The organism is Pseudobdellovibrionaceae bacterium (assembly GCA_020635075.1).
In the GTDB taxonomy this organism is placed as follows: domain Bacteria; phylum Bdellovibrionota; class Bdellovibrionia; order Bdellovibrionales; family UBA1609; genus JADZEO01.
Map to the genome: position 1 here is coordinate 517486 of JACKAM010000002.1, position 57671 is coordinate 575156.

Sequence of the window (57671 nt, forward strand, 5' to 3'; positions counted from 1 at the left end):
CCAGAGACCAGTGGGGCAGCCCCACTAGTGCCGCTAAAGAGTTCGGGCTTTTCGTCGTGGACAGTGGTATAGACAAAAAAATCTGAGGGCCCAAGAACAGTGACCTTTTTCCCCTGCATGGAGAAATCGCTGACTAAACCATCTGGAGCCATGGAACCGACCACCACCGCCCTTAGGGAATTTACGGCAAATCCCAGTTTGCGAGGATAGTCATTACCCGAAGCCACAACGAGAATTCGCCCCTGATCAGCAAACTGACTTAGATTTTTCAGGGGCGCTTCATGGGCATCGATTAGCACCGACATATTGATGATTTTGGCCCGCGATAATGAAAATAGCTGAACCGTCTTCTTAAAGTCCTGGTCCCCTCCCCGGCCGGCAACGGCGGCAATTTCGCCATCAAGTGCCGAACCATAGCGAGGATGAAGGATTAGATTGGTAACAAGATTGGCGTGGTCCTCATTGAAAAGCCAATTTGACGGACCCCATGGATTGTTAGTCCCCTCAGCGGTTATACGCAGAACTGCATCAGCCGGAACTTTGTGCTTGAGGTTTTTCGGAATGTAACCTGAGTCGATGACCCCCACGCCAACAAGTTTTCGATCCGCAATTTGTGCCAATCGCTCTTTGGCCAAGTCAGCACCAATATACTCCTGGGCCCACAAAGGTGTTAGTTTTCCCGCCGCGATGACAGGTTCTGACCCCTTGTCGACCACAGGACACTCAGCAATGCGATTGCCCTGAGGTAAAACCTGAGGTTTCGCACGCCGATTCGCCGTACAGCCGATCACACTCACAGCTAAAATTATAGGAATAACAAGGCTCCCGCGCGCCATGGACTTCCGACCTGTCTGCGTGAAATGTTACCGGAAAAGAATTAATTACAAATCCTCGTCCGTCAGAAGCCGCACAAGTCAGCTCCCACATCATACGTTATAGGTCTTCAGACTCAGCAAGAGGGGTGCCAATGCTGCCTTCACTAGGCAGCCATCATGGTCCCGCAACCGAACACGTCGAGGAATTCTTCAAAGCTGCTCTCGCACTCCAACAATGCAAAAAGAAGATTGTTGTTGGCTCGGTCCTCACGGATCCCTAGGTGCCCAAACAACATCTCCTTATTGATGAGGAATAACGAATCTTCAACGTCCTGGTTGTCGTTCTCCATCCGATCCCTATGAATTTTGCCGAGGTTGAAATATATCATCCTCAATTCACTCGTTCCCATGCCCTCATTATACTGACCAAAGGCCTGTCAGTAGAGCGATAAATGCTCGGTGAAATATTCTGATTCACCAATATTTACAACCCCTTACAGATTGCAGGAAAGTCAAAATTTGTGTCCATCCTTTAGTCGAAGGGGGGTCGGTGCAGGTTTGATTTTCGCTTTTTTCTGACTACGACTTGGTCAGTCTCGACTTGATTCCAGTCGGGCACACCCAAGGCCCGGATTTACTTTGCGAGGAACACAGACACTCAATCACTAGGTAAAATAAAAGCAACAACAGCAACGGAGAGACCACAACATGAGCCGACATCTTCTGTTATTCGCCATGCTTTTCATGGTGGCTTCAAGTGTTTCTTGTTCAAAAGCTAAACTCGGGGTGCGCAACCTTCGCAGTAACACTCCCTCTGTCCCTCCGATTAAAAAACTCAGCTTCCCGCGTATCGTCTCCGAACCAGAAACCAAAATCGGCGCCGGCCTAAGCTACCAATACCAAATCGAGTTTGAAAATGCTCCTGCCTTCCCCTTTTCCTTCAATCTCATAGCAGCTCCAATGGGCATGAAGATATCCCCCCAGGGAACCATTAACTGGGAGACTGGCCTCCATCACGTAGGTCAGCACCGCATTTCCCTCGAAGCCTATGAATCCACTAACCCTGAGAACAAGGTGGAACAAAGTTTTGTTCTCACCGTCACGGAATACTGTGATCTCACCCAACCGGCATTGGCTGTGTTCTTAGATCGCAACCGGGACGGCAGCACAGAAGGAGATAAAATTATAACTCTGGCTGATGAATTCAGTGGATCTCTCACTGCCATAGAGAACTACAACTACAAGTGGTGGGCTCCTCACATTCAAATTGGCCCGCGCGGGGATCACTATGCTTCCAGTGTGTTTTTCTACCATGGCTCCGATGGCCTTTATCTATTTCTCCTTATTGACCGCGAAGGTGGCGGCGCTTTTGCCAATCGGGTGGACATGGGCATCGCCGTCAAGGGCAATGGCTTTATGGACGACATTGTCTTCGCTGATGATCCAGCACGCTGGTGGCGCAAAAGCCCTTTGGAAAGAGTGATTCGCGAAAGGGGCCATTTTTACCAGGGCTCCTTTATGAATTGGTTTAAGGCCGACGGGGCGGTGATTGGACCCCTCAACCTTTCAGATCAACTACAGATTGCGGTGCAGTTCGATGACCCGGGCCAGCTTCGCCACTTGTATTTCCATCGCCACGATTCCACTCCTGAGGGGCGACGGTACTCCTTTGTCAGCGAGCCAGATCAAGTCTGGCCGGGCCTGATCTTCGCCCTGAGCCAGAAGGCCCCCTGTTTAGAATAGGCGCCTAAATCCCTATCCTTATTACAAATTTCGGGAGAATTCTTTTCTTCGGACCCCTCCAAGGCGGGCCCTTTCTTGAGTTTTCGCGCCTAGCGTTATAAGCCTCGGACGGGAAACCCATCCCCCTCAACAAACTAAGGAGTATTCACATGAACGCACTCACAAGAATTGCCCTGGCAAGTGCGGCTATTTTCTCATTGGTAGCTAGTGCCCAGGCTTCTCAAGTTGTCCGCTCAACGGTTTTGAGCAAGGACGTGAACTTCAACCTCAATCAACCCGGCGACAAGATCCCTGTTCGTAAGGAATTGGATCTTGGACCTCAATACCAAGGAACCTTTGTTAAGCGAGTTGTCGCCGAAGGTACTGGCTGCGGCCAGATGATTCTGGTTGTAAATCATCAACCCCTGGAAGGATCTGAAATGACTGTTTGTAGTCAGTTTGGAAACTTCAACCTGGCTAGCTCTGAATTGAATTATGATCTAGACCACGACGGCGTTCGCAGCCTGCAGATTCAATTAGTGTGGGGAAACCTGAACATCAACAAAGTGGGTGTCGTTATTTCTGACCAATTCGATCCCTGGAATCTGCGCACTCAGTTGCAAGTTTGCCAAAGCGAGAAAGAGGCCATGAGACAAGGAATGGATGAGCTTGTTCGCTCCAACACTTCCTTGACCGAGAGCAACCGCTACTTGAACGAAGAGCTTTCTCGTAAGCGCACTTCTCTTGCTTCTTGTGAAGCCAACGAAACCGCTCTATCCCTTGAGAACACTGAGCTTCGTCGGGCCATTGAGCAGCTGGCTGCTCGTTGCACTCCTGGCCGTCCTCCGGTTTACCCTGGACGCCCTACACGCCCAAGAAGGTAATCTAGAGAAACTCTCGGAAATTTCGAGTAAGAAAAACGGTATCCATCACTTGGATACCGTTTTTTTATGCCCGTAAATCTCACATAAAAAAACCCGCCGAAAAATCGACGGGTTCAAAATCAAATTCAATTTTAAATACGAGTCTGAACTTACCAGCTCGCCTTAGTCACACCAGGAATCTTTCCAAGATGAGCCATCTCACGAAAGCTCAAACGAGAAAGACCAAACTTGCGCAGGTTACCGCGAGGACGACCAGTCAGGTGACAACGGTTGCGCACGCGAATGGGGTTTCCGTTCTTAGGAAGCTTCTGCAACTTCAAGAAAGCCTGCTCGCGCTCTTCTTCAGAAAGATTTGGATCCAAAGACTGTTTGCGTAATGCTTTACGGACAGGACCCTGTTTAGCAGATAACTGCTTTCTGCGGTTGTTCTTTGAAACTGCACCTAATGTCGCCATAGAAAACTATCCTCATTCATTCAAGGCGTTGAAAACTCTCCTTTTATTCGAATTCGCAGGAAATGCAAGGGCTTTGAAAAAAATGCCTCTCGTCCGCCGGTGTCATCAGTCCTCGTCGAGGCCGAAGCGTTTTCGTAATTCCTCAATGTTTTCAGTCTGTTCTGTCACCTCAGTGACCTCATCTTCGATCTCCACCCCTCCCTGACGTGTCAGCAGACATTCTTCGTAGAGGTCCCGGATTTCGGCCTCCCACTGGCCCTTGAGGTACTTCTTCAGCTTGGAGGGCGACAACTCCCCAATCTCCACCTTAACCTTCAGCACGCAGACCTCTCGGTCATTCCAGTAGAAAGACAAAAGAGCATCACGGGCCGCGCCAACATTGGTCTCAAGCATAAAAAGGCACTTATGACCGCGAAACTGGAAGGACACCTCTTCCATGTCAGAGCCTTTGGTAATTGCCTGAGGATGGGTCACCAGATGGGGCAATCGAGCATCGCAGGTCTCACCCCAATGAGCAAAATTGCGAACATCATCCAGATAAAGGTCACAGAGAACCTGATCCAAGTGGGATTCCGCGACCTCTTTTTTGATCGACTCCACTCGTTCCATCACCATGTCCTGAGGAGAGCGGGTGGCCTTCATCTTTTGTTCTGGCTCGATCTTCCAGCCGGACTTGGTAATCAAGAAGGTCTCCAAGCGCTTCAAAACACCCTGATTGGAGTCCTGCATGGGTGGCAGAGGAGGAGCCTCTTCGCGCGTTCGCCCACGCGGAGGTGGTGGCGGAACGGGTGGAGGTGACGCCTTGGCCTCCTCTCGCTCCTCAATATCAACCCCACCTTCCTCGTCATCAACAATGATTCGCAAGTCAGGAGGCTGGTAAGCCTGACTGGGCTGGCGGGTTGGGGTGCGGGTAACCTTCTTCTCAGAAGACAGGGCCACTCCTGTGACGGTTTCAAAAATAGGCATACTGAGCTCTTCACCCTTCATCATCCCGCGAAAGCTCTCAATCATGGGCATGATTTCCCTTGGATCGAGCAGCATAAAGTCCACAGGAATCCAAATATTGGAGGAAAAGAATGTGGAATAAAGATGGACCACAAAAGAGTCGTTTACGGCCCGCATCCAGGTTTGGCTTCTGCGGTCTAACTTGATGACCACAAGATCTTGAAAACTTGTTCGCTTTAAGGAAATGGATTTAATTTCGGTCATCTTAATTCGGCCCAACTTCACAAAGGACGAGGCATCGTAGGCTCCGTTCTGATCCAAAATCAAGACCGGCCCCAACTCCAACATAATGCGAATGGCGTAAACAAAGAGCAGAGTCAGAACCAGCCCACCACTGATGAGAAATCCTCCAAATACAAGACTACTCCAGAAGGTGAGATGAGAGCGCATATACAATAGAAAAACAAAGCCAATAAATGTCAGACACATGGTCAGAACGAAAACCAACTTCAGCAGATAGGTCTGATCTGCGGTAATCGAAATTCGAAATGGCTGAGCCTTGGTTGCCAATGGCCCGGACTGCTCACTTCGCATCTATTGGTACACCCTTAACCTTTTGTCTTTGATCTTTTCTACCTGCCCAAACCAGCGATATCGATCAGCTCCCTCCGGCCAGCTCTGCTGCCTTCCAAGCTGTTCCCGTTTTTCAACCAGGTAAAACCTTGCCGACTGATCCTTCTTTCCTTTGCGTTTCCCAATCCAGTTTGAAAACTCCCTCTCCACACAGGTAACAAATGTCCGTGGATGACCTTTAACTGACTTAGTCTTAATTTCCCACTGTCCTTTCCCTGCTAACCAAGAAGACTCAATCACTACCCAAGAATCACCTGGTTCACGAAACTGCCAACACATGGAAAACTGAGATTCAGAAAGGGATAACTCCTTCATCCAGCCGGGCACAAATTGGGAACCCTCGGTTACGCCGACATACAAGGGAGGTGCCGAAGATTCATCTTCATTTGCGGATAATGTCGGTTTGTTGGATGCAGAGGAGTTCACGGACTTTGCGCTGTCAGCACAAGCCGGAAGAACAAAACATAGTAATGTTACTAAGCCCACAAAACTCAGGCCTCTCGACACCACGCCTCTCCTTACGCAACTATGGAGACTTTCAATACTTTTTCGGAATTGGTGAGGACGGTCTAAAGGACCCATCACCCTCCCCCGGTGTAGACCTTGACCTTGGTCTCGGGGGATTTGAATAATTCGGACGGAAGTCGCGGAAAAACTGTCCTAAATGGACAAGCCCTGGGGGTCTCTGTCGCTGGACGGCACCTGAAGATCTTTAAGGTTTTCCTTCAAGCAAGCTTCCAAATGTTTGGCCGTTGCCGAATAATCACCGTCCTTTGGGGCTGACTCCATGCACTTCTGCACGGTCTCATCCATCTTCATCATTCCAGAATGACCCTCCGGCCCTGAAGATTTCATACCCTTGCCGCGAAGATGAAACATTCCCTTCTGGTGATGCGGATCTGAATGGGACCAGTGATAACCCGCTTGAGAACCACTGCTGTCGCGATCACAGTAGCGGACAAAACGGACAGTGCTCGCAATGGCACCGCCAATTCCAGCGAGAACCAGCACCGAGGCCGCTGCCTTTAGTGCGTGGCTATTCTCCTTTTTTGCAAAGTGCCAGAGAATCAATCCCCCAGCGATAATCAGCGCCTCGATTAACCAGGTTAAGATTCCCATTAATACCCCCTTTAGTGTATCGTGCCTCGCATGGTCTCAAAGACCCACAACCCCTTGTAACTCACTCGGAGAGGTCAGGGTAGCAAAACCTTGGAAGCAATATGTCTGATATTTCGTGGTTAAAACACAAACAAATCCAGGATTATCCATGGTGGGTTCGCCTCCTTTTGCGCGGACAAATGAAAAAGTATGGTACACCCTTGTTCCCAACACTGTACTGGGGCCGCTCACCCATGGCCCTTTTGCTGTTCACCCTGTTTTTTAAGTTTTTTGAACGACGCAAATCCCCGCTTGAACCCGCGCTTCGATCACTGATTATGGTGCGCATTTCCCAGGTCAACTGGTGCAGCTTTTGTGTCGATATGAATTCTTTGTTTTTGCTGGAAAGGGCTCAAGCCATTCACAAACTGGAGGATCTCCACAGCTGGCCCACCAGCACGCATTTTAGCGAAAAAGAAAAGGCCGCTCTCGCCTACGCTGAGGCCGTCACCCGACCGGATCAGTCGGTTCCCATCGATATTCGGGAAAACCTAAAACAATACTTTAGCGAAGACGAGATCGTTGAGCTGACCGCCCTTATTGGATATCAAAATCTTTCCAGCAAGTTCAATTACGCCTTGAGCATCCCGGCGCAGGGTTTGTGTGAGATGCGCACGGCACCGCTACCGATCACGGACGAAGAACCCCAAGGCTAACCGGCACACCACCGTTTGTGGTGGTAACATGCTGAACCCATTTCCCTTCGATCACTGGCAGTTTTCGCCCGGGCCAAATCACTCCGACAAGAGACGGGCGGACCTTTTTGACAAAGCTCTGCAGTTGCTGAGCCAGAGCCTCCTGATCAGCCTCAAGGCGAAGGTTATACGGAGGATTCAGCAGCATCAGTCCTTGCCCGGCCAGCTCATTTTCTGCCCACACATCCAGCCAATCACCCTGGCGAATATCGATATTCCACTTTTCCTTTTTAGCCAGAGCAGAAAAATTCTCCTTTAGGGCAGAAGTTGCCTTTTCGCTGGTATCGCCAGCCAGAAGCCTTGGCATCGTCTCTATGGGAGGCAATGCCTGAGTGGTCTCAACCGAGAGTCTTTTAGATGCGCAGGGAAAGTTTTGATAAGCAAAGTTCCTTCTCCTCCATGAGCTCCAAAAAATCATAGGTTCCATAACCAAGGTGCCAGAACCAGCCATAGGGTCCAAAATGATTTCAGGAACACCACCCAACTCCTGGTAGCACATCCAATACAGTGCCGCTCCCAAGGTTTCCCGCACGGGTGCCTCCACTGTGTTCGTCTTGTATCCACGACGATGCAGAAGATTGCCTGACGTGTCCAAGCTAATGGTGGCTTCATTATTGACAATGCGAACATAGATTCCCTGAGGCTCATCCAGATGGACCTTGCGAAAGGCCTGATGGCGTTCAAAATGAGCGAGTCCCTTTTGGACTTCCTCCTGAATGCGCTTCTTCATGTTCAAATAGCTGCGATGATAAGACGGATGGACCTCAACTTCTCCCTGGCGCAAGTAGTGGTGCCACTCCAAATGCCTGACCTTGGCCTCCAGTCGTTCGTAATTTCGACACTGAAAAGTAACGAGTCTTTGCAAGATTCGGGTGGGAATTCGTAGGTAGTGATTGAGAATCCACCCCTCCTGTTCCTTCAAAAAAAGCTCCACTCCACCCGTCACAATCCTCGGATAGATATCCTCCTCCTTTGACATCAAGTCAGGATAGATTTCCCGTAGATATCTGCTTTTTTGACTCCATTCATCGAGAGCCAACTGTTCCAGGCCGGGGGCTGTAACCAAAAAAAATGAATAGAGTTCCTGTGTCACACAATGTCCCTTGAATTTGAATGGGCGTCCGGATTTGTCAGACCGACTGATTTCCCTGGAAGGCAGTATAGGTGTCAAAAGGCGGGCTCACAATAGGGAATTCCTAGTAGGGTGATTTCTTCAATAGCCAGTCAACCTGAAAGCACGTGGTACCCAGAACTCAATTAAAGTGGCGCCAGCCCTGTTCGGCTGACAACACCCTCCACACCTATTGCAATAGGTCAATTGCCCCGCCCAAACCGGGACCAATAAATGATTTGGCCATCCCGGCTCGCGGCTCTATGATAAATGGCTGTGGATATCAGAGATTTCATTACCAAACCTCGCTGGTGCATTCTTCCCTGGACCCATGCATTTATTGATCCCCTGGGAAAGGTCAAGCCATGCTGTCGATTCCGCGGAAGAGAAGTCCCTGGGGATTGTAATCTGGAAGAGAACTCCCTCGATGATTTGTTTTCCGGACCCGTGTTCGAGACACTCCGCCAATCTATGGTCGTAGACGATTCTCCCACCGGTTGTCAGAGGTGCTGGGAAGAGGAGTCTGCGGGAAAGGGGATGAGCCTCAGGCAAAATCACAATCGACGCTGGGATGAACTTGTCTCAGCTGACTGGGTGGGACGGCCTGAGATTTCCTTTTTAGAGATTGGGCTCTCCAGCTTGTGCAATCTTAAGTGCCGAATGTGTGATTCAAGATATTCATCTAAATGGGTAAGTGACGAAGTCAAATTATTAGGAGAAACCATTAACCCGAACCCACCAAGAAAGTTCTCTGTTTCCTCCGTTGACGGATGCCTTTCGCGCCTTCGACATATCAAATTTACGGGAGGGGAACCGCTTCTGATTCCTGAGCACCAGCTCATACTCGAGAAGATTTTTGAGATGGAAAGAGCCTCTCAAGTCGCCATCAATTATTCTACGAATGTGACGACTCTACCAAAACAAGATCTCCAGAGCTTGTGGCGTAATTTCTCCCGTGTCGAGGTTGCTCTGAGCGTGGACGGAATTGGCGAGGTCAACGACTACGTTCGCAACCCCAGCAAATGGGAGCAGGTTGAGGCGGTGGCGGTTGGTTTTTTTGAGATTGCCGAAAACATGCCCAATCTTTTTCTCGGACTTAGACCATCTGTTTCAGTTTACAATCTATTGTCACAACCCGATCTCTTGAGGTGGTGGCTCAAGCTCTGCGATAAGTACCCTAGGGCCGGCGAGAGAGCTCGAAAGTGGGTTTCACTGACTCATGTTACCTATCCTGAGCAACTATCGCTACAGGTTCTGCCCCAAAAGACCAAGGAAAGATGGACGCAGATGATTGACGCCTCTCTCGATGGACTTCCCGAGAAGTGGTCAGAATCCTGCCGATCCTTATGTCGTTACATGCTTGCCCATGACCGCGAGGATCTCTTTTCCCAACTCGTTAGTTTTACGCATGACCTGGACGAAATCCGCCAGGAGTCTGTCGATACAGCCTGCCCTCAACTTGGGGCGGCGATCCGGGAATGGAATGGCCTCGGGAAATGACACTCCATACTTCCTACCTAGGCCCATCTCAAATTCACGATGTCCACTTGGAGATTACCAGCAAATGTAATGCCCTGTGCCCACAATGCTCCCGGGTTTACGGGGAAAAACTCAATCCAAAGATGCCTGTTGGAGAGCTTAGTCTGGAGGATATTCAAAAGTTCTTCTCTAAGGCTTTTTGCAGCCATCTCAAACACGTTTACCTCTGTGGCGTACATGGCGATGGCGCCGCTGCAAATTCCACTCTCAGTGTGTTGAATTACTTTCGAGGTCAAGGCGTCGGACAACTAAGTCTTTTCACGAACGGCGGACTCAGAGACGAAGCCTGGTGGAGGGACCTGGCAACGATACTAAAAGGCCCCAAGGACAGAGTCCATTTTAGTATTGATGGAATGGCCGACACCAATCACATCTACCGGCGACATGTAAATTTTGAAAAGGTGCTCCGCAATGTTCGCGCCTATCTACAAGCGGGGGGACAAGCCAACTGGGATTACCTGGTTTTCGCTCACAACGAACATCAAATCGAGGAGGCGCGGGCCCTTTCACGCGATCTTGGTTTTGCAGATTTTCGGATAAAATACACTAGCCGATTTTTGGGTGATACCGAGAAGGCCGCGAGCCAACACCTTGGGGTGGAATCTAGGATCAAGGAATCCTCCGGAGCGGCCAATCCGAGATTGGTCGTCGATGACTTAAAAAGCCGGCAAAACCTGGAAGAATATTTTTCGACCACGACGATCTGCTGCAAAACCAAAGCTCTCGGCTCGATCTACGTGAGCTTTGATGGCCGACTGTGGCCGTGCTGTTGGACAGCATCCAACTTTTATCACCCGGATCCAACCCCTAAGCGGACAAACATCGCAACTCTCCTGGCTACCTATGGACAGGATTTTAACTCTCTTCATCACCATGAATTAACTGAGATCCTTTCTCACCCATGGTTTGCTGGAGATTTGGCCACCAGCTGGACCCGAAGGTTCGAGGACGGCGACCACCCAAGGCTGCGGGCTTGCGCACAACAGTGTGGCGAAAAATACAGTGCTGTCGCCGCCCAGCTCGATCCAGAAACCCGAGCCACTAAACGGCTCTGATCGCATCCGGCCTTTACATCTCACAGACTTCAGTCAGATAATGAACAGATGTCAGTAAGGAGCCTTTTTGTGAGCAAAACCTGGTGCCCTCTCCCCTGGATGTCCCAGGCCATCCGCAGCAACGGTGACCTCAGAATCTGCTGTCAGGCCAATACAGCTGAGGGACGCGGTATTCTGTACAAAGAAAATAATGAAGCCTTCAACGCTGCTGAGGGGAATTTGGCCGAGTCCCGAAATTCTTCTTTGATGTGCAGCGTCCGCAAAGACATGATTGAAGGACGCTGGCCAGCCGCCTGTGTTCGCTGCCAAAGAGAGGAAGAAGCCGGTCTGATCTCCCGCAGGAGCTACGAAATCACCAATTGGGCAGAAAAGATCGATTTTGACCAGGCGAAGTTGGGAACGGACGCGAATGGAAGCATCTCGATTGAGAAGTTTCCGGTTCGGGCAATGGACATTCGCTTTGGCAATAAGTGCAACCTAAAATGCCGCATGTGTAGCCCGATGGATTCAAATTCCTGGTACGAAGACCATTACAATCTGTTTGGTGCCACTTACCAGGAGGCCAGTGGTGAGGTGCGCCTAACACCAAATGAGAAAGGTCGCTTCAACACAAGCCCCATCACCTATGACTGGTATGAGTCCGAAACCTTTTGGCAGGATCTGGACCGGCTGATCCCTGATGTTCAGTATATTCAGACCGTCGGGGGAGAACCCTTTCTTATCGACCAGTACTACGACTTCTTGCAGAGAATGATTGATCAAGGCTATGCCGGCGAGACCACCCTTGAATCCAATTCCAATCTCACTGTCCTTCCTGAAAGGGCCCTCGAACTGTGGAGACATTTTAGGAAGATACGCATTGGGGCCAGCATTGACGGCGTTGGCAAGGTCAATGATTATATCCGCCATCCATCAAAATGGCAGCTCTTGGAAAAAAACCTGCACAGGCTGGACAAGGCCGAGGGCCCCTTTGAGCTTTGGTTCACATCGACCATACAGGTAGCCAATATTCTTCATTTCCCAAGCCTGGTTAAATGGAAAATTGAAAGCGAGTTTCAACGCTTCAATAATCGGAGAGAACGGCCCATTCTGACCCCCCATGTTCTTCACCGACCTCTGTTTTTTAATATTCGGATCTTCCCCCTCGAGGTTAAGTCCAAGATTGCTGCCCACCTTTATTCACTATTGCCTTGGTTTAATAGTCACTTTGCCAGTGAACCCGACGGAAAATCCAAGGCCGCATTTTACAGTGCCAACTACAAGGATATGGTCGATTCCTTTATCAAATACATGAATGCTGAGGATTGGTCTCATGAGCTGCCAAAGTTCTGGGCGGTGACCCAAGGACTCGACAAACTTAGGGGGGAGAATTTTGCGGATACCTTCCCCGAACTGTTTGCAATGCTAGAGCCCTATCTGAATTCAAAAGAAGCCGAACGCTACAAGATCGTTAGAACCCTATAGAGTCCAGTCGTCTCCCAATTCACGCAAGACCGAACGCAAACCCACAGCATGGAGATTTCCGTGCTCATCTGACTCTTTCGCTAAATGAATTGCCCTGGTCGGGGTAAGGCCTAATCCAGTTATGACCTCCTCGTAGAGCTCCCCATACTTGTTCCACATATAGTCAGAACCAAATCGATCAATAAACTGAATCCCATACCACATCAGTACGTTTATACACATATTGTGATCATTCATAATTGTAATGGGTCCATTTTCTCTCTCGCGGCTGTAGCGTACGCCAATGCGATTTGCCCCTAAACCCAAACCCTTCGATAGGCTAAAGCCAACACTGCGAACCGCCGGATGATTATAGTCAAAGTTGAAACCACGGGTACATCCATACCAGGCACTGTCGATATAGACCGGTACGCTTAGCTCCAAGGCACGATCCAAGAAATGTTTGGTATCAGGGTGAAGGTCTCCAAGACTGGGGAATGGAGCTGCCAAAATTAAGACATCTCCCTGGGAAAGCGAACTTGGTGTACGAACAGAAATGTTCGGTCTCAATCGCCAATGGTATCTGTAGTCACCTTCGACGACCACCACCCGATCTCCGTTCATCTGATGGATATCGTCTAAAAAATGAGTGACGCCAACACAAAAATCGCGATGGGGAAACGTCTCCACGCCCGAAATTTCGTTCCACTGGCTGCCAGTCAACCATCGGTCAAAGGTCTCGATAAATCTCTCGCGAAGGTTTTCCCGATCAGAGAAGTGCTCCTTCGACAAGGTCGATAGAAAGGCGTGGATTTCACGGTCGTACATGGCCCGTGGCTTCCCTCGCTGCACTAATTCTTTTAATTTAGCCCAATCCCGCATACAATTCAGTGAACCAGATTTGATTGGGAAATGGCAATAACGCATGAGCTCTAAATCCACATTCTGTGCCCTGCCGTGGTTGCAACTAAGTTGTAAGACCAATGGAGCGGTTCGAACCTGTGGATACGCGCGAGTCACCAGCGGGGGCCAGGCCAATTTGGGACGGGACGAGGTCTCTACTTCCTGGAACAGCGATTATTTCAAACTGATTCGTAAGACAATGTTGGCCGGACAGGAGCCTCCTAACTGCACCAAGTGTTACTATCGGGAATCCCACGGTGGGACCAGCCGACGGCAGAAAGAAAACGATGCCTGGAGCAAGGATTTCAGTGAGGATCTGGCCCGAAAGCTGACCAAAGAAGATGGATCCATCGATATTCCCCCTGTTTCCCTCGATATTAGAACTGGAAACGTCTGCAATCTAAAGTGCGTCACGTGCTTTCCCACCAACAGTACGAAGTGGCTTGAAGACACAGAGCTATTGGGAAAATATGAAAACACGCAAAACTATAAGGTCGTTCCCGCATGGGACCAGGCGGATGGACCCGCCTGGAAATTTGTCAAAGAGCACGGACCCTCGCTTAAAAAAATCAGCTTTCTTGGGGGGGAGCCCCTGGCATCACCTCTGCATCAGTCGATTCTTGAAAGCTTGATTAGCCAGTCCGCATATCAGGTTGCCCTTAAGTACGTCACAAATGGAACATTACTCTCGCCTCAGATACTGGGGAAGTGGGCAAGGTTCGATTCCGTCCAAATCATGGTTAGCATTGATGGTATAGGTCCAATTTTGGAGTTCATCCGCTTTCCTGCTAAATGGGCAAAATTGGAACTAAATCTCAAGCTCCTCAACGATTTCGTGGCCAGAAATGTGAAAAGGGAAGTTCTTTGGACGTGCAGCAACCTGAGCTTGTACTACCTACCAGAGACACTCGAGTATTTTGGTTCACATTTTCCAGGTCTTGAATTCGTACTTGGCGACTACGTCACAAAGCCAGCCCACATGAGCGCACAAAACCTTCCGCCCATTTGCAAGGAACTGATTTTGGACAAGTTTAGAGACAAAGGAACTCTTGGTAAATATCCTCAGGCCGAATTTTATCTCAACAATATGATGGAGGAAAACCTCTGGCCCTCTATGGGTTCAACTCTTATTCAATATCTCGATGATCTTGACCGAGCTCGAAAAACCAACTGGAGAGACTCTTTCAAGGAGCTAAGCCCCTATTTGAAATAAGGGGACAACTCAGGTATAAAATCAACGATATTTTGACCTCTCTTACGATCTAACATCTTTGTGTAACGAACAAACTCCTGAAAGTGCTCCTCTTCCGCCTCTCTTTCCACAATGTAGCGACAGAGATCTTCAACTTGATTAGTCACCTGGGAATTCGGATATTCGGGCCGCAAGGCCTTGAGCCGCTCGACAACCAACATCTTGAGCTCCATAGGGAGAGTGGTAATACTCAGACCAAAGGGGCGGTGGACAGGGTTAAACCAGGTGGAAACAACTCGACCCGGATTTGCATCAGCCTTCATCTTCACCCACCTGAGGATATCGTCCAACTGGAGAATATTATAGGTGTTCACAGTCACTTGGGCGATCATTTCGATATGCGTTTTGAACTCCCGGCATAAATAATCAAAATTCCTCTCAACTTCGGACCACACGGAGGGATAGCGAACATAGTTTGCCAACTCATTGATTCCATCAACACTACAGACCATTTGAACTCTCTCAAACTGGTTGATCATATCGATAAATTTTTGATTCACTTTGGTTAGATTTGTCTGAACCCGCAGCAGAATATCGGTCTTTCCGTGATCCAGGCACCCCTGTAGGACATCATACATGGAACTATGGAGAAGGGGTTCTCCGCCCGTAATGTACACCTCATCCAAATTGGAATAATCGATCTGAGAAAGGAAGTTCGTATTCTCGATCCAGCTCGAAGTAGACGACTTTTTGGCGACCTCGTGGGAAGCCAAGTTAATTTCTGGAAAGTTCTTTCTGTTGTCTGGCTCACTTAATAGTTCATCGGTCTCTTTGAGAATTTGATTACTCAACCCAGAAAAGCACATTCGGCACATCAGATTACATCGATTGCCCAAATTTAAAGACAGATATCTTGGCTTGGGGAATAACTGGAGTTCATCATAGCGTTCGAAGTATTTGCGATTCTCCTTAAGACGCTTTGACATGCACTTTTTTCCAGCCTCTTCCTGAATGCATACATCGCACTCGGGAAGAAGGACTCCATCTGACATCTTCTTCCTAATGTCAGTGAAGGCCTCTCCCCTCCAAATCTCATCAGCGGACTTGTCCAGGAGACTCAATTCCTTCCCATTTTCAATAATAGAAACATAGGATTTACAGCAGAGGCGAATTGAACCAAATGCATTGGTAGCCAAACTGTACCACATCAATGTACAAAGGCTCGAGTTGGGGTTTAGTTTGGGATCAAGATAGACTCGTTCAAGCCCCTCTAAAAACGGATTACTCATCTTTGTAACACCGCCTTAAATCTCGGCTCCACATTGACCAGAGACTTCCCCTGGGCCTCATCTAGGGTGGCGGTAAACTCCACAAATTCGCGACGCCACTCTTCGTTGAAGGGGTAAAGCTTAAAGTACTTGCGAATAAACTCCTTCCCCTGTTCCTCTACAGTCGTTTGCTCCAGGAACTGAAAGTACTCCTCACGAGCCTCGGTATCAAATATTCCCGGAGTCAGATACCTGGGATAGTCCACCCTTTGCTGAATGAAATGACCGAGGACTCGGTGCTCGTACCTATCCAGATTTACTGTATTAAACGGATAGTCTACACAGCAAAACTTGTACAGATTTTCGATATCCCAAAGATTATAGGCACAAAAGGTCGGCCGCCAGGCAACCCTTGCATTGGGCAGCCGACTGTAGGAAGTTGCCGTCTCTAACACGTCTTCTTCGAGAGTGGTTTTGTTGTTTCGAATATATTGGTAAATTGGGCCCGTTCCCTCTACTGACACCAGGGCGCCGATGAAGGCAAACTGCCCTAATAATTCCATGATTTCGGACGACGGCTTGGTGCCATTAGTAAAGAACACCAAATCGATATTTTTAGCCATTTCCGACTTCACCAGGAATTTTAAAAATCTGGTAAACTGAGGCTCGATGATCGGCTCCCCACCCTTGACCGTGACACTGCGAAGCGTCTGTCGATGGGCCAGAAGGAACCCCTCCATCTCCTCCATTCCCTGGCCCGTAATCGAAAAGGGGCTGGCCGCTTCAACCTCAAAGCCCTTTTCGGCCAGTAAATTCTCGTACTTCACCCACTTGGTGCTGTTGCCTGATTTACAGTGGCGACAGGCCAAATTGCAGAGATTGGAAAAGCGTACGACAAAAGCAACCAGTCCGGGCCGGTAATCAAAATCAATATCGTATTTGTGAAGATACTCAATGTACTCCGTCCTGCGACTGGTTGATCCCATATATTCACCATTGGAGCAATGCCAACATTCTTTGGGCCATTGGTCCCTGCGGAGCATTTCTCTCAACTGTGCGTTTTTCTCACTATTAAATGCTGCTGATAGGCTCGTATCGCGAATGTTGCCAAAGGAACCATAGTAGACGCAACAGGGCCGAAGCTGCCCACTTTCACCAATCTCAACTGACATCCAGGGGGCCGGGCAGAAAGTCTTTTTATCGTAGTCAGCCTTACTCACAAGAAAACCTCACCAACCTATTGTTTCCATATCCCGGGAAGGATGTAAATTCGAATTCCGACCCACAGGTTCGGCCACAGGTAAACATGCGGTCACTTGCCGAACACTTCCAAGAACGCTCTAGGTCCTCGACAAAGAACCTGTGATTTAGAATCTCGTCGAATGAGTGCTGGAGAAGACTGTTGAATCCGGAATCATAACCTTGAACCAGGGAGGCCAACTCGCGCTTTTGGATTTCGTCTTCGTGAAAGTAGGCGGGCGCCCCCAGCCAACAGCAAGGCCAAAGATCTCCCACAAAATCGATGTACACTGAGCGCTGAATGTGTTTGGTTTTGCAGCGAATGGGCGTCTGCTTGGCATAGCGTTCGAAACTCCCAAACTTGGACTTGATTTCTTCCAAAGACAAGAGACTCGCCGACTTTAGTTCCTCTTTTTGGGGAGCCTGAAGGTCACGGCGATCGACGGTTTGCCCCAGGAGGCTGCGATAAAACCTTGATGTTGCCTTAAGATTGAACTCGCGAAACCCCATCTCCCTTGCCAGATTCTCGGCTTGCTGAACCTGGTGCTCATTATGAGCGAAGACAATATACTCCCATCTGGTGTCAACGCCTGAGGCAATTGCCGCCTTCATGTTGGCTTCGATGCGAGGCCACGATGAGTTGACACGGTAAATGTGATTGGTGTCGGACAGCCCATCGACTGAAAAAATCAGGCGCCCCCGTCCTTTTAGGCTCTCCCCTAATTCATACCACCACTCAGGAGACTTTAGACTGCCGTTACTGTATACAGCAATATGGCTAACTCCACGGCTAAGTAGATTTTCGACAAATACGGGAAGGGTCGATGCCGCTGCCGGATCACCGAAGTTGCCACAAAAATAAACGCCATCCAATTGCCGGGAAAAGCTCTCCGAGAACATTTCATCAAGCGAAGGGCCCCACTGCAAATCAGCAATCGGCAATTCTGGATTGAGCCTGCCCCGGGAAGTTCGTGCACACTGAGGACAGAGGAGATTACACTTACTGGTGATCTCCAAGTGAACGAGCTTGATCTCTTCCTTCCTTAAATACACTTGTTACTCATCCATAAGGTCGGAGAACTCCGGACACAGCTGTCTAAAGTCCTCCCCTCGACGCTCATCAAGAATTTTTGTAAACCTTCTAAACTCCGGCAACAGGTGAGTTTTGTCCTCACTGTTCATATAGCGACAAAAATGATTCCAGCTGCGTTGAACCTTTTTAAAGGCGTGGGGCTTCTCCCATAGCAGATCCATGACAATTTTTTTCTTTTCCTTTGGGAGAACGGTAATTGATAGGTGATCTGGAATATGGGCGTGAGTTGGATTGAACCAACTGTATTCATTAAATGGTACATTATAGTATTCGTTAACTGCCGAAATCCACCAGTCTGTGAGCTCCACAACGTTAAGAATGTTATAGACGGTGATTGTTGATCTTAGACCCACCCGTGCATCAAACTCCCGATGAAGCTGTAGAAAATCTTTGGTGATCTTTTCCACTGTTTCCCATTTTGATGGATTTCTCTGATATTCAATAAACTTCCCTGTACCATCTAAGCTCACGGCAAATTCGACGTACTTAAACTGTTTCCATAACTCAATCAGTTCGTGATCAGGAGCCACCATCAAGTTTGTGGAATAATTGAGATGAATTTTCTTGGTGTCGAGCTTCTTTATGGCCTCTTTGAGGATATCTTTGTATTCCTTTATAAGCAGCGGCTCTCCGCCTGTGAATTTAATATGCCTCAAGGACGGAACCAAAACGTTGTCCAGATTCAAATCAGGGGTTTTTTGGAGAGCGTAGGTGGGATCGTCCTCTCCGTAAAGCGCAATAAAATCCTCCCTCATCTTGGCCGACAATAAGGGAAAGCACATGCGACACTTCAAGTTGCACAGGTTGCTTGTGGCAAACTCAATCCACCTTAGCTCTACGACCTCCGGATCAACCCCGTCCATGATCTGCTTGTACCCATTGTATATCTGCCGGATGCTGGCATCCTTCTGTGCGTCCTCCTCTTCAAAACACTTGGCACAGCCTGGATCGCGAGTTCCCGAGTCCATGCTGGCGCGAAGGGTCTGCATAACCTCATGCTGCTTTAAAAGATAATCCACACTATGATCCGATACATTGAAATCAGCTGGTCGATCCCTATAGCGAAACAAAAAGCGATTGCAGGGATAGACGATCCCCCCTGGTCGGATTTGCAGCTCCATGTGGGTCAGGCTACAATAAGTGTCAGCAAGCTTTTTGCCATTAATTTCCATTGGAAACCATCAGCTTTCTGTCGCGGCCAAGAAGGTCCGCTAGCTCGGGAAGGGCCGATGCCAAAGACTGACCCCTTAGTTCATCCAATTTGCAGTTGTAATCCACAAATCTATCGAAGTCCTGAGAATGGTCTTCTTTATTCATGAACTCAATCAACGAAGCGGCAAACTCATGGTAGGCCACAGCGACTCGGATAGACTGGGCATCACTTGCCGCTCGCTTTGTCAGGCGATCCCCTTCTGCTCTCAACAAATCCTGAATTCTGAGTTTAAGTTCAGATGGAAAGACTTGTACACTTAAGTACTTTGGGTCCTGAAGGATGAGCGGATTCAATATTTCTTTCCCCGGCGCCTTCAAGGTATTTTCAATATGGAAATCCATTCGCCATTCATAGATTTTTCCCAGAGACAGGATATTGAGGGCCTGAACGCAGGGTTGAATCCAGACCTCGACTGGGTTACCCATATCACATATTTGTCGAAGATTTTTCTCTACAGTTTCCCATCTACTAGGAAACCGGATGTAGTCATTTACAGAACCAACACCGTCAAAACTGGCACTAACCCCCACTCTCTTAAAATGAGGCCACAGTTCAAGTGCCCTTTGTGGTAGCACGGTTAGATTTGAGGCCATTTCAATGACTACCTCTCCGGCCCGACCGGATTGAATGATCCTCTCCAGAATCTTAAAATGGTCTTCTATAAGAAGTGGCTCTCCGCCAGAAATATAAATGTAGCGAATTCCGTCCAGTTCCGGCAAAAGCCGTTCCCAAGATGTCCGGTCTAGTGGCCAGTCGTAAGATACATTCGTCGTCGCCCATTCGCCGTCCGTGCCCCTATAAATTTCAATTTCCTTACCATACTCCGGATAGTTATTGCCCCAGAGACTGACAAAATCAGCATACCAGGCTGATGAAAATCTCGGATGACACATACGACATTTCAAGTTGCACTTGTTTCCGAGGCGAAGCTCCATCCCCAACAAAGGATGCTGGGGCTCATTTAGGTGGCCACCCGAACTCGTTTGTTGGCGACACTGCTCTTCATTAAGGGCTCGCGACCATCTTCTAACCTCCGTCTGTCTCCTCGATGTCATGCCTGCCTCTTCCTCCGCACGACAATTTAGGCATGATTCAGGCCACTGACTATTAAGAAACTGACTTCGCATCTGACAGAGGTCTGCAGACCTGCGGAAAGAATTTACCTCGTGTGTCTTTATATTCATGGTGCTTCCGTCCTCAGAGCGGACGACTGCTTTGGCCTGGACCTGATGACAACAAACGCGGTAGTCGCCATTTGTGCGCACATATTGAAACATCCAGGGCATCGGACACCAAGTAGACATCCCACTATTGTGACTCACCGGACATCGACGGTCCATACCTGGATATGCTGCCTTGCGGTGACTGTCGGGACCATTAACGCTGCATATCTGGAGTGGTGATCAGATGGGTTGCATCCGCTTGCTCACAGACTGGCCTTGTCTTACAAAAGGCCTAGAACGGATAATGATCGGAATGAAATTGCCTATGTTTGTCATGCTTTTGGGTCTCTTTTTAGGTCTGGGAATCGAGGGAACCTATGCTCAGTCTCCTCCCGCCCGGGCAAAAAAGATCGTCGTCCTTGGTGACTCAATTGCCGATGGTTTTGGCGTGGATAAAGACAAGTCCTACCCAGCCATTTTGGAGTCCATGCTGAAAAAGAATGGGCATTCGCTAATCGTGGTAAACGCCGGAATTTCCGGGTCAACAACAGCTAGCGCCTTATCACGCCTCAAATGGCAACTGAGGCAAAAGCCGTATCTATTGATCATTGAGCTCGGTGGTAACGATGGGCTACGCGGTATCGCCGTCTCATCTTCGAAAAGCAACCTGAGTAAAACCATAAAATTAGCCAAAGAAAACGGTGTTAAAACTCTTATCACAGGCATGAGATTACCTGCCAATTACGGCGAGAAGTACCGCCGCGAGTTTGAGGAAATGTTTAGTCAGCTGGCGATCGAACACCAGGTCCCCCTTATGCCCTTCCTCCTAAAGGGCGTCGGCGGAAAGCCTGAATTCAATTTGCCTGATGGCATTCACCCAAATGAAAAGGGCCACAGCAAAATCGCGGAGAATCTGCTCCCATATGTCGAAAAAGAGTTGCAATGATTGAGGTTCAGAATCTGTCCAAAAGATATAAACAAGGTCCTACCACCGTTGAGGCTCTCGCCAATGTGAGCTTCGGCCTGGAAATTGGAGAGACGCTCGCCATCGTCGGACCATCTGGTAGCGGCAAAACAACCCTGCTGAGTCTACTTGCCGGTCTTGAATCGGCGACTGACGGCTCAGTTAGAATCCATGGTCAAAATCTTTTTAGCCTGTCCGAAAGAGACCTGAGCCTTTTTAGGGCCCGCAACATTGGTATTGTCTTTCAGCAGTTCCATTTGATGCCCCACCTCACCGCTGTCGAGAACGTGAGTCTGCCTCTTGAGATCCAGGGTGATCCCAAGTCATCCGAAAAGGGAATTGAGGCACTTCGATCAGTGGGCCTCGAACACCGAAAAGACCATCTACCAAGTGAACTCAGTGGAGGCGAATGCCAAAGAGTCGCAATAGCTCGAGCAATTGCCGTCGAACCAACTGTTCTTTTGGCCGATGAGCCGAGTGGCAACTTAGATACCGATACCGGCAATAAAGTGATGGATCTTATCTTCGAATTGGTCGCAAAAAAAAAGGTGACCCTAATTCTAGTGACACATGATCCCGAGTTGGCCAAGCGCTGTGGCAAACATATTTCTCTTCTTGGTGGAAGAATTCAATGAAGACCGCCATTCGCTGGGTGATCCGGGAGTTGAGGCTCCACAAACGCCTGAGCCTACTCTTTATTATCAACGTATCTCTTGGCCTGAGCGGGTTTATTGCTCTGGATAGCTTTCGTCATTCGATCGATCGCTCTTTAAGTGATCGATCTAGAGCTGTACTGGGTGCTGATTTTGGAATCTCCTCGCGCAAACCGATTCCTGAAAAAACCATGAAAGCCCTCGAAGAGTTGGCTGGGCAAGATAAGCCCCCCAGTCAGATGACTGAGCTTTACTCGATGGTGGCAACGACAAAAGGCGATTCCCGGCTTGCCCAAATTCGTGCGATTGACCCTTACTACCCTTTTTATGGTCACCTGGAATTGCGGCGAAGTGGTCTGGTCACCAGTGGAAAGGCAAGGGCCATTCACCATGGGCGCGTGGCCTGGGTATATCCCGAGATCCTACTACAAATGGATAGTAAGATTGGTGACACACTCAAAATTGGCCAATTAGATTTCGTTATTGATGATGTCATTGAGGAGGATGCCGCTGCGGGCATCTCCACCAGTATGGCTCCACGGATTTATATTGATTCAGAACATCTTTCCGAAACCCAACTCATCACATCCGAAAGCCTGGCCTGGTACTCCAGCTTATATCATTTCCCTCTAAAGTCGGATGACGAGCTAGATGAGCTTGAGCGACTACTACAAGGGCATCCCTCAACTCCCGAGGGTATTCGCGTCTACAGCCACCGTGGATCCAGTGAGCAACTCGGTCGTATGCTCAATTACCTGAGTGACTATTTGGGCCTTGTTGCTCTGGCAGCTCTTTTTCTTTCGGGTGTTGGTTCGGTGTTTCTTTTTCGCTCCTACTTTAACTCCAAGATCTACCAGATTGCGATCCTCCTGAGTTTAGGTATGACGCCCTTCAGAGCTATTATTATGGTTCTTACCCAGGTGGCGGTATTGGGGCTATTAGGAGCCCTGCCCTCTGTTGTTCTTGGCCTGATGATCGTTCCGGCGATCGCCCAAATTACCAAACAGCTCCTCCCCGTGGCGCTGGATGTTCACATACCCATGAGCTCTCCCTTATTGGCTCTTGCACTTGGATTTTTTGGCAGCATCATTGTTTGTTTTCCTATCGCCGTCCAGATCTTTAATCTGAAGCCCGCACTGTTGTTTCGAGGAGCAAACAAAGAAGGTGGTGTGAGTGGACGCGTCGCTCTTGCCGCCAGCCTGCCGGCTCTTTTTTCCTTTTGGGCACTGGCTGTCTGGCAGGCTCACTCATGGCTCGTTGGCTCCCTCTTTGTCGGGCTTTTTTTGGGAGCAGGCCTATTGTTGGCCGCCATTGGCTTTGCCTTGCTTCGACTCATTGACCACTCAGCTCACCAGTTGCCAAGACTTCCTCGACTTGCTTTGCGGGATCTTGCCCGACACCCGGTTCCGTCTTTAACCGGTTTTCTCGCGCTCGGCCTTGGTATTTTACTACTCAACCTGGTTCCCCAAATTCAAAAGAGCCTAGAAGGTGAGCTGGAGCACCCCGGTCAATCCCGATTACCAAGTCTATTTCTGTTTGATATCCAGGAGGAGCAGCTTTCCAAACTGGAGGAAATTGTTGAGAACAATGGAAGTCGCCTCCAGCAGGTCTCTCCCCTCGTGCGGGCTCGTCTGTCAAAAGTGAATGACCTGGAGTTTAAAAAAGAAACCTCTGGAAGTGGGTTTACGCGAGAGGAAGAAAGGGAGGCCAGATTTCGCAACAGAGGATTCAACCTCACCTACCGAGACCACCTGTCAGATTCGGAATCTATCATTTCCGGTCAAGATTTTTCAGGCCCCTATCAGAATGGTGCCGGCTTGGTTCCAGAGATTTCTCTGGAAAAGAGATTTGCGGATCGCCTAGGCCTGAAGGTTGGCGATGTCCTGACCTTTGATATTCAAAGCGTACCCATTTCTGGAAAGGTGATTAGCCTCCGATCTGTAAAGTGGACCAGTTTTCAACCAAATTTTTTCGTTCTCTTTCAGTCAGGAGTCCTCGATCCAGCGCCCAAAACCTTTTTGGCTACTCTCCCGGGAATGTCGATTGAGAAGAGGGCCTCGCTACAAAATAAAATTGTCGCAGCTCTCCCCAACGTCTCTTTGATCGATGTGTCCCGACTCGTCGCACGTCTATTGGCCATTACAAGACAAATGAGCTGGGCGCTTCAGTTTATGGCGTTCTTGTGTTTGGCTGCCGGATTTGTCGTTCTTTATTCTATTTCCAGCCATCAAATTCAGACTCGCAGATGGGAGATGAGTTTACTCAAGGTACTGGGTGGCGAAGAGAGCTTCGTCCGCCGTTTTTTTGTCGTTCAATTTGGAGTGATTGCTGCTGCCTCTGGATTTTTGGGCGTAGCCATTAGTCTTGGCGTCAGTCTGGCGCTTTCTCGCATACTATTTGATTCACTGTGGGTTTGGCAGTGGCAGATTCCTCTTTTGAGCTTGATTGGTTTGATTGCTCTGAGCTGGCTGGTAACAAGCCTCGCTTCACGCCGAATTCTGGCCCAAAAACCATCAGGATTGCTGAGAGAGGGGACTCCTTTATGATCAGACAAAACGTCATTGGCCTTATCGGCGGTATGAGTTGGGAGTCTTCGGCCGTTTATTATCGCTTACTCAACGAAGGAATCCGCTCTAGACTTGGCGGCCTTCATTCTGTTGACTGCATTCTTCGGTCCCTAGATTTTTCATTGATCGAGAAAATGCAGGCCCAGGGTGATTGGACCGGAGCGGCGTCTTTACTGGCTAAAGAGGCCAAATCTATCGAAGACTTTGGCGCTCAAGGGCTAGTCTTGTGTACAAATACCATGCACAAGGTGGCCGCCGCCATTCAGTCCGCCTGCCAGATCCCTTTCCTACATATTGCCGATGCCGTCGGTAAGGCTCTTGTTCGCGCCAATGTTGGACAAGTTCTGCTTACCGGAACACGCTTCACCATGGAGGAGGGCTTTTACAGAGATTATCTGCAAACGGGCTTTGATTTGCGTGTATCCGTGCCCTCAACTTCGGAGCGGCAAGAAATTAACCGCATCATTTATCAAGAGCTTTGCCTCGGACAGACAAGAGAAGAGTCCAAGCATTTTTTCTGTGATGTCATCTCCAAGGCCGCTAATCACGGAGATCAGGGGGTGATTCTCGGATGTACGGAACTACAAATGCTCACCGGCCATGCAACTACGGCAATTCCTATATTTGACTCCACTTCCCTTCACGTAGAGCACATTCTTGATTGGATGCTCGACTGACGGCGATCGCCAACCTGCTTCTTGAATACCTCCCCAGAACCTGATTTAATCCTTTAGTTGTCGCAAAGGAGATCTCATGAGCTACTATTTTTCTAAGTCCGTAACTTGTTCCTTTGATCAAGCGATTGAAAACGTCACAGGCCTGTTGGCCGAACAGGGATTCGGTGTACTTACCGAGATTGACGTACAAGCGACCTTAAAGAAAAAACTCGACGTTGATTTCTACAAGTACAGAATTCTTGGTGCCTGTAATCCGAATTTCGCATACCAGGCTCTGCAGAAGGAAGACAAAATTGGCACCATGCTCCCCTGTAATGTCATTGTTCAGCAAAAGGTCGAAAACGGACCTGTTGAAGTGACGGCCGTGGACCCCGTCGCCTCAATGGCTTCAGTGAAAAACGATGGGCTTGGCCAAGTGGCTCAAGAGGTTCAAAGTCGCTTACAGCTGGTGATTGAAAAGCTGAAATAGGGGAGAATTACCCTTCTCCCCCATAGGCGACTCCACAGTTCATTTGCACATTGGATACAAAAGGGGAGCCTGAAGGAATCAACCAGACATTCATCAGGGAGTTTCCGGTGGTCCGCTCAATAAGAGTCTTGAGCCTGAGCAACTGGTGAGGGGCTGAGCTTATGGAGCTCGCTGATTTGATTTCTGTGGCCACGATGTCGATTGGCAGGCCATCCAGGTCGATGAGGTGATCAACCGAAAAACTGACCTGTTCCATCAATGTCCAGTTCTTCCAGTACTCAATCTGAGCCCGAAACTTATCTCCAACGGGTACAACTTCAAAGGTGATAAAAGCCGAGGGGGCACCACTGGATTGGTAACAATAGATTTTGTCCACCTGGCGATCAGCCACCGAGGCATGGGCCAGCGAACCGGCCAGTGCCATCGCCAGAAACCCAAATAAAATCCTGTACCCTTTTCCGAAACTCAATCCAATTCCCCCACCCAATGACTCAGTCATGGCCCCCTCCCGAAGGAAACCAGCCCGGCTACTTAGACTTTCATCCAGCGATAAGGCTGTCAAGGCGCCCTCTTGCCCATGGAAATCTCTGGGTTTTGCGATGCGTTAAGGTGTTGGGTGCTGGTGCCCTAATCTCGATTTGGCCCTGAATTTCGCCGGCAAAATGCCGATAGGAATAGGACCGAGAATTTTCCCAAAGGTGGAGAACTCATTGAGACAGTGGATTCGCAAACTCATCGATCAGTTCGACTTTGAGTGGGGAGAGCAACATACCCACGAAGAACGTGCCGCCCCATCAATCAACGATGATCGTGCCACCTTGTTGTTTGTTATCGACACCTTTAACAAACACCTCGTTGAAATCGAAAACAAGCCGGTACGCAAGGTCCGACAAATCCTTGATGAGTTCGCACGTGAATTGATTGATCCTGCAAAGATAGACAGCGAAAGAGTGCTTTTTCGATTTCGACAGTTCTTCTCCAGCTATCGGATAGACGAGTACACCTACATCCTGAAAACCTTCGATGAGTTCCGCGCCATCATTTGGGATTTTGTTGACCAGCTCAGTGAAGATCTCACTGAAGCGCAACAGGCAGACGTGGAAATCAAACAGAGCCTCCACTGTCTGCGAGAAGCCGTTGAGGCCAACTCAATCGACGATCTGAAGCGCCAATCGCGGGCCTTTATTGATAACTATATCGAGTACCAAACTCGTCGGGATAGCAGTCGATCACGCCGTATGGAGTCCCTACAGAAAAATCTGGACGTAGTTAAGAAAAAGCTCGTTCAGGCCAACCAAAATATGGCCACGGACCATTTGACCGGGGCCTTCAATCGCCGCAGCTTTGATGAAAAACTCATGGAACATTGGAAGCTCGCCAGCATTTCTCAGAAACCGATTTCACTAATGATTCTGGACATCGATCACTTCAAACGAATCAATGATACATTTGGACATGCCACTGGCGATTATGTTCTGCAGGAGTTCGTTAAGATTCTTCACGAACTCTTTGCTCGAAACTCTGATTTCGTTGCCCGAATTGGCGGCGAGGAGTTTGCAATCATTCTGCCCGACTACCAACTAGAACATGCAATCAAAAAGGCTGACTCCACCTTGGACCGAATCAGGCACGATGTTCTTGTCCAGGACGGCCACGAAATTCGCTTCACTTCTTCCATGGGTATCGCTCAATTGGAACCTGGGGAGTCCGCTGAAGCGTGGATGAAACGAGCGGACAAGGCCCTGTATCATGCCAAGAACACAGGTCGTGACCGCTTCTCGATCGCCAACTCGGACGACTCCATCCACGCAGCCTAGTACCGGCAAATGTGAGGATTCCCTCATAATTTCAAAAACCTTCTATTCGGTTTAACAGCCGTTTGAAAGTTCGACGCCTGCCCAACTAGTTGGGTTTTTGCCCCTCAATTTACGTGTCAGGAATTTGTAATCACTTGATTGGACTCTAATCTTTCAACCCCGGTTAAAGCCGCTCTCGGGCTGGTCCCCTGCTTGCAGGTGGGAGAACCACAATTTCCTGAACCTGAAAGGAGGAAATAAAGAAACACATGAAAAGAGAACAAGCCCGAAGGGTCTATACCCTCGCACTATTAACGGGAATACTTCTCAAGGGTCAAATAGCTGGAGCGACCCTCTCTCCAGCTGGGTTAAACGGGGAATCTCAAACCACGAACATCGAATGGCGCAAGGATAACTGGGTAACACGATATATACCCCAGAATGATTTCCTTTACAGCGACATTCATCCAAGCAGGTATCTTGAGCGGTTTTCTTCATTTGTCCGTCTACCACAACAGTCCTGCTCCGCAAAAAGCAAACATGCGCCCATTTTAGTAGCCGTTATTGACACTGGCATAGACACCGAACACCCTGCCCTTCAGAATCAATTATGGACAAACCCTGGAGAAACCGGAATCGACCTTGATGGAAATGACCGGTCTCGAAACGGAATTGATGATGATAACAATGGCTATGTGGATGACGTACACGGCTGGAACTTTGTTGGAAACAATGCGGAGCTAAAAGATCGTCATGGCCACGGAACTCACATTTCAGGTATCATCGTCGCCAACCCGCAAAACGGTCGACCATCGCCATCGCCTTGCCCGCAACCAATACGTCTGATGGTCTTGAAGTACTTTGACCCGAGCGACTCCATGGAGTTCAACCTACGCAACACCGTACTCGCCATCCGCTACGCCACCCGAATGGGTGCTCAGATCATCAACTACTCAGCTGGCGGCCCCATGCGCAACTACCTAGAGGAAAAATCCATAAGGGACGCGGAACGCCGGGGGATTCTGTTTGTCGCCGCTGCCGGCAATGACAACAATGATGTGGACCAAAAAGGCTTCTTTCCAGCGAGCTATGGTTTGTCCAACATTTTGTCGGTGACCGCCACAGGAGCCAATGATCTTCTCCTCGCAGGTAGCAATTTCGGCCGACTGCGCGTGGATCTCGCAGCTCCGGGACAAGACATCTATTCCAGTCTTCCTGAAAACCGCTACGGTCCCATGTCCGGAACCTCTCAGGCAACCGCCTTTGTGACCCGCATGGCAGCTCATGCTTATCTAATTAGTAAGGAGAAACCAAAGCCCGAACGACTAAGGCAAATGCTCCTCCGCCGAGGAATACGAGATCGGCGGCTGGCGGGAAAGACCCGCTACCAGGTGCGCCTGCGCGAGACTAGAATCGCTGCGGGAACAAAGGCCAAGGTTGAACCCTTGGCCTTTTCTTTTTCTGAACCCACCGGAGGTACACCAACGTCCAATAAACCCTCCCTTTAACCTCCATACTCCCACTCACCTACCCATCACCTCGGGTTGCCTTCGGGCAACCCGTCTTTCGGTGGCAGAGTGGTTATCGCTCATCCTTTAGGGTTTTTCGGGCCTCGGCAATCGCTTCTTCCATGGCAACCTCAAAGAGACTACCCTCCATCTTGAGTTTTACAGGAGCCGAAACATGGTAGGCGACGTCAAACTCAAAACCCGGCCCCTTATACTCGGCCTTCTCCTGGCTCAGACTTTTGAGAAAGCCCTCTAGGCCAACCTGCTGAAGTGGGGTTAACTTGGAAACCGACCAAATAGCATCATCACCGCTTTGGTAAACCTGAACTTCGGGCTTTGGACCATACCTCTCTAAGGATTCCACAAGCGCTCTGCGAACACCCCTGATGCGATCTTCCATGGCTTTCGTAGTCGCATCAAACGTGGATTCAAGCTGGCCTAGGTAGGCCCCTCTCATCACCCAACGATCAAGTGCTTTATATCCTGTAAACCCCAGATTTCTGACATCTGTAATGAAAACATAGTCTGCATTGCTAGAGTTAACCTTGAAAACACGCCTTTCCAACTCCCAACTTCCTCGAAAGCGACCAAAGGGCTCGGCTTTTCGATAGTTAACAAACTCTTCTAAGGAACGGGGCAACTGGGACGCATCTGCATGGGGAAGATACTCGGCACTGCGCAAAATATCCAAATATGTTAGCGCCACTTCGTAAAGGTGACTGAGCCGCAGCGAATTGAGCCAGGACGACATTGCTTCCATTCCATTTGGCTTGGCTGTGGCATTTCGCAGGTACTGAAGTAAGTCATCAATTGAAAGGCCCCTCTTGGATAGGCCATCAACCAGTTGCCGCCTTATAGAAGAGGCAAAATTGGAAAAGGCTATTTCATTGGCCAGGGCCGCGCGGGGAATACGCCTGGTATTTTGCAAGCTTAAGTTCAAAGAGGCAATTCCCTTACTCTTTCCTTCAGATAAAGAAACATTCTCCCGCAAAAACTTTGGCCAATTGAAGTCCCGACCAGTCGCAATCGCGAGACCAGCCACGTCTTCCGCGACCTTCTCAATGACGGGCTCAAGGACATCCGAACGAAACACATTTAGATCGGCCGGAAACCATACAAACAGTCTCTTAAAGTTACTGAATACGATTCCCCTTCCAGGATAATAATTCTGCAATCTCTGATGAAGTCTGATTTTGAATGCCTCAAGAAACATTTCGGTCTGGGAAATCCCCAATATCGACTCATTGAGATTCTTAATGTTTCGAATCTCAACCCCGACGACTCGATCACCAGCCTTGTGGGTGCGCCAGTAGCCTCGCGCATTCTGCCCCTGTTGACTTTGAATGGAAAAGACCTCACCAAGACTTGCGCCGATAGCAGGTATATTCTTATCGCCTAATATGATTTCAGAAGAAGAAAAACGAAAGGATTGCTCGCGAGGGGTGTTGCCAAACAAAATCGTGCGAAACCCCGCCCGAACCCACGATCGGCAGTCGCCTGCGCCCCAGCTCTTCCCGGAGCAAACTACAAATAGACTCCCTATCAATGGGAGAATGACCCAGCGCCTAACTATACCCATTTTGCCACCTGCGGTTGTAGCAGCAATACCCCTGCCTCTCCGAGGCCCAATCTAGACGCCAATGAGACCCTGCCGATGGTAAAAAAGAAAGGGGGAAGCCGAAAAAGGGAAGTGGCTGGATTTACTCGGTTTCCCTATCTCCAGCCTTCCCTTTTGTCCCCTAGTTGGTGAGTCCTATCGGTTTGAACAGACGTAGCCCTCGCCCAGCTCAATCAATCCGTTGGTATCAAGTTTTCCGCCAGGAAAGGTGGCCCCGAGGTGAGCTGCCACAAAGGTTCTGCCATTCATGGAAAGATAGGTGAACACACCGTAGCCGTTAGGCTCACCGTTTACAAATTTCATTAGAGTCGTACTGCCATCAGGGGACTGAATGGTCTCCTGGTGGATCAGCCGAAAGGTCGCCACTTGCCCCGTAGGTGATACCGATCGCGACAGCTCATACCAGGAATGAACAGGACCACCTGGCGCGGACGTTGAAAAGTGATCAAGAGACCAGGCAGGACCATTCATCACAGAGCTGCAACTAAACACTGGCATGTGGAGGCCTGTTGCCAAAGCCATCTGACCCATGGCTACAGTAGCAAACAAAGAAATTAACACTTTTTTCATAAAAAACTCCTCTTCTCTAAAAACAACCAACCCTCACTGGGCACTGGATATTCCTGGCACATTCAACTTGCTCAGAAAAGAACTGTGGGACATTTAAAAACTTTTCGTTGAAAAGAGAACTGTTACCCCTTCCATTTTGGAAGCAAATGAATAAAGGGAATGGTCCAGTTTGCCACCCACCCTTGCCCCCCAGTGAACCGAATGCCATAATTAGGCGCAGCATGAACACACAAGGCGCGTTGGCGAATCCGGATCATATTATCCTCATTTCTGAGGCCGTACCCCAGAATATCTGCCGAAAAACAATCGAACTGTTTGAGAACGACTCCAAGGTGAAGCCAGGCCTCGTCTATGATGCCAATGGCGGGCTTGTCGAGAGTGCCGATAAAAAGAGCCTAGAGCTGGTTATTGATCACCAAGACTCTCAATGGGAACCCATTCATCAAGCTTTGCGGCAGGCCATCGTGCAAGGGGTAGTGGAATATATCAAAGATCGCCCCGGACTCCAGGTCGCTCCCCTACAGAATACGGCATTTAAAATCAAAAAGTATCTGCAGGGGCAGGGTGAGTTTACCTGGCACTTTGATGCCTTGTCGGCTGCTACCAGATCTCGACAACTGGCACTCATCATTTATCTCAATACAGTAACTGAAGGAGGGGAGACGGAGTTCTTTCACCAGGGAATCAAAATCAAACCCAAATGTGGAGACCTAGCTCTGTTTCCACCCTTTTGGACCCATATGCACTGCGGGCAAGTCCCTAAATCAGGTCCTAAGTTTATCATCACATCGTTTGTTGAATTCAAGGGCCTTTAGCTCGATTGCGCTCAAGGCCCAAGTTCGATCGACTATTCTTCAATTGCGACAGTGATTTTTCCAACGCTGACTTGGTAAACGTTAGAACCGATTGCACCAGTTCCAACCGCAGTCATGCTTTTGACCGAGTATGGAAATTTAGTGGCCGAGCGCCCACCCCTTACCGACTTATTGCCAGTGAAATCAATCAGCGACACATAGGGGCTCGCACTTATGTGTTCAAATGTTTGGAATCCAGCTTCCGCCATGATGGTCGCAAATGCTGCCTGGTGCACGCGCAGGCTGGAATTGTTAATGTAAGTGTAGGCTCCATACCAATCCTCATGAATTAAATCGAAATCATCGCCTTCACCAATGAGTCCCGCCAGAGAGTGAGTGCCTACCTCTAGCTTGACGTAATCATCAACTCTAAACTCCCATTCATTGTTATTCGCATCTTCACAGGATGACTCCAGAACGTTGGGAAGAATTTTGAATAAAACCTGGTGTTCGATTTGATCATCATAGTTGAGCACATTAACCGCTCTAATGGTTAATTCGGCACTTAAGCCGTCGTTGAGCTCGGCCAATTCCTGGATACAGTTGTGATTGACCGCATAAGCACTCGCCTGGGCGATCACTAAAGACAATATGCCTGCCAATATTTTCACTACTTCCTCCTTAAGGTAATTACTGTTGGTCTAACGTATTCTTTCAAATGTTTGTATGTCTTATTCAACATCCACCCTCGACAGCTGTCGCCCACCCACGACAACACCATTCCGGGCCACAGCTGCTCCTGACGACAGAATCGAGTGGCTCCACAGTTTTTGCCACTCGTGCTCAAGCAAAAGAAGTCGCCCTGCCCCAGATGTCGAGGCATCCTGACAATCACATCTTCAACTCCCTTTTCCATTCCAATCCTACTCTCCAAAGGAATATCTAGGTAATAGGATTGGCTCATATTGAAGAAGGTCTTATTGTTGGGATTTCCTTGATCCACCCCAGCCATGGATCCAATCCCAAGGTAAAAAGCCGCTAACAAAAGCAAGGTTTGTTGTATCTTTTTTCTCACCGACTACCGCCCGGCTTGATTTCAAAAAAAGACATTTGCAGCTGAAATGCTTTTGTCGAGTTTAGGTCCTCGAACTCATGCTCAATATCCCGCCTAAACTTCTCGAATCTTCTTTCGATTTCGGACATCCTTTTGGGGTCACATAGAAATGTTCGACCACCATGAATGCGCGTCTCAGCCGGTGAATGAAGAGATTCCGTCGCCGCCTCAAGAAGATGACGATGGGTTTGCGCCAACCATTTATTGTGAAGATAGCTACCCGTCTTGATACTCGGAGCCCGAGCCTTGACTTCACTTCCATCCCAAAGCCAGAGTCCACTCTGCAAGAGAACTTCCATGCGTCTGCGGATCTCCTCCTTGTCGACCTCGCCTCCGAACTCGCGGTGAATCCAGTCGACGTGGAACTTGAACTGTGTCGATTGAGCAAGAAGATATATTTTCAGGTTAATGAGATCCGATAGAATTTCGACATGATCGGCTGGCATTTGTTCGACGGATGAATCGGCCTTGCGAAGCATCACCAATCTATCTTGAAGATGCCGTTTCCTGAGGGAATTGTCAGTGGTCTCCAACTCAACAGCCGTCACCAGGCAATCCGTCTCTAAGTCGTTAAGGTCCAAACCAGCGGCAAAACGATAGGCGAAGTCGACAGACAGATTTCTCTTACCTTTTACAACTAGATTAAAATAAGAAGGTGACTGAATTCCCGCACGCTGCGCAAAATAACGAGCAGAAAACTGAGGCTTTAATCTCTTGAGAGTTTTGAACTTGTGGTTCAAAAACTCTCTATAGCCCTGAAAGTCAAAAAACGACCCTTGGCCCTCGGCCACCGATACCCCCACTCAATTCTTAGACACCCATGATTCTAGACACCACCAGGGGACGAGCGCAATCACCAGTGGACAAAAGCGTGCACGCTTGTGCACAAAAATTTTGCGCAGTGAAATCAAACAGATGTGCATGACGCCGGTCAAAAAAGTGGGCTAGAGTTTTCGTACCGATACTTCTACTGAGAAATCCGGGCGAGTGGTCACAGCCTCGATCTTGATATTGTTGTTTGGGTCAAATATCCCATCACCAGGGTTCACGAAGCCATCAAGTGAATCATAGAGTGAGTACTCGTGAACATCGTACTGGAGACTGTTCGGCCGGGAATCTAAAAGATAAGTGGTCACGCAGCGCCCGTTCAGAAAAAATCCTCCACGTACTTGAACACCAGACGGGTCCACGCTCGGCAAAACTTTCGATTTCGTACTGGTGATCTTGTTGTAGTGTTTGGCCAAATTGGCTTCCAGCTCACTTAATCTTCGATTAAACCCTCGGCTCGTTCGATTCTCCACATAGAGAGCAGAGATAGTCACCTGGTTGACGATTGGAATTGATGCCGCCAAGGAGATCTTTAGCGCCACCGTTCCCCTTCCGTCTTCATAGGGCGCAATGACAAATCGCCTTTCCTCTCCCGGCCGGATCTCATCCGAGTGAATTTCTTCCATTCTTCCTGCCATCCAACCCAAATACTCCTTATGGCAGGCCGCATGGTGAAGAGCCGATTTATAAAAACCCTCACCCCCCATAATCTGGAACATATCGGCAATTCCTTCCTGCTTACACCCCTTTGAGCTCGCCGACAGAGTTTGATTTCCACAGTCAAACAAATTGCCGTGTCCGCGGATACCAAGGCCATGTCCCAATTCATGAGCAATAACGGATGAAGTGATTCCTGTAAGATTCTGGTAGGGAAGCTGAGGATGAACAAATCGGTTGGCAAGGGCCGCAAATGACAGACTCACATGAATGCGTCCTTGAGGGGTTTCATAAGACTCTTTGCCAAACGTCGAGTGACCCAGGAAGTGACACTTTTCTGGTTGATTGTAGTAGAGGACAAGAAATCGATCATAATCAGAAAAACGAAAGTGAGGAGACAAAAACTCAAACAGGTCCGTATCGGAAATCTCACACTTCTCCGAGTCAGGGTAATCGTACCAACCCAGAGCCCGGCCCTCCAGATGGGTCAGACCATAAGAAGACTCTTGGATGAAGTTACTAACCGAGTAAGTGGCGTGAAAAATGGCCTCCTCTATCACCCGAGGCGAGGGGCGATTTGGATCGCGATCGAAGTCAATGAGGACCACCCCTAGGCGCTGTGGTCCCAAAACTGGTTCAATTACCGCATTGGCAATAACTGGAAAGCTGATACACAATAGAACTAGAGAAATGCCAAGGATGGCGCGAATCATGGATACCCCCAAAAATTACAAGTCAGTCCAATCATAGGTAACAAGGAATTTGGGAATCAAGAAAAGCTTACTGATTTTCGCTGGCGGAAAGGTGCACCATCAAGATCTCCTCCGGAGTGGCTGGAGATCTCAGGGGCAAAACATTCTTCCCATGACGGTAACGAAGGGCGTCTTTGACTGCCGTCCATACCGATGCGCTCAACAGGAAGGGTGGCTCTCCAACCGCTTTGGAGCGAGCTACGTTCTGAGTGTTCGAATCACTGGGAATCAACTCCACATTAAACTCCCTTGGCACATCCTGAACATTGGGAATCTTATAGGTCGTCGGTGAGTGCGTCAGCAACTCTCCCTTTTCGCTGGTCTTGAGGCACTCGGTCGTCACCCATCCCATTCCCTGAACAAAGGCTCCCGTCACCTGTCCTTCGTCAATACCAGGATTGATCGGTCTTCCCAAGTCCATGAGAATATCCGTTCTTAATACCTTCACCTGGCCCGTCCACTCGTCAACCTCGACTTCACTCGCCGCCACGCCGGTTGTGTAATAGGCAAATGCCTTCCCTTTGGACTTGGCCTTGTCAAAGGCGAGACCCTCGGTCTTGTAGTGGGCGTAATCATTAAGAGAGAGTCGATTACGATAGGCCAGACGGACGAGCTCCTCCCACTTCATATCCTTTTTGGAAGGCACATGAACGATGTGACCCTCACGAAATTCGAAGTCCGCCCGTCGCAAGGCCTTGCTATCGAAAGGGGGGCACTCATGGTTTTCACTAATCGGTGTTCCGGCGAGAATATTTTGATAAAGCCAACAAAGACGATCCAAAATCTTCTCACAGGCAAGCAGGGCGGCAGCCCCATTTATGTCTGAGCCACTGGATGCTGCTGTGGGTGAGGTGTTGGCATTTTTTTCCGTTGACGTTGCCATCACATTCACCCGACAAGGATCAAGGCCAAAAGAATGGGCGACAATCTGTTTAATCTTAGTGTTAACCCCCTGGCCCATCTCGGTCGCGCCTGTCGAGACCTGAACACTACCATCCAGGTGAACGTTCACCAAAGCATTACCCTGATTCAGAAACCGCGAAGTGAAAGCAATACCAAACTTGGTGGCTGTAACAGAAAGACCTCGAACCTTACCCACTGAATTTTGATTGAACTGATCAATCTCCTGGCGGCGCTTTCGATAGTGGCACTTGTCTGCAATAGACTTAAACAAATCTGGAAGAATGTTATTTGTCACAATTTGACCATAGTGAGTGCGGTTGCGTTCATCAACCCCATAACAGTTGAGTCGCCGAATCTCTAGAGCATCACTACCCAAAAATATTGCGATATCCTCACATATACTCTCAATAGTCATCAATCCCTGAGGTCCACCAAATCCACGAAAAGCTGTGTTGGATGGTGTATTGGTACAACAGACAAAACCCTCCAGGTGGACATTTTCCAAAAAATAGGCGCCATCGATATGAAAAAGGGCTCTGTCCAATATCGAAGGTGATAAATCCAGGTAGGCCCCGCCATCTGCATAGAGCTTCGCTTTAAGGCCCAGAATCCGACCCTCTTGATCAAACGCCACCTGGTAGTGGTTTTTGAAGGGATGCCTCTTCCCTGTCATCTTCATGTCATCATCTTTAGACAACACAACCCTGGCCGGTTCCTGAAAGATCTTGGCCACCAAGGCCGCCATAGCAGCAAAAGGGGCCGCTTGGCTTTCCTTGCCACCGAAGGCTCCACCCATTCGCTTCACTACACAAACCACTTGATGATGGCTAAGTCCCAAAGCCTCTGCCACCACCCTTTGGGTTTCTGCTGGGTGTTGGGAACTGGCATGAACTTCAATCTGACCACCCTCCTGCGGATAAGCCACACTCGCCTGAGACTCCAAATAAAAGTGGTCCTGCCCTCCGCACTCGAACACGCCACTCAGATGATGAGCGGCATCAGCAAATGCTTGATCCACATTACCACTGACAAAGGGATTTGCCGTGTACAGAAATCGTCTCTGTTCAATAGCCTGATCCAATTTCAGGATAGGGTCTGTCTGTTCAATATCAAATTGCACAAGCCTGCCTGCGCGATCTAAAGCCTCATGAGTTTCACCCACCAATAAGACTGCTGGCTCTCCGAAGTAGCCGATCTCCTCATCAACCAAAATGGGTTGATCTTCAACAATGCTTCCCCATCTGTTATGGGACAAATGTTTCGCCGAGCAAAAGCCGCGAATTCCGGGAACCCTTAGAGCTGAGGAAACATCATATGACTTCAGTCTTCCTGATGGGGCAGGGACTCCGACTGGGAGGACCAAAAGCTCCCCCTGATGTCTTGGTCGATCATCGATAAAAACACTTTCGCCAGTGACGTGACTTCTAGCGGAATCATGGGGAATGTTCTGACCAAGACTCATTCCATGACCTCTTGCTTAAGTTCGGTAAAACATTTCACAAACAGATTTTCCGTTACCCGCCTTCGGTAACTTTCGGACGCCCGCAAATCAGAAATTGGCTTTATTTTTAGACTCGCTTGTTTTCCAACCTGCTCAAAACTTGAGAGAGAAAAACTCTCCCCCGCCAACTCATTTTCCAACTGCGAAAGACGCACGACCATTGGTCCCACGCCACCAAGAGCAATACGTGCCTCAAGAATCCTAGAATCATTGATTTTGAACAATCCGGCGAATGTCACCGATGAAATATCCAAATCCTTTCTCAGCGACACCTTGAAAAACTTGGCCTTCCATTCTTTTCCTGGCTTTGGGATCATGATACCCGTGCAAATCTCCTCAGGGCGAATATCCATTTTTTTATAGCCCTTATAGAAATCCCCAAGACTCACCCACCTCTCACCTTCCGCAGATATCAGGCACAACCGAGCCTCTAGGACCATTAGCCCCGGGATAGAATCACCAATCGGTGAGCCATTGAGAACATTGCCAACCAGGGTTCCCTGATTCTTGATTTGCGGAGAAGCAAATATGCGCAAAAGACGGCTCATTTCTGGGATGACGGCCTCGAGTTCCCGCTCCGTCGTCGACAGATCAACCATCGAACCGATCCACACCCCATCGTCTCGCACCTGAAAATCGGTCAGCTCCGGAATGCGATTAAGAACAATGGCCTCATCTAAATACTGCCTACCCTTGTTATGGATAACTCCCAGATCAGTCGCACCTGAGACCAGCCGGACATGAGGGCGGTCCTGCTTGATGTCAATGACCCCCTCAATGGTCGTTGGGATCCACAGTTTTTTATCAGCCAAATCAATTTCCACGCTTTGCCTATCCAAATAGCGAAAGCGCTCTATCATTTCGTCTCCCTGATAGCGAAGACTCAATGGAACCCACTGAGTGAGATCGATGGCCTCCGCCGCCTTAAGAATCGGCTCATAGCCCGTGCATCGACACAAGTTCCCTGTCAGGTAGTTTTGCGCCCGCCGACGATCAATCTTTTTTCCCTGTCGCTGGCTAGTTTCGGCCAAATGGCCCAATGAACAAACAATCCCCGGTGTGCAGTATCCGCACTGTCCACCGTGATGGACCATCATCTTCTCCTGGACGTCACTCAAGTCTCCGTTATGTGCCAAACCCTCAACTGTCACGATGGAGCAAAGATCAAACAAATAGACGGGAGCGATGCAGGAGTTGACCGCCTTAAATTCGGACCAGTTCCCGCCGCGATAGGCACTTACCAAGACCGTACAGGCACCACAGTCCCCCTCAGCACAAACGATTTTTGTCCCCTCCAGGCCAACCTGATAACGAAGAAACTGGGCCAGGTTCAAAAACGCGTTGCCGCCACCAACCTCATGGCGAACACCATTGAGATAAAAGGTAACAAGGTTGCGATCTGCCGAACAAGCCATATTAAATTGCTCCCACAGAAGTACTTTCATTACAACTGGTATTCGGTTATCGTTTGGACATGTGGATCTACCTGATTTTACCCATCATGACCGGCGTCTCAATTGTCCTGCAAGGTGGCCTTAACCGGGCCTCTGCAGACCAAATGGGCTTACTCTCGGCAGTGCTATTAAACGCCCTTGTGTTTTTGGTCCTGGCTACGACTCTTTGGGCCCTGGCCCGGTTTGGCATCTTGTCCCTCCCGGAGCAAATGGGCGCAGGGTCGTTTCGTAGCCTACAGTTGTGGCAACTGTGGCCAGGGTTGTTCGGCTTCTTGATTGTACTGCTCGTCCCATGGTCGATTATGCACTTGGGGGCTGGATTGACATTTTCTCTGGTCATTGCCACCCAACTCATTGTGAGTATTCTTTGGGACAGTTTGCGTGGCCATGGGTTGCCGGGAACCGGAATGTGGATAGGCATTGCCCTGGTTCTGGCTGGCGCCATTCTGATTCTGCGTTCTTCCAATGTAACCAATTAAATATTGCGTTGCATTGGTTTGGCTACAAATCCACCGACGTGATATTTTAGCCCGTTGAGAAGTTAGGCAAAGGGGGAAGCTTTGTTCGGTGGAAAATGGATCTGGATATTCATCGGTTTGGTGATTGTTGGCGGATTGGCAACTGCCGGTTGGTTATTCAGAGGCAAGAATGCCTATGAATTCGTACAACCAAAGAGGGGAGATATCACCGAAGCCATTTACGGCCTCGGAAAGGTCAAGACCTACAAGAAGTACGACGTTAAAATTGGCGTAATGAGCACGGTTGAAAAGATCTATGCTCGTGAGGGCGACGTGGTTCACAAGGGACAACCTCTTATTCGCTTCTCTGAGTCGCTAATGTTCAACTCCCCAATCGACGGCACCGTTACCTTTCTTGGAGCCGACGTGGCGGAAGCCGTTGCTCCACAAATGGCCATCATGACCGTAAAGGACCTCTCCGATCGTTACATCGAGGTGTCCCTGGAACAGCAAGGAGCGCTTCGCGTCCGTAAGGGTCAGGCTGCTGATGTGATTTTTGAAAGCCTGCGTGGGGACAAGCTGCGCGGACAAGTCAAAGCGCTTTACCCAAAGAATGATGAGTTCCTCGCCCACATTGAAGTCGAAGGATTGATGGAAAATGTTCTCCCCGGGATGACGGCCGACGTTTCGATTACAGTCGGCACCAATCAAGATGTATTACTCGTACCTATCAGTTCACTGATCAACGGCCACGTCACCGTATTGCGGCAGGGCGATAAAACAAAAATCCCTGTGAAAGTCGGAGGCATCGACGGCAAGTGGGCTGAAATTATTGAGGGCGATATAAAGGACAACGACAAAGTGATGATGAAGAGGTCGGTACAATAAGGGAGAAATGGTCACGTGTGGTTTTTGGCTCTCAGACAAATGCTTTCCCGAAAAAAGCAAACAACCCTGATCTTCCTGGGCGTTGCATTCGGAACAGGCATTTATGTGATTATTGCTGGTATGCAACTGGGAATGCGTAACTACATCTCTGAACAACTTCTCAACAACACAGCTCACATCCTCATCAAAGGCAGCGAGAGGGATATCGAGGAAGGCGAGCTACGCGAGCGCTTTTACTCCGCGGAAAGTTTCATTAAGTGGATTGTGGCTCCGTCGGGAAAGCGGGATGAATCTCGCCTGGAAAACCCTCATGGCTGGTTCGAAAGACTGGATCAGGAGCCTCACGTTGTTGCCTACGCTCCTCGGCTGTCGATTAATGCGATCGTAGCCCGCGGTGGCCTACGTGCCAATGTTGGTCTGACCGGCATTATTCCCGAAAAGCATATAAAGGTCACCAGCATTGCCGACTATATGCGCTCGGGGAGTCTTCAGGGTTTAACCAGTGGTGGGAAAAAACTCATCTTGGGGTCGGGCGTGCTAAAAAAGATTGGCGCGACTGTCGGAGAAACTATTCGCGTCTCAACCGGACTGGGAGAGGCCCTGCCCTTTAAGGTTATTGGTGAGATCCACTTGGGTAATAAGCAAATCGATGACTCGATGATTCTTGCACATATCACCGATGCCCAGGCTTTGAACCACTCCCCCGGGCGAGTCAGCGAGATATCTGTAGCCCTTGACGATATTGAACTGTCAACACCCCTGGCTGAGAAGTGGTCCCTTTACACAGGGGACGATGTTCAAGGTTGGGAAGAGGCCAACGCCAGCTTTATGCAGTTAATTAATATTCAAGACATCATGAGATATATCATCACTGGGGCCATTTTGATCGTTGCCGCCTTTGGTATTTACAATGTTCTCAGTATCATGATCAGCCAGAAGCAAAAAGAGATCGCCATCCTCAGAAGTATTGGCTACGCACCTGACAAAATCCTTCAGCTTTTCATGATCCAAGGCTCAATGCTTGGCCTTCTGGGCGGCGGCGCAGGGTTAATCATTGGTCTTGGTGCCTGTTTAATTATTGGTAGCATCGACTTGGGATTTGAAATTGGCAAGGGTACCACCCTGCTGATTTCCTACGACTGGGACATCTACTTGACCGCATTTGTTGCTGCTCAGGTAGCGGCCGCCGTCGCAAGCATTATTCCCGCCCGCCATGCCGCAAAGCTCACGCCTCTTGATATTATTCGCGCTAATTTGTAGGAGACCCTGACCGTGCCAATTCTCGGAAAAAATATCATAAAGGAATTCGGCGATCCTCCTCATCGGGTTCTACATGAGATAAATGTGAACATCCAAGACGGTGAGTTCGTCTCGATTTCCGGAAAATCCGGTTCAGGAAAAAGTACTCTGCTCTATATTTTGAGTACTCTCGACAGTCCCACTAGGGGCGAGGTCCATGTAGATGGCATGAATATCGCCACCCTAAATGATACAAACCTTCACTCATTTCGAAACCTCCATGTCGGGTTTATTTTCCAGTTTCACTACCTTCTCCCTGAATTATCGGCCATAGAAAATATCCTCCTAGGACCGAGAAACATCGGGCAACATGAGGAGCTCCGAGATAGAGCCCATGATTTACTCAGAGACTTTGATATATTTGATCAGGCCGACAAGCTGCCTTCCCAAATGAGTGGCGGACAGCAACAGCGGGTGGCCATTGCCCGCTCTTTGATTATGAATCCCCGTTACCTATTTGCTGACGAGCCGACGGGTAACCTGGATACCACCAACGGACAAATGGTCATGGACATCCTTAAGGACCGGAATAAGACTAATGGAACGACCGTTATTCTTGTCACCCACGAACCAGACTATTCCGCTATTGCCGACCGAGAGATTCATATGATCGACGGACAGGTGGTCCCTAACCATTAAACCCTTTTGATAAACTGCTCACGATCAAAACGAATGCGTGGACCATAGACCCCGCCAGCAGCTCTCTTGCCTGCGCTGATCACCATTACGACTTCAGCCCCACGAGGTAACTTGAGCAGTTTTTTGATTCGCCGAGGATCGATACCCTCCATCGGACAGGTGTCAAAACCGTAAGCACGAAATGCCAGCATCAAATTTTCACAAGCCAATGCCGTTGTTTTTACCGCCCAGGTGAAGAGTTGATCACGATTCGCCGGCAAGGCAGGAATTGGCCGAAATAAACTGATCCCCCACATTCCTAATGCCCGCAGCCTGCCCCAAATGGATAACGGACCAAGGGTGTAGGCCATGGGCACCAGCTTCTTATAATAATCGATGGCCGGCTTTGGCACTGGCACAGAGGATTTCTCAAACACCTCCACCATTTGTTTGGCATTGGCCTTATAGGTATCGATCCGAGCAACAGCGACAATGAGGGTCGGAGCTGTGGCCGCTGCCGGCTGAGAAAAACAATTGCGGGCCAACTCATCTCGCTTCTCAGGTGTCTTTACCCAATAAAACTCCCAGGGTTGAAGATTGGAGGAGTTGGGCGCTTTCAAAGCTAAATCTAGGCATTTCTCAACGACGTCATCCGGAATGGGATCGGCCTCGTAACGACGCACACTTCTCCGTGCCGCAACCAGTCGCTCAAAACTGTCTGCTTCAACCAAGTCTTTACCATCATTGGAAAACTGCGGATCAAACTGGAGATCCAGATCCTTGTTCACTTCAGTCATGTCCTCTCCTTTTATCCCGGTTAAAAAGGAAATTTCTTCAATCGGGGCTCTTCTCTACCCCTTGGGTGAGAGTTCAGGCACAGTGCCCTCGTTTACCCGAGGGAGGAAAAAAATGAAAGCTGGAATCCTAATTATTTTGGCAGCACTTATCCAAGCCCCATTGGCCCTGGGCTTAGCAACAAGATCCTGTCCACAAAAGATCTCTGTTGAGTTTGGACAGCCGACGGTCGAAAAATGGTATGCGGAAAAAGCCTATGCCGACTTTTTCGCCAATGGCAACACCGTGTCCGCCGAGCTGGTACTTAAAAACACCTGGAGTTCTCAATGCTCCTATTCTAGCGTTGATTCTTCAGGACCGGTTTTTTCCGCTGTATTAAAGGGAACCTTCCGTGAAGGGACCAGCAACCCGGCAAAGATGGTTGTCTATATGTCTTTACCGATTCGGGGATTAACTGAGAACGACATTGGTGCCGCCGTGGTCTATTCTCCGCTCGCGACGGTGACCACTCAGGGCATTCAGCTCAAAGGCACCACCGAACTTTACTATGAGAGCGAAATGTGCAGCTGGGGTGACTGTATCCCCGACCATGTTTATCTTGGAGTTTTTGGCTTAGCTAAGGCCCAATAGGTTCAGGAAATCCTTGAGGTCTCTCCAATCCCGATTACAATAGCCTATATCACAAAGGGGGGTTGGAGTTGATCTTCACTAGACGATTGCTACTCATTATTGCTACAGCGATTGGCGCCCTGCTGCTCCACGAACAGCAGGCTCCTGCCTGGACAATTGCGAAAATAAGAGGAACGGTTGAACTTAAGCGAGGTGACACCACCTCTCCGGCGACACTCAATACAGAACTTCAATCAGATGATTTGATTATAACTGGACGCTCTGCCCGAGTTCTCTTATCCGAAGGCGAATCCAAACTGTGGCTGAGTCAACGCAGCCGGCTGAAGGTTGGATCGCTGGGGTCTGGTGGAGGTAAGCCTAGCACGATTGATGTCTCCTACGGAAAAATTCGGGCCCTTATCAAGTCAGATCAAGCAAAAAAGTATCAATACAAGATTGAGACTGCCGTAGTTGGTGTACGCGGAACTGAGTTCTTTACCCACAGTGATGAAAGTGGGCAGACGATTTGCACCCTTGAAGGACAAGTTGAAGCCACCCTAGAAGATGGAACAGCAATCCAGGTCAACGAAGGGCAGGGGCTCAATTTACGCACCGGCGAGTCCCCAAGCCTTGACCCCAATTCCGATTTTCTGGTCGCACAGTGGGTGGCGGACACCTCTTTTGAGCCGGAACGACCAGCCGTCTCTCTTGACTATGATGCAAAGCCTGGGATCCAACAGTTGGGTGAATCCTTGTTATTTTGGGGAGCTTCGTCCACGCTTCACTACTGTAGTAGTTCAAACTCCGACTTTAATGATCAAGTCTCTGATGATCTCAATTGTTTTCGTGCTCACCTGCGCCCCATCCTTCAGTATGGTAAATCGACAAGATTTTACCTAATGCCCTTGGTTAATATTTACCAGACCAACACTCAAACCCAGATTGATGATTTTCCCTCTTTGACTGGCAACAACCGAACCACCCTGACTGCTGCTGAGGCCTATTTTGAATCCCCCTGGAACCAATGGAAATGGCGGCTGGGATATCAGAGCGTGGAATGGAATGACGGCGTCTTGTTTTCGGCCAGAGATTGGTCTCCTGAGCCGATCACCCATCTGGGATTGCGAGCTCTTGGCTCTCTCGCTGGCTGGAAGGTGGACTTTGTGGCCACAGATGCTCATGAAGAGTCTGAACCCCTGGATGGGCATACTCAGGTTTCGATCCTTGGCGTGAACTTTTCCCTCCCTGATGATTCCGGCAGCATTTACCTTGCCCATACCAATTTCGGCAGTCATCACAGTGGAAAATCTCCCTATGCCTTTGGGCACGAGATTGTAAATGTGGGCTTGTACACCAAACATCGGTGGAGCCGATCAGATCTGAAGGCCTCTATCCTTTATCAGGATCATGTTCGGCACGTTGATGCTAGTGGAAGTAAAGGATCCGTTCAAGACGGAATGGGTGAATTGGAATTCGGGTTTTACCCATCTGGCACCAAACCTTTTCGTGTCGGCGGCCGCCTCTCCAGCGCGGGCCGCAATTATATACCTGTCTTTGAAGACTACTACAGACTTGGTCTCAGCGGTCTGGTGAGCAGTCGTGCAAATTTGGATCAGTATCGACTCTTTATCCAATGGCAAATTAGTGACAATCATCTTGTTGCAGCCGACTATGTTTCCTCTAAAGAGAGGTCTGCCACAGGCTTTGTTCGCCAGTCGATTGACACAGAAAATGGCGCCACCATCGGCCAAGAATTTGATTTACTCTATCAATGGAAACTCAACCCCAAACATCAGGTCATGTTTGGGGCATGGCACTTTATGCCGGATAAAATTTCAAACAATGAAGACGCCGCAACGGGATATCTGGTGAGACTTTCCTCCTCACTCTAAGGAGTCGAGGAGGATTCACCACCGGCGCTTATTTTTGGGCTTCGGTTCCCCGGTAGCGATTATCAATAATCACATCGTAGCTGAATATGCTCTGCCCCTGTCCGGTGCCACCAATCTCTTTTTCTCTTTGGGTATTGAGAATCTTGGCTAAAGCTGATGCGTCCTTTTTCATTTCATTGCCTTTTTGTGTGATGTAGTCATCTGACAATCCAGCGAAGAATGATTCCGGCTGTGTAGCCTTAAGGTGATCCCGGTATTTAATCAGGACTTTGGCGTAAATTGCCTGATAGGCCTCTTCCGTGAACTTGCCCAAACCTCCAACTTTTGCAATCGTCGTAGTGACAAAGTTCACTCGGCAACGGTCATTTGGATTCAGGCCCAGCTCTTCGGCTGGCCCCTTGAGCTTATCAATCAAGGTCTTCACTTTTTGCTGATCGTCACCGAATTTGGCCAACCAGGCTTCTCTGCCTGAACTGCTGCTCGAATCGAATTTGCAGGGTGCATCCATAAAAAAACTGCTCATGTCGGTGTACGGAGTTTTGATTTCCCTGGATTCAATTGCCTGGGCTGCAAATGTTGCGGCCAACAAGCCTAGGCCCATCAATAGTCGGATCACACTGATTCTGTTCATTTTAATACCTCTCCCTTGGGCGCACGTGAGAACGCCGGATTTATCTCCATCTATATAGATGCACCTATTTCAACCCCTATGCCCGGCCTGTACCCTTCCTCGTGGCCCCTGAAACGGGACATCTTTCCCAAGGCGCAAGAATGTCCCTCTCGCGTCCAAGGCTTAAACAATCGGCCGGGGGCCTCAAACCTCGCCTCAATGGAGCTGGAATGGGAATTGCTCGTAAATAGGTGCAATTATTGGTAAAGGATGATCATGAAAATTCAGCTCGCAAAGAACCTACGCAGAGAAATCCTTAGAGGGCACCCGTGGATCTACGCTAAGGCTTTAAAATCATTGCCTTCTTTGCCCAATGCCCAGCTCGCTCAATTGGCGGACTCCAAGGGGGAGCCACTGGCCTGGGTTCTTTGCGACCCCCACTCACCCCTTGCGGTGCGGGTGCTGTCTTTGGAGAGAAAACCTCCCCAAGACTCCTTTTGGCAAAGGCGATTTCAAAGGGCGCTGGACCTCAGATTTCCTCTTCTGAATGAGTCGACCAACTGTGTTCGCTTGTTTAATGGTGAGGGTGACCTCCTCCCGGGGCTGGTGTGCGATCTTTACGACGATACCGCCGTCATTCAGTTTGACGGTAAGGGCCCTGGAGAATTTTGGAATCGGGACCAGCTCTGCGGCTGGCTTGTTGAGAATACACCAGCCAAAACGATTGTCGAAAAATTCCGCTCTGGGAGCAAAGAGACCCACATTGTATTAGCAGGTCAACTCTCATCGCCCGAGATTGAGGTAAGGGAAAACAACTGCCAATACATTGTAAACGTCATTGAAGGCCAGAAGACCGGTTTCTTTTTAGATCAAAGAGAGAACCGACATTATGTGAGAAGCTTTTCACGCGAACTCAGTGTCGTGAACCTTTTTAGCTACTCTGGGGGCTTTTCCATTGCCGCCGGACTCGGTGGTGCTGAGTCAGTCACCAGCGTCGACATTTCTCCGGGAGCCATTGAACTTGCAGAGCGAAATTGGTCACTGAATCAACTGACACCAGAGTCCCATCAAGCCATCGTCGCTGATGTATTTGAATTTCTCCTTGATCAATCGCAAACCTGGGATTGCGTGATCGTTGATCCCCCCTCAATGGCCCACTCAGAAAAACAAAAACCCCAAGCCATCAACAAGTACCAGGAGTTGTTCTCTCTGGCCGCAAAGAAAGTGACCTCGGGCGGACATCTGGTCCTGAGCTCTTGCTCCAGCCATATCTCGTTTGATGATTTCTTTGCGATTATTAATGAGTCGCTGTCAAAGGCTCGAAGACGCGGACAGGTTCTGCGGATTTCTGGACAGGGATCCGATCATCCATTCCCTCATATCTGTCCCGAGCTCCGCTATTTGAAGTTTGCTCACCTGGCACTCAATTAAGGCGACTTCTCCATCTGTAGACCTGCTGGTCATCAGCCATTGAGTGTGTTTCCTTATACGCAAGGGCATAGCAGGGGATTTGTTGCCAATATCCCCCTATCGACTTATCTATAACAGTATGGATGACCTGAAGATTACCTCATTGCCTGGCGCAGATTCCTTTGCTGACGATTTAACTAAGCTCATCACCCAGAGATTTCACCATCTTGGTCCTGACTATCGGCCACGCACTCATCATTTGTTGGCGGACGGAAGGCCAAAGTACACCAACCGATTGATATTGGAGACCAGCCCCTACCTTCTTCAACATGCTCACAATCCTGTAAACTGGTTTGCCTGGGGGCCAGAGGCATTCTCTCTCGCCGAAAAGCTTAATCTCCCTATCCTAGTGAGCATTGGCTATTCCACCTGTCACTGGTGCCATGTGATGGAAGAAGAGTCTTTTGAAGATGAGGGAATTGCCCGCTACCTCAATGAGAATTTTATTGCCATCAAGCTCGACCGTGAGGAGCGTCCCGACATTGATGCGGTTTACATGGCTGCTGTTCAGGCCATGACCGGCAGCGGGGGATGGCCGTTGAATGTTTGGCTGACACCGGACAAAAAGCCGTTTTTTGGTGGCACTTATTTCCCTCCCCTGGATGGCTTTCGCGGGGCCAATATGGGATTCCTATCTCTACTGAAGATGCTCAAAAGAGCCTTTCAGGAGCAAGCGGAGCAGATTTCAACGTCGAGCGAAAAGCTCGTCGAGGCACTCAACAAGGGGATGCGCCCTGAAGCCGGTGATGCCTTACCGGGCCCCGAAGCCATCCGCCAAACAGTGGCCTACTACAAAGACAACCACGATCCCGTAAACGGTGGAATGTCAGGTGCGCCTAAATTTCCGAGCAGCCTTTCCACTCGCCTTCTCTATCGTTACTATAGTCAATCTGATGATTCCACGGCCTTGGTGATCGCCAACAAGACGCTCACCAAAATGGCACAGGGAGGAATCTACGATCAAGTTGGTGGAGGATTTCATCGCTACTCTACCGATCCCTTTTGGCTTGTGCCTCATTTCGAAAAAATGCTTTATGACAATGCCCTTCTGACACTGTCTTACCTAGACGGTTATCAGGCCACTAGGGATCCGGAATTCAAGCGGGTGGCTCAAGACATTCTTGAATACGTCACCCGGGATATGACATCAGTTGAAGGCGGGTTCTTCTCGGCTACGGATGCTGACAGTCTTGACTCCCAAGGACGCCGAGAAGAGGGCTGGTACTTTACCTGGACACTGAATGAGCTGGAAGAAGCTGGCCTGACGACAGACGAACTTCAGTTTGCGAAGACCCACTACCTAGTGTCTGAGCGTGGCAACTTTGAAGGGCGATCCATCTTGAATACCCAAAGGTCTGTGGAGGAAACCGCCCTGTCCCTAGGGCACGACTTGAATCGTGCCGAGGAACTACTCTGCTCTGCGCGGAAAAAGCTCTATCGTTTTCGTCAGACCAAACCTCTTCCAATACGAGATGAGAAGGTTCTTGTTTCCTGGAATGGATTGATGATTTCTGCCTTTGCCAAGGCGGGGCTGATATTGAGTAAGCCCGAGTACCTAAAAACCGCTGAAAAAGCGGCTGGATTTTTGATTTCCCACATGATCACAGATGATCAGCTAATGAGAAGCTTTAAGGACGGACAGGCGCGCCACCTAGGCGTTTTGGACGACTATGCCTTTTTCATAGCAGGTCTCCTCGATCTTTTTGAATCAACGGGAACTATTGACTGGCTCAAACAGGCCCAGGCTCTCGACACCATACTGGCTCTTCGATTTGAGGATTCCGCCGGTGGTTTTTTTATGATGGACCAAAACCAAGAGAATCTGTTGGCCCGGGAGATGCCCGCCTATGACGGGGCGGAACCATCGGGTAATTCAATCGCAGCCCTCAATTTGCTGCGACTTTATCAGATCACCGGCAATTCGACTTACCTCGAAAGGGCTCTACGTCTGTTTAAATCCTTTAGTGGTAATCTTAAATCACGGCCAATGATCTTGTCTGAAATGCTCATTGCTCTTGATTTTTATCTGGCAAAAGGACCTCTGGTCATTTTGCTTAAATCTGGACAGGATCCCAAGGGCTACAAAGAGCTTCTAGATGTATGGCGCTCATCTTATTCCCCACAGGCGACTCTCATCCAGGTGCAAGAGAATCAGATTGAGGAGCTTAGCAAGATCATTCCAGCCCTAAAGGGAAAAAGCTGCCTCAATAGCAAATCCACGGCTTATTTCTGCATAGAGGGCTCCTGCCGCCTGCCCACCAGCGATGCCGTCGCCCTTGGAAATCAACTTAAGACCGAATAGCGGACCTGCACAGGCACTAGCCAAGTGTCTCATTTTGAGACACTTGGCTTCTCACAAACAGACGTGCCAGTGTCGTACCCCTGATCACCCGAAGTCCCATTTTCGTCACAACTTGGCTCCCAACCTCTCTTCTCAAAACAAGGATGTGCTGAGTGGCCCTTGGCTTGCTTACTTGTATAAGTGGGTGTCTTAGGAGGATAGGTCACATGGTTACGAAGGTAACTTATGGGAGACCTGGGGTCATGATTGTATGGGCCGTTGGCCTTAGCATTGTATTGCAGGTTGCACCTGTTGCAGAGGCTAAGCGCACCATTAGGCGGCCTGCCAATCAACATTCCCAGTTTAATCCCAAAGCATATAAGACAAAGCTTGCTCTAGCTTTGGCCAAAAAGGCTTACAAAGCAAATGGGCATATTCCAAGGAACTTTAAGATCCTATCGATCAATAAAACTACGGTCGATTACTACTACACTCATGGTCGGATAGGATACATTTGCACCAATTCCCACGACTCGTTGATGGATTTATCGGAAAGACCCATCTGTACTAGCTTAGGAGATTTGGTTGGAATTGAGGACCTGAACAAAGGGAAAATCCACCGCTTTTATCGCAATCCCAATGGCAGCTACGACATTATATTGGGAGAATTTGCCCTAGAGCAGTTTAAGTGCAAGGTCTTCCCCGGAAACCAGGTTGTTCAGGCCTGTTCCCCATGGAATAAGATAGACCTCGTTAGTCAGTGACAAGGCTAATTACAGCAGGCGGTAGATTTCTTTTTTGATACAAAGGTCTGAAACAACCTCAATACCAGCTTTCCTTGCCTTCTCTTCAGATTCCGGATGAGTCACCCCTTCCTGCAGCCAAATCACTTTTGGCTTTAGAGGAATCAACTCATCAATCAAAGCTGGAACATGTTCAGGAGCACGAAATACATCGACGATCTCAAGAGGCTGAGGAACATCCCGAAGGTTTGGATAGATAGGGCAACCGAGGATGTTGGTCTCCTTCGGGTTCACACCATCCACTTGATAGCCTCGATCCACCAAAACCTTACTAACCACAAAACTTGCCCTGGATGTGTTGGAGCTAATCCCAACGACGGTCACGCGATTATACTTTTGCAGAATTTCTTTGATTTTACTGTCTTCCATAATGACCCAGTTAACTCCCGATTGCTTCATTTGGCAAGAGCCGTGGCCATTAAGTTTACGAAAATATTAGGATTTGAACCTACCTCCAAAAAAATCCATACTCTTGTCATATAAAATCCTTCGCCGGACCATTAAGGCACATGGAGTTGATGATGGGGAGTGATCCGCCTCTGACAAACAATTCAGAGATATCAGAGGCCGAGTTGAGATCATTTCACAGCAAGGCCTTTCACTGGGCCCTTAGTTTGACCCAGGGTGACCATGAGGATGCGAAAGAAATCATGCAGAAGGTCTATTTAAAAATCTATGAAGGGCAAGCTCGCTATGTGGCTTCACCAGAGGCAAGTCTAAAAACCTGGCTGTTCGCGGTAATCAAGAGAACTACCCATGAGCATCGCCGGAACATTTGGAAGCGGCTTTTTCGCGAGAACCCGTCTTTGAGCACGGACAGTTCGGAGGAAAATAGGGACTTCTTTTCCCCCGAGTCCCTTGACCAACGGAAGCGGGTTCTCGCCGCTCTTCAATCCTTGCCAGATCGCCAGAAGCAAATCATAGAACTAGTGACTTACCATGATCTAACAGTTGCAGAGGCGGCCCGAGTGATGGATGTCTCTCTTGGTTCAGCGCGCACACACTACCACAGAGCCAAAGAGAAGTTACGACAGTTATTAAAGGGGGAATTGGTATGAGTTCTGACAAGAAAAAACCAGAGAAAGATTCTCTCGACCAACTCATTAGTGACGCCCTTGAAACCCATTACGGTCGGCAACAGGATCCTTCCTTTGACGAACTCAAGGACAACTCCAAAGGCACGGATATAGGACAGGTTTTGCCCAGACCCTTTGCCTGGAAATGGGTGCCGGCTGCGGCGGTTGCAGTGGCCATACTTTATGTCGGCTGCCCCACGGTAATGGACCGATGGAACCAGAGACAAAATGAGATGAATCAAGCCCAGGTGTTTTTTCGCCAGACCAACTGGGACGGCCCAACTGACTTTTTGATTGAAGATCTACCAACCAATGAACAACTCAATTCGGTGCCCCAGTTTGACGGAAGTATGTGATGAATATGGAGGGAATTATGAAATACGTGATTTTAGCCGCTATCTTAATGACAATGACGATTTCCGTTTCGTCTTACGCCGATGATGATATCCGACCTGATCTCCCCCTCAATGTTGAAGGCCCCCCTCCGGAGGGATTTCAAATGGGCTTTCCCGGACCCCAGGGAGAATTGGGGGACTACGGACGAAACCACCGTCGGCACGGCAAATTTGAAAACCGCAGGGGCTTTCGCGGACAAAAAGGAATGAAGCGAGGCCGTCGTGGCCCGCGAGGGATGCGCGGCCATTTGTTTCCGCCAGAGTTGGTGATGAGGCAACAAAAGGAACTCGGACTTTCGGATGACCAACAAAAGAAGATCATCAAAATTATGTCGACTTTTCAGGGCGAAGTGGTGCAACTCAACTGGAACTTAAAGTCAGAGGAGCAAAAACTGGATGAACTTGTCTCAAAGGACAAGGTTGACGCCAAAGCAGCTGACAGCCAGATTCAACGAATCCTTAGTGCAGAGGGCAAGCTCAAGGCAAAACACCTTGGGATGCTCATCGAAGTCAAAAATATTCTCAATGGGGAACAAATTGAAAAGCTCAGGGACCTTAAGCAAGAGCAGCGGCGTATGCGCCGAGGCGGCCCAATGGGACCCGGCGGACCGGGTGACCATGAGGGTCCTCCTCCCGGAGAGGATCACGATGATGGGGATGAGGACTAAGAGCATTTGACATCGGAAACCATATAAAAAAAGGGGTCCTCAGCTGAGGACCCCTTAGCACTGGGTCATTTAGTGTTTTAGGTGTTAATAGATTGTCTCGGGAATTGGAACCGACATTTGATAGAAATCCACTGGCGCCATCCAGTCTGAACCGTCCTGCAATGGAGCTGCAGAGACCTCATTGGAAACTGCCGAGCAGTCATCATTCCAAGTAATGTCACGCGATCCCCGCTGGGCGCAGTAGGGATTACCGAACTGGCCCAGATGGGCCGCAATTTGCTGGCCGGCTGTATCCACTGGCAATCCAAGAGCTACGCCGAGGGACTGACAAAGATCCGGATAGTTCACACAAAAGCCATTCAATCCGAAATCGGCAATGTTCTCTGTGCTTGATTCAGCTCGACGCATAAAGTACATCGCTGCCTTAGCAGCCCTTCTGTTAGCCACAAAGTCCGTGTAAATTACCAAACCATTTTGGTCGTTGCGAGGAGTTTCGCAGGTGACTGGATCTTCAAAACTGGCCGCAGCACCGTTGTAGAACATGGTCACGCCCTTCCACAAGCCGTTATCTCGACCGACGCGGAGATAGGCTGCTTCGGGATCGTCAGCATCTGCAGGGTCACACAAGGTGTCCGAGATCTGAATCTCAGTCTGCCAGCTGTTACTGTTTGTGAACGTCACATTAACAGCAATCTTTCCACCTTTAGACTGAGGGTTATCGGCTTCCAGAATGGCGATATCGAATCGCAACTCATAGTGACCTTCCTCAACCTTGATATAACCCACAGGACGGTTGGCCTGTTTTAAAAGAAGTTCAAAATTAAGAAATGAGGTCTTGCGGTACTGAACCGTCACGTCGTCTTTTTCAATGTGCATAGTACCAGTTGAACCATCTGGGACCTGCCCAAGACCACGGGCCACATCGCGAACAATCAAATGGCTAAATCCAAACATCAATCGTGCCGTGCGCACATAAAAGCGCAACAACCTCGGCTGACACTCCATGAAATCCAAATCACCACAGATGTCATCCTCCTGAGCCTTACTCAGAACTCCACCTGGCTTAGCCAGAACTTCAGGAGTTTCATCGCTAATTGACTCGGGTACAAACTCATCATCAATGGCTTTGAGATTGCCTGCCAGAGCCGCAAGTGCTGCGTCCTGTTTGGCGTACTCTTCATCCTGCTTGGGTTGATCCCCACAGCCTGAAGCCATAAGAAGTGCTCCGGCAAGTCCGATTATTAGCCAGTTGTTTTTATTAAATAGTCCCATGATTAGGCCTCCGTTCGTGTATTTCCTCATCCAATTTCCAAGTGATTGCGAACATACGTACAGCCTGCGAACACTTACTAAACGTCTTGGTCCAGATTTGTGTGCCAGGAATTCTGTCAAAATTTATAAATACTTGTTTTTACAGCTCTTTTTGCCTAACCGAAAAGTCGGCAAAAAAAACTGGCACAACGCCGCCCTGCCGCCCGTTTATTGATTATCAGGCGGACTCGTTGTGCTCACGTTGATTCATGTTTTGTGTGAAATGCCGATGAGCCTGAAAGTGACGTAAATTTGCCTGATAAACGCGCTGAAAGTGACTGCTGCGACGCCAGCGCAGCCGGAGGCGGACGACGCCTATCCAAGTGATAAGTGGAGTTCGCCGATGGCGAGCACGCGCCTCAGAAGTCGCTTACGGTGCGAGATATAACGATTTAGCAGGTGAATTTACGTCGCTTTCAGGCGCTGTTACGGGGAATCAATCAGCGGGGGCAGGTCCTTTAATGACTGGTGATGAAAAGATTGACTGCAGAGACGAAGGAACTGTGTCTATGCTTTATCAAAGACTAGGTCGCCCTGCACTAAGCAAGACTTTGTACTTGGTTGGACAGCGAAATGTGGCCGAAGAAATTGTGCAAGAAACTTTTGTGAAGCTCTGGCAGAAAAAGCCAGTGTTTGAATCCCTGCGCCAAGCCTACGCCTGGGTCTACCGCTGCTGCACCAATTCGGCGATTGACCATCTGCGCAGCAAAGGAAACCAAACTCTGGAGCTTGAGGCGGAACAAACAGCCGAGTCCATCGGTCTCGACCTTGAGCAAAAGACGGACCTAAAGAAAACCTGGAAAGAAATTCTTGATACACTCAATGAGAAAGAAGCTGAGCTATTTGTTTATCGCTCGGTTGAGGGAATGAGTCAGGATGAAGTGGCCGAAGTGATGGGCATCTCCCGACGGACCGTCAACCGAATCCAGGACAAATTAGCCAAAAAGATATCCAAAATTCAGGAGCGCCGCCATGCCGGATAAAACAAAACAAGAGCGCCGCTCCCTTTATCGCGACCATCTTCGCATTTTGAAAATAGAGGATGCCAACGTCCCGCTGACCGATCAACAAATGGCTGAGTTGGGCCGCATCGAAGAGCTAGAGCTTCCTCCTCTGCGCTTACCGGCGCCTGAGCCCTCTTCGTTCCGGTGGCTACAGTGGATGCTCTCGCCTAAATCGCTGAGTGTCTCTATTGCGGTCGCCTTTTCACTTGTATTTACTGTTTTAGTATTGAAACAACCCAAAGATCACCTAACTGCAAAAGGTGCCATCAGGGTTTCGGTCTTCTGGGAACGCGACGGGAGGGTCTCACCCTTTAATTCTGAGACAGAACTTAAGGACGGAGATCGAGTCGGCTCCTCGGTTCTCAGTGCGAGCGAAGCCGTTGCCTACTGGGCCATTTCTGACAGCGAATTCAATGTCATCAGTGATCCGGACGACATCCGCACGAGTCGCATTAATCTTGAACCCGGAGAATCTAAAAACTTTTCCTCAAGCTTTACCCTCGTCGCGCCTAACCAAGGCGAACATTTGATTGTCATCGTCTGTCCAAAAGAGGAACATCAAGGTGGCAAGAGTTCCCAAAAACTAAATACGGTTTTCAACCAGGAATTTGTTTCCCAGTTGATTTCAAAGGGACAAATTGAAGCCAGCAACTGTATGTATGTTGGCTATCGCCTAAGGAGGTTGGCAAAATGAAACTTTTAAAATGCCTTGCCTCTATTTTTCTCCTCGTTGGTCTTGCTCACCAGGCCGGCGGCAAAGACAATATGGCCTTTCATGCCCTGATTGTCAGTGCCGAAACATCCTATTTAAAGACTGAAGTACCTCTCAATTATGCTGAGCTCGACGCGGACCGCGTAGCCCGAGCCATGAGAAAGGCGGGCCGCACCCCCCCAGGCTCCATTCACCGCCTTAAGAATCCCAGCATTGCTGAATTCAATTCTTACGTGCGGAAGATGTCCAAACAAGGGAAGCGAAAATTCCTGTTTTACTTTTCCGGTCATTCGGATGAGCAGGGTCTCCATCTAAAAGACGGTCTCATCGACAAAAACCGATTTCACGATATGCTCCAGACCATCACCTCAAAGGTGAAGGTTGTTATTTTAGACAGTTGTTTTTCGGGAGCCTTGAAAACAAAAGGGGTCAAGAAATCTCAACCAATTGATCTCGTCCACTATGATGTGGATGAACCAACAGGTTCTGTGGTTTTGACTTCCAGTTCCGGCGGAGAATTTTCCTACGAATCGGAGAACCTAAAGGGAAGTATTTTTACCTATCATCTGGTCTCCGGCATCTATGGGCAGGCCGACGGCAATGAAGACGGTCTGGTCACCATTGATGAGCTCTATCAGTACGTCTATTCGCAGACCAAGTACCAAAACATGGTCTCTGGCGGCCCGGTTCAACATCCGGAATTTGATTCCAAGCTCACGGGACAGGGCGCACTTGTTGTTTCCTTCCCGGCTCGCATCAACGGACGAATTCAGCTCCCCAAAGGACTTCATGGGGAACTCACTCTTGCGGCCGCCAATGGGGTGACTTTCTTTAAGTTCTTTAAGGCCAAAGGTGAAGACCGCTCGATAAGTCTTCCCTATGGCACCTACGATGTGACGGTCAACGAACCCTCACGGGTTGGCACGGGTCGAGTGGAACTTCTTTCGGATGAAGAGATTCCCTTGCGCAACAACGATCTTGTCTGGAGCAACCGTACCCAGGACAAGGTTCAATCCAAGGGCATCGAGAAGAAAGAGCGTATGGACGAGTTTCTCTTCGGCATCAAGCTTGGCAGTCACCCCGGGTTTGTCGAGGGACTTGAAGGCGGCGGTAGTTCCGAGATCTTTATGCTCACCCCTGCGGGTTCCTTCCTCGGTGGGGGTTGGCGTTTTGCCATTAATGCCGGTAGCCAAACTCACGACATCAAGAACACTCCGGCAAAGGTTTCCTTTGAGCGCTTTACAATGGGATTTGAGGCTGACTACCGAGGGATTGACAGCTGGAATAATGATTGGATATTTGGCCTAAGAGTTGGAGGCCTTGAATCAAAAACCGATATCGAAAGCGCAGGCCTCACTCATTTCACTCTCGGCACTAGGTTTTATCCCCAAACCTTTCCTTTGAAATTTGGCGTGCATTTGGGATTTGAAA

Annotated in this window: 56 protein-coding genes (2 of these 56 only partly in view); 30 read left to right on the forward strand and 26 right to left on the reverse strand. The window is 49.1% G+C overall.

The window, feature by feature from the left end:
- Together H6624_12105 and H6624_12110 are read right to left on the reverse strand one after the other, a co-directional pair.
- Positions 1 to 836, reverse strand: partial view of a S8/S53 family peptidase gene (locus tag H6624_12105; GenBank protein MCB9085085.1) — the 5' portion only. 1261 nt of this gene lie to the left of the window's left edge; only the first 836 of its 2097 coding nucleotides appear in the window; it begins with the start codon at positions 834 to 836; its stop codon lies beyond the left edge, outside the window.
- Positions 837 to 979: 143 nt separating this feature from the next.
- The gene (locus H6624_12110) at positions 980 to 1204 is read right to left on the reverse strand and encodes a hypothetical protein (protein MCB9085086.1); all 225 of its coding nucleotides are present in this window, start codon (positions 1202 to 1204) and stop codon (positions 980 to 982) included.
- A gap of 319 nt (positions 1205 to 1523) precedes the next feature.
- Here H6624_12110 and H6624_12115 point away from each other — a divergent pair, with 319 nt between their 5' ends.
- Together H6624_12115 and H6624_12120 are read left to right on the forward strand one after the other, a co-directional pair.
- Positions 1524 to 2558, forward strand: coding sequence for a hypothetical protein (locus H6624_12115; GenBank protein ID MCB9085087.1), 1035 nt, complete (start codon positions 1524 to 1526; stop codon positions 2556 to 2558).
- Positions 2559 to 2707: 149 nt separating this feature from the next.
- A complete protein-coding gene (locus H6624_12120; protein MCB9085088.1) occupies positions 2708 to 3421 on the forward strand; it encodes a hypothetical protein in 714 nt (237 codons plus the stop codon).
- A 149-nt stretch (positions 3422 to 3570) separates the two neighbouring features.
- Here the strand turns inward: H6624_12120 and rpsN are convergent, their stop codons facing one another.
- From rpsN to H6624_12140, 4 genes are all read right to left on the reverse strand, one after another.
- A complete protein-coding gene (rpsN, locus tag H6624_12125; protein ID MCB9085089.1) occupies positions 3571 to 3876 on the reverse strand; it encodes a 30S ribosomal protein S14 in 306 nt (101 codons plus the stop codon).
- Between the two features lie 105 nt (positions 3877 to 3981).
- Positions 3982 to 5415: a hypothetical protein gene (locus H6624_12130; protein MCB9085090.1), complete on the reverse strand. Its 1434-nt coding sequence runs from the start codon at positions 5413 to 5415 to the stop codon at positions 3982 to 3984.
- A complete protein-coding gene (locus H6624_12135) occupies positions 5416 to 5961 on the reverse strand; it encodes a hypothetical protein (protein ID MCB9085091.1) in 546 nt (181 codons plus the stop codon). It lies immediately after the preceding gene.
- Between the two features lie 153 nt (positions 5962 to 6114).
- Entirely contained in the window at positions 6115 to 6573 is a 459-nt protein-coding gene (locus H6624_12140; protein ID MCB9085092.1) for a hypothetical protein, read from the reverse strand.
- Positions 6574 to 6674: 101 nt separating this feature from the next.
- On the opposite strand from H6624_12140, the gene H6624_12145 reads away from it, so the two are divergent.
- Complete coding sequence (locus H6624_12145; protein ID MCB9085093.1) at positions 6675 to 7268, forward strand: carboxymuconolactone decarboxylase family protein; 594 nt, start codon at positions 6675 to 6677, stop codon at positions 7266 to 7268.
- On the opposite strand, the gene H6624_12150 is transcribed toward H6624_12145, so the two are convergent.
- Positions 7243 to 8400: a hypothetical protein gene (locus H6624_12150; protein ID MCB9085094.1), complete on the reverse strand. Its 1158-nt coding sequence runs from the start codon at positions 8398 to 8400 to the stop codon at positions 7243 to 7245. The genes H6624_12145 and H6624_12150 overlap by 26 nt on opposite strands.
- Positions 8401 to 8694: 294 nt before the next feature.
- On the opposite strand from H6624_12150, the gene H6624_12155 reads away from it, so the two are divergent.
- The 3 genes from H6624_12155 to H6624_12165 all read left to right on the forward strand — a co-directional run bounded on the left by H6624_12155 (position 8695) and on the right by H6624_12165 (position 12476).
- Positions 8695 to 9918 (forward strand): twitch domain-containing radical SAM protein, encoded by a 1224-nt coding sequence (locus tag H6624_12155; protein MCB9085095.1) that lies wholly within the window; start codon positions 8695 to 8697, stop codon positions 9916 to 9918.
- Positions 9897 to 11012 carry a radical SAM protein gene (locus tag H6624_12160; protein MCB9085096.1) on the forward strand — a complete coding sequence of 372 codons (1116 nt, stop codon included), beginning with the start codon at positions 9897 to 9899 and terminating at the stop codon, positions 11010 to 11012. Before H6624_12155 ends, H6624_12160 begins: the two co-directional genes overlap by 22 nt.
- A gap of 69 nt (positions 11013 to 11081) precedes the next feature.
- A complete protein-coding gene (locus H6624_12165) occupies positions 11082 to 12476 on the forward strand; it encodes a radical SAM protein (protein MCB9085097.1) in 1395 nt (464 codons plus the stop codon).
- On the opposite strand, the gene H6624_12170 is transcribed toward H6624_12165, so the two are convergent.
- Positions 12471 to 13307: a hypothetical protein gene (locus H6624_12170; GenBank protein MCB9085098.1), complete on the reverse strand. Its 837-nt coding sequence runs from the start codon at positions 13305 to 13307 to the stop codon at positions 12471 to 12473. The two genes, H6624_12165 and H6624_12170, sit on opposite strands and share 6 nt — an antisense overlap.
- A 73-nt stretch (positions 13308 to 13380) precedes the next feature.
- On the opposite strand from H6624_12170, the gene H6624_12175 reads away from it, so the two are divergent.
- Positions 13381 to 14571, forward strand: coding sequence for a twitch domain-containing radical SAM protein (locus tag H6624_12175; protein ID MCB9085099.1), 1191 nt, complete (start codon positions 13381 to 13383; stop codon positions 14569 to 14571).
- Here the strand turns inward: H6624_12175 and H6624_12180 are convergent.
- The 5 genes from H6624_12180 to H6624_12200 are packed head-to-tail and all read right to left on the reverse strand — an operon-like array spanning position 14559 to position 20667.
- The gene (locus H6624_12180) at positions 14559 to 15839 is read right to left on the reverse strand and encodes a twitch domain-containing radical SAM protein (GenBank protein ID MCB9085100.1); all 1281 of its coding nucleotides are present in this window, start codon (positions 15837 to 15839) and stop codon (positions 14559 to 14561) included. The genes H6624_12175 and H6624_12180 overlap by 13 nt on opposite strands.
- Positions 15836 to 17038, reverse strand: coding sequence for a twitch domain-containing radical SAM protein (locus H6624_12185; protein ID MCB9085101.1), 1203 nt, complete (start codon positions 17036 to 17038; stop codon positions 15836 to 15838). Before H6624_12185 ends, H6624_12180 begins: the two co-directional genes overlap by 4 nt.
- Positions 17031 to 18110: a radical SAM protein gene (locus H6624_12190; GenBank protein MCB9085102.1), complete on the reverse strand. Its 1080-nt coding sequence runs from the start codon at positions 18108 to 18110 to the stop codon at positions 17031 to 17033. The genes H6624_12185 and H6624_12190 overlap by 8 nt, the downstream gene beginning before the upstream one ends.
- Before the next feature lie 3 nt (positions 18111 to 18113).
- Positions 18114 to 19322: a radical SAM protein gene (locus H6624_12195; GenBank protein ID MCB9085103.1), complete on the reverse strand. Its 1209-nt coding sequence runs from the start codon at positions 19320 to 19322 to the stop codon at positions 18114 to 18116.
- On the reverse strand, positions 19312 to 20667 hold the full coding sequence (locus tag H6624_12200; protein ID MCB9085104.1) for a radical SAM protein: 1356 nt from the start codon (positions 20665 to 20667) through the stop codon (positions 19312 to 19314). Before H6624_12200 ends, H6624_12195 begins: the two co-directional genes overlap by 11 nt.
- A 193-nt stretch (positions 20668 to 20860) precedes the next feature.
- On the opposite strand from H6624_12200, the gene H6624_12205 reads away from it, so the two are divergent.
- From H6624_12205 to H6624_12225, 5 genes are all read left to right on the forward strand, one after another.
- Positions 20861 to 21472 (forward strand): arylesterase, encoded by a 612-nt coding sequence (locus H6624_12205; protein MCB9085105.1) that lies wholly within the window; start codon positions 20861 to 20863, stop codon positions 21470 to 21472.
- Positions 21469 to 22125: an ABC transporter ATP-binding protein gene (locus tag H6624_12210; protein MCB9085106.1), complete on the forward strand. Its 657-nt coding sequence runs from the start codon at positions 21469 to 21471 to the stop codon at positions 22123 to 22125. The genes H6624_12205 and H6624_12210 overlap by 4 nt, the downstream gene beginning before the upstream one ends.
- The gene (locus tag H6624_12215; protein ID MCB9085107.1) at positions 22122 to 24689 is read left to right on the forward strand and encodes a hypothetical protein; all 2568 of its coding nucleotides are present in this window, start codon (positions 22122 to 22124) and stop codon (positions 24687 to 24689) included. Before H6624_12210 ends, H6624_12215 begins: the two co-directional genes overlap by 4 nt.
- Complete coding sequence (locus tag H6624_12220) at positions 24686 to 25387, forward strand: amino acid racemase (protein ID MCB9085108.1); 702 nt, start codon at positions 24686 to 24688, stop codon at positions 25385 to 25387. Before H6624_12215 ends, H6624_12220 begins: the two co-directional genes overlap by 4 nt.
- Before the next feature lie 76 nt (positions 25388 to 25463).
- Positions 25464 to 25856, forward strand: a complete 393-nt coding sequence (locus H6624_12225; GenBank protein ID MCB9085109.1) for a DUF302 domain-containing protein — start codon at positions 25464 to 25466, stop codon at positions 25854 to 25856.
- Positions 25857 to 25863: 7 nt separating this feature from the next.
- On the opposite strand, the gene H6624_12230 is transcribed toward H6624_12225, so the two are convergent.
- Complete coding sequence (locus H6624_12230; GenBank protein MCB9085110.1) at positions 25864 to 26355, reverse strand: hypothetical protein; 492 nt, start codon at positions 26353 to 26355, stop codon at positions 25864 to 25866.
- A gap of 211 nt (positions 26356 to 26566) precedes the next feature.
- Here H6624_12230 and H6624_12235 point away from each other — a divergent pair, with 211 nt between their 5' ends.
- Positions 26567 to 27673, forward strand: coding sequence for a GGDEF domain-containing protein (locus H6624_12235; protein MCB9085111.1), 1107 nt, complete (start codon positions 26567 to 26569; stop codon positions 27671 to 27673).
- Positions 27674 to 27921: 248 nt separating this feature from the next.
- Complete coding sequence (locus tag H6624_12240) at positions 27922 to 29160, forward strand: S8 family serine peptidase (GenBank protein MCB9085112.1); 1239 nt, start codon at positions 27922 to 27924, stop codon at positions 29158 to 29160.
- A 73-nt stretch (positions 29161 to 29233) separates the two neighbouring features.
- Here the strand turns inward: H6624_12240 and H6624_12245 are convergent, their stop codons facing one another.
- Positions 29234 to 30739 (reverse strand): hypothetical protein, encoded by a 1506-nt coding sequence (locus H6624_12245; protein MCB9085113.1) that lies wholly within the window; start codon positions 30737 to 30739, stop codon positions 29234 to 29236.
- A 174-nt stretch (positions 30740 to 30913) separates the two neighbouring features.
- Positions 30914 to 31348 (reverse strand): hypothetical protein, encoded by a 435-nt coding sequence (locus H6624_12250; GenBank protein MCB9085114.1) that lies wholly within the window; start codon positions 31346 to 31348, stop codon positions 30914 to 30916.
- 221 nt (positions 31349 to 31569) lie between these two features.
- Here H6624_12250 and H6624_12255 point away from each other — a divergent pair, with 221 nt between their 5' ends.
- The gene (locus H6624_12255) at positions 31570 to 32163 is read left to right on the forward strand and encodes a 2OG-Fe(II) oxygenase (GenBank protein MCB9085115.1); all 594 of its coding nucleotides are present in this window, start codon (positions 31570 to 31572) and stop codon (positions 32161 to 32163) included.
- Between the two features lie 32 nt (positions 32164 to 32195).
- Here the strand turns inward: H6624_12255 and H6624_12260 are convergent, their stop codons facing one another.
- The 6 genes from H6624_12260 to H6624_12285 all read right to left on the reverse strand — a co-directional run bounded on the left by H6624_12260 (position 32196) and on the right by H6624_12285 (position 39312).
- A complete protein-coding gene (locus H6624_12260) occupies positions 32196 to 32813 on the reverse strand; it encodes a hypothetical protein (GenBank protein MCB9085116.1) in 618 nt (205 codons plus the stop codon).
- On the reverse strand, positions 32813 to 33217 hold the full coding sequence (locus H6624_12265; GenBank protein ID MCB9085117.1) for a hypothetical protein: 405 nt from the start codon (positions 33215 to 33217) through the stop codon (positions 32813 to 32815). Before H6624_12265 ends, H6624_12260 begins: the two co-directional genes overlap by 1 nt.
- Complete coding sequence (locus tag H6624_12270) at positions 33214 to 34047, reverse strand: TIGR02147 family protein (protein ID MCB9085118.1); 834 nt, start codon at positions 34045 to 34047, stop codon at positions 33214 to 33216. Before H6624_12270 ends, H6624_12265 begins: the two co-directional genes overlap by 4 nt.
- Positions 34048 to 34200: 153 nt before the next feature.
- Positions 34201 to 35454: a hypothetical protein gene (locus H6624_12275; GenBank protein MCB9085119.1), complete on the reverse strand. Its 1254-nt coding sequence runs from the start codon at positions 35452 to 35454 to the stop codon at positions 34201 to 34203.
- 67 nt (positions 35455 to 35521) lie between these two features.
- Complete coding sequence (locus H6624_12280) at positions 35522 to 37858, reverse strand: molybdopterin-dependent oxidoreductase (GenBank protein MCB9085120.1); 2337 nt, start codon at positions 37856 to 37858, stop codon at positions 35522 to 35524.
- Positions 37855 to 39312: an FAD binding domain-containing protein gene (locus H6624_12285; protein MCB9085121.1), complete on the reverse strand. Its 1458-nt coding sequence runs from the start codon at positions 39310 to 39312 to the stop codon at positions 37855 to 37857. The genes H6624_12280 and H6624_12285 overlap by 4 nt, the downstream gene beginning before the upstream one ends.
- A gap of 53 nt (positions 39313 to 39365) precedes the next feature.
- Between H6624_12285 and H6624_12290 the strand changes: the two genes are divergently transcribed.
- From H6624_12290 to H6624_12305, 4 genes are all read left to right on the forward strand, one after another.
- A complete protein-coding gene (locus H6624_12290; protein MCB9085122.1) occupies positions 39366 to 39830 on the forward strand; it encodes a DMT family transporter in 465 nt (154 codons plus the stop codon).
- 81 nt (positions 39831 to 39911) lie between these two features.
- Positions 39912 to 40697, forward strand: coding sequence for an efflux RND transporter periplasmic adaptor subunit (locus H6624_12295; GenBank protein ID MCB9085123.1), 786 nt, complete (start codon positions 39912 to 39914; stop codon positions 40695 to 40697).
- Positions 40698 to 40712: 15 nt separating this feature from the next.
- A complete protein-coding gene (locus H6624_12300; protein MCB9085124.1) occupies positions 40713 to 41957 on the forward strand; it encodes an ABC transporter permease in 1245 nt (414 codons plus the stop codon).
- A 12-nt stretch (positions 41958 to 41969) separates the two neighbouring features.
- A complete protein-coding gene (locus H6624_12305) occupies positions 41970 to 42635 on the forward strand; it encodes an ABC transporter ATP-binding protein (GenBank protein MCB9085125.1) in 666 nt (221 codons plus the stop codon).
- On the opposite strand, the gene H6624_12310 is transcribed toward H6624_12305, so the two are convergent.
- Positions 42632 to 43411 carry a nitroreductase family protein gene (locus H6624_12310; protein ID MCB9085126.1) on the reverse strand — a complete coding sequence of 260 codons (780 nt, stop codon included), beginning with the start codon at positions 43409 to 43411 and terminating at the stop codon, positions 42632 to 42634. The two genes, H6624_12305 and H6624_12310, sit on opposite strands and share 4 nt — an antisense overlap.
- Before the next feature lie 112 nt (positions 43412 to 43523).
- On the opposite strand from H6624_12310, the gene H6624_12315 reads away from it, so the two are divergent.
- Together H6624_12315 and H6624_12320 are read left to right on the forward strand one after the other, a co-directional pair.
- Positions 43524 to 44039, forward strand: a complete 516-nt coding sequence (locus H6624_12315; GenBank protein ID MCB9085127.1) for a hypothetical protein — start codon at positions 43524 to 43526, stop codon at positions 44037 to 44039.
- A 68-nt stretch (positions 44040 to 44107) separates the two neighbouring features.
- Complete coding sequence (locus tag H6624_12320; protein ID MCB9085128.1) at positions 44108 to 45910, forward strand: FecR domain-containing protein; 1803 nt, start codon at positions 44108 to 44110, stop codon at positions 45908 to 45910.
- 28 nt (positions 45911 to 45938) lie between these two features.
- Here the strand turns inward: H6624_12320 and H6624_12325 are convergent, their stop codons facing one another.
- On the reverse strand, positions 45939 to 46541 hold the full coding sequence (locus H6624_12325; GenBank protein ID MCB9085129.1) for a hypothetical protein: 603 nt from the start codon (positions 46539 to 46541) through the stop codon (positions 45939 to 45941).
- Positions 46542 to 46796: 255 nt separating this feature from the next.
- Here H6624_12325 and H6624_12330 point away from each other — a divergent pair, with 255 nt between their 5' ends.
- The 3 genes from H6624_12330 to H6624_12340 all read left to right on the forward strand — a co-directional run bounded on the left by H6624_12330 (position 46797) and on the right by H6624_12340 (position 51035).
- Positions 46797 to 47951, forward strand: a complete 1155-nt coding sequence (locus tag H6624_12330) for a class I SAM-dependent rRNA methyltransferase (GenBank protein MCB9085130.1) — start codon at positions 46797 to 46799, stop codon at positions 47949 to 47951.
- An 82-nt stretch (positions 47952 to 48033) separates the two neighbouring features.
- Entirely contained in the window at positions 48034 to 50292 is a 2259-nt protein-coding gene (locus H6624_12335) for a thioredoxin domain-containing protein (GenBank protein ID MCB9085131.1), read from the forward strand.
- A 206-nt stretch (positions 50293 to 50498) separates the two neighbouring features.
- A complete protein-coding gene (locus H6624_12340) occupies positions 50499 to 51035 on the forward strand; it encodes a hypothetical protein (GenBank protein MCB9085132.1) in 537 nt (178 codons plus the stop codon).
- A gap of 9 nt (positions 51036 to 51044) precedes the next feature.
- On the opposite strand, the gene H6624_12345 is transcribed toward H6624_12340, so the two are convergent.
- Positions 51045 to 51443: a CoA-binding protein gene (locus tag H6624_12345; protein MCB9085133.1), complete on the reverse strand. Its 399-nt coding sequence runs from the start codon at positions 51441 to 51443 to the stop codon at positions 51045 to 51047.
- Between the two features lie 203 nt (positions 51444 to 51646).
- Between H6624_12345 and H6624_12350 the strand changes: the two genes are divergently transcribed.
- From H6624_12350 to H6624_12360, 3 genes are read left to right on the forward strand one after another with little or no spacing between them, the layout of a single operon-like run.
- Complete coding sequence (locus H6624_12350) at positions 51647 to 52132, forward strand: RNA polymerase sigma factor (GenBank protein MCB9085134.1); 486 nt, start codon at positions 51647 to 51649, stop codon at positions 52130 to 52132.
- Positions 52129 to 52506 (forward strand): hypothetical protein, encoded by a 378-nt coding sequence (locus tag H6624_12355; GenBank protein ID MCB9085135.1) that lies wholly within the window; start codon positions 52129 to 52131, stop codon positions 52504 to 52506. The genes H6624_12350 and H6624_12355 overlap by 4 nt, the downstream gene beginning before the upstream one ends.
- A gap of 17 nt (positions 52507 to 52523) precedes the next feature.
- Positions 52524 to 53213, forward strand: a complete 690-nt coding sequence (locus H6624_12360) for a periplasmic heavy metal sensor (GenBank protein ID MCB9085136.1) — start codon at positions 52524 to 52526, stop codon at positions 53211 to 53213.
- Between the two features lie 84 nt (positions 53214 to 53297).
- Here H6624_12360 and H6624_12365 read toward each other — a convergent pair whose 3' ends face one another.
- Positions 53298 to 54485: a hypothetical protein gene (locus H6624_12365; GenBank protein MCB9085137.1), complete on the reverse strand. Its 1188-nt coding sequence runs from the start codon at positions 54483 to 54485 to the stop codon at positions 53298 to 53300.
- Between the two features lie 500 nt (positions 54486 to 54985).
- Here H6624_12365 and H6624_12370 point away from each other — a divergent pair, with 500 nt between their 5' ends.
- The 3 genes in view from H6624_12370 to H6624_12380 are tightly spaced (each overlapping or abutting the next) and all read left to right on the forward strand, a layout consistent with a single transcriptional unit that may run on beyond the window.
- The gene (locus H6624_12370; protein ID MCB9085138.1) at positions 54986 to 55507 is read left to right on the forward strand and encodes an RNA polymerase sigma factor; all 522 of its coding nucleotides are present in this window, start codon (positions 54986 to 54988) and stop codon (positions 55505 to 55507) included.
- Positions 55497 to 56222 (forward strand): hypothetical protein, encoded by a 726-nt coding sequence (locus H6624_12375; protein MCB9085139.1) that lies wholly within the window; start codon positions 55497 to 55499, stop codon positions 56220 to 56222. Before H6624_12370 ends, H6624_12375 begins: the two co-directional genes overlap by 11 nt.
- A protein-coding gene (locus H6624_12380; GenBank protein ID MCB9085140.1) for a caspase family protein crosses the window boundary here: on the forward strand, positions 56219 to 57671 show its 5' portion. The gene runs 68 nt beyond the window's last position; the window shows 1453 of its 1521 coding nt (coding positions 1-1453); the start codon lies at positions 56219 to 56221; the stop codon falls past the right edge of the window. Before H6624_12375 ends, H6624_12380 begins: the two co-directional genes overlap by 4 nt.

Excerpts from the sequence above, each read along its gene's own strand:
- rpsN (MCB9085089.1), bottom strand. The coding sequence starts at position 3,876 with ATGGCGACATTAGGTGCAGTTTCAAAGAACAACCGCAGAAAGCAGTTA.
- H6624_12180 (MCB9085100.1), bottom strand. The coding sequence starts at position 15,839 with ATGAGTAATCCGTTTTTAGAGGGGCTTGAACGAGTCTATCTTGATCCC.
- H6624_12340 (MCB9085132.1), top strand. The coding sequence starts at position 50,499 with ATGGTTACGAAGGTAACTTATGGGAGACCTGGGGTCATGATTGTATGG.
- H6624_12375 (MCB9085139.1), top strand. The coding sequence starts at position 55,497 with ATGCCGGATAAAACAAAACAAGAGCGCCGCTCCCTTTATCGCGACCAT.
- H6624_12220 (MCB9085108.1), top strand. The coding sequence starts at position 24,686 with ATGATCAGACAAAACGTCATTGGCCTTATCGGCGGTATGAGTTGGGAG.
- H6624_12315 (MCB9085127.1), top strand. The coding sequence starts at position 43,524 with ATGAAAGCTGGAATCCTAATTATTTTGGCAGCACTTATCCAAGCCCCA.
- H6624_12325 (MCB9085129.1), bottom strand. The coding sequence starts at position 46,541 with ATGAACAGAATCAGTGTGATCCGACTATTGATGGGCCTAGGCTTGTTG.
- H6624_12250 (MCB9085114.1), bottom strand. The coding sequence starts at position 31,348 with ATGAAAAAAGTGTTAATTTCTTTGTTTGCTACTGTAGCCATGGGTCAG.
- H6624_12285 (MCB9085121.1), bottom strand. The coding sequence starts at position 39,312 with ATGGCTTGTTCGGCAGATCGCAACCTTGTTACCTTTTATCTCAATGGT.
- H6624_12210 (MCB9085106.1), top strand. The coding sequence starts at position 21,469 with ATGATTGAGGTTCAGAATCTGTCCAAAAGATATAAACAAGGTCCTACC.
- H6624_12365 (MCB9085137.1), bottom strand. The coding sequence starts at position 54,485 with ATGGGACTATTTAATAAAAACAACTGGCTAATAATCGGACTTGCCGGA.
- H6624_12175 (MCB9085099.1), top strand. The coding sequence starts at position 13,381 with ATGAGCTCTAAATCCACATTCTGTGCCCTGCCGTGGTTGCAACTAAGT.
- H6624_12275 (MCB9085119.1), bottom strand. The coding sequence starts at position 35,454 with ATGATTCGCGCCATCCTTGGCATTTCTCTAGTTCTATTGTGTATCAGC.
- H6624_12195 (MCB9085103.1), bottom strand. The coding sequence starts at position 19,322 with ATGGAAATTAATGGCAAAAAGCTTGCTGACACTTATTGTAGCCTGACC.
- H6624_12245 (MCB9085113.1), bottom strand. The coding sequence starts at position 30,739 with ATGGGTATAGTTAGGCGCTGGGTCATTCTCCCATTGATAGGGAGTCTA.
- H6624_12330 (MCB9085130.1), top strand. The coding sequence starts at position 46,797 with ATGAAAATTCAGCTCGCAAAGAACCTACGCAGAGAAATCCTTAGAGGG.
- H6624_12360 (MCB9085136.1), top strand. The coding sequence starts at position 52,524 with ATGAAATACGTGATTTTAGCCGCTATCTTAATGACAATGACGATTTCC.
- H6624_12280 (MCB9085120.1), bottom strand. The coding sequence starts at position 37,858 with ATGAGTCTTGGTCAGAACATTCCCCATGATTCCGCTAGAAGTCACGTC.
- H6624_12240 (MCB9085112.1), top strand. The coding sequence starts at position 27,922 with ATGAAAAGAGAACAAGCCCGAAGGGTCTATACCCTCGCACTATTAACG.
- H6624_12225 (MCB9085109.1), top strand. The coding sequence starts at position 25,464 with ATGAGCTACTATTTTTCTAAGTCCGTAACTTGTTCCTTTGATCAAGCG.
- H6624_12120 (MCB9085088.1), top strand. The coding sequence starts at position 2,708 with ATGAACGCACTCACAAGAATTGCCCTGGCAAGTGCGGCTATTTTCTCA.
- H6624_12355 (MCB9085135.1), top strand. The coding sequence starts at position 52,129 with ATGAGTTCTGACAAGAAAAAACCAGAGAAAGATTCTCTCGACCAACTC.
- H6624_12255 (MCB9085115.1), top strand. The coding sequence starts at position 31,570 with ATGAACACACAAGGCGCGTTGGCGAATCCGGATCATATTATCCTCATT.
- H6624_12310 (MCB9085126.1), bottom strand. The coding sequence starts at position 43,411 with ATGACTGAAGTGAACAAGGATCTGGATCTCCAGTTTGATCCGCAGTTT.
- H6624_12140 (MCB9085092.1), bottom strand. The coding sequence starts at position 6,573 with ATGGGAATCTTAACCTGGTTAATCGAGGCGCTGATTATCGCTGGGGGA.
- H6624_12130 (MCB9085090.1), bottom strand. The coding sequence starts at position 5,415 with ATGCGAAGTGAGCAGTCCGGGCCATTGGCAACCAAGGCTCAGCCATTT.
- H6624_12230 (MCB9085110.1), bottom strand. The coding sequence starts at position 26,355 with ATGACTGAGTCATTGGGTGGGGGAATTGGATTGAGTTTCGGAAAAGGG.
- H6624_12110 (MCB9085086.1), bottom strand. The coding sequence starts at position 1,204 with ATGATATATTTCAACCTCGGCAAAATTCATAGGGATCGGATGGAGAAC.
- H6624_12345 (MCB9085133.1), bottom strand. The coding sequence starts at position 51,443 with ATGGAAGACAGTAAAATCAAAGAAATTCTGCAAAAGTATAATCGCGTG.
- H6624_12200 (MCB9085104.1), bottom strand. The coding sequence starts at position 20,667 with ATGTCTACTTGGTGTCCGATGCCCTGGATGTTTCAATATGTGCGCACA.
- H6624_12115 (MCB9085087.1), top strand. The coding sequence starts at position 1,524 with ATGAGCCGACATCTTCTGTTATTCGCCATGCTTTTCATGGTGGCTTCA.
- H6624_12215 (MCB9085107.1), top strand. The coding sequence starts at position 22,122 with ATGAAGACCGCCATTCGCTGGGTGATCCGGGAGTTGAGGCTCCACAAA.
- H6624_12160 (MCB9085096.1), top strand. The coding sequence starts at position 9,897 with ATGGAATGGCCTCGGGAAATGACACTCCATACTTCCTACCTAGGCCCA.
- H6624_12205 (MCB9085105.1), top strand. The coding sequence starts at position 20,861 with ATGCTTTTGGGTCTCTTTTTAGGTCTGGGAATCGAGGGAACCTATGCT.
- H6624_12370 (MCB9085138.1), top strand. The coding sequence starts at position 54,986 with ATGACTGGTGATGAAAAGATTGACTGCAGAGACGAAGGAACTGTGTCT.
- H6624_12145 (MCB9085093.1), top strand. The coding sequence starts at position 6,675 with ATGTCTGATATTTCGTGGTTAAAACACAAACAAATCCAGGATTATCCA.